The organism is uncultured Roseivirga sp. (genome assembly GCF_963973945.1).
Classification (GTDB): Bacteria; Bacteroidota; Bacteroidia; order Cytophagales; family Cyclobacteriaceae; genus Roseivirga.
The window spans coordinates 1-57671 of the sequence record NZ_CAXBBV010000011.1 but is presented as its reverse complement, the minus strand read 5'-3'; the positions used below and the strand labels follow the sequence as shown (position 1 = coordinate 57671).

51 protein-coding genes (1 of these 51 running past the window's edge) are annotated in these 57671 nt (G+C 40.0%); 26 read left to right on the top strand and 25 right to left on the bottom strand.

From position 1 onward, the window contains the following. Window positions 1–901 carry the 3' portion of a DPP IV N-terminal domain-containing protein gene (locus tag AAC026_RS16070; RefSeq protein WP_339700131.1) on the top strand. Its footprint begins 14 nt before the window's first position, so the window shows 901 of its 915 coding nt (coding positions 15–915); its start codon lies off the left edge, out of view; the stop codon is at window positions 899–901. A gap of 90 nt (window positions 902–991) precedes the next feature. Next, entirely contained in the window at window positions 992–1657 is a 666-nt protein-coding gene (locus AAC026_RS16065; RefSeq protein WP_339700128.1) for a class I SAM-dependent methyltransferase, read from the top strand. A gap of 12 nt (window positions 1658–1669) precedes the next feature. Here the strand turns inward: AAC026_RS16065 and thrC are convergent, their stop codons facing one another. The 9 genes from thrC to AAC026_RS16020 form a co-directional block, all read right to left on the bottom strand. Continuing rightward, the gene (gene thrC, locus AAC026_RS16060; RefSeq protein ID WP_339700125.1) at window positions 1670–2959 is read right to left on the bottom strand and encodes a threonine synthase; all 1290 of its coding nucleotides are present in this window, start codon (window positions 2957–2959) and stop codon (window positions 1670–1672) included. Then, the gene (locus tag AAC026_RS16055; RefSeq protein WP_339700123.1) at window positions 2956–3888 is read right to left on the bottom strand and encodes a homoserine kinase; all 933 of its coding nucleotides are present in this window, start codon (window positions 3886–3888) and stop codon (window positions 2956–2958) included. Before AAC026_RS16055 ends, thrC begins: the two co-directional genes overlap by 4 nt. An 8-nt stretch (window positions 3889–3896) precedes the next feature. Then, a complete protein-coding gene (gene thrA, locus AAC026_RS16050) occupies window positions 3897–6329 on the bottom strand; it encodes a bifunctional aspartate kinase/homoserine dehydrogenase I (RefSeq protein ID WP_339700121.1) in 2433 nt (810 codons plus the stop codon). Between the two features lie 78 nt (window positions 6330–6407). After that, a complete protein-coding gene (gene ilvA / locus AAC026_RS16045; RefSeq protein ID WP_339700118.1) occupies window positions 6408–7673 on the bottom strand; it encodes a threonine ammonia-lyase IlvA in 1266 nt (421 codons plus the stop codon). Between the two features lie 206 nt (window positions 7674–7879). Further along, window positions 7880–8956 carry a ketol-acid reductoisomerase gene (gene ilvC / locus AAC026_RS16040; protein WP_339700115.1) on the bottom strand — a complete coding sequence of 359 codons (1077 nt, stop codon included), beginning with the start codon at window positions 8954–8956 and terminating at the stop codon, window positions 7880–7882. A 137-nt stretch (window positions 8957–9093) separates the two neighbouring features. After that, the gene (gene ilvN, locus AAC026_RS16035) at window positions 9094–9597 is read right to left on the bottom strand and encodes an acetolactate synthase small subunit (protein WP_339607268.1); all 504 of its coding nucleotides are present in this window, start codon (window positions 9595–9597) and stop codon (window positions 9094–9096) included. A 1-nt stretch (window position 9598) separates the two neighbouring features. Beyond that, window positions 9599–11326, bottom strand: coding sequence for a biosynthetic-type acetolactate synthase large subunit (gene ilvB / locus AAC026_RS16030; RefSeq protein WP_339700112.1), 1728 nt, complete (start codon window positions 11324–11326; stop codon window positions 9599–9601). A 1-nt stretch (window position 11327) separates the two neighbouring features. Beyond that, complete coding sequence (gene ilvD, locus AAC026_RS16025) at window positions 11328–13001, bottom strand: dihydroxy-acid dehydratase (RefSeq protein ID WP_339700109.1); 1674 nt, start codon at window positions 12999–13001, stop codon at window positions 11328–11330. Beyond that, on the bottom strand, window positions 13001–13894 hold the full coding sequence (locus tag AAC026_RS16020) for a branched-chain amino acid transaminase (protein WP_339700107.1): 894 nt from the start codon (window positions 13892–13894) through the stop codon (window positions 13001–13003). Before AAC026_RS16020 ends, ilvD begins: the two co-directional genes overlap by 1 nt. 820 nt (window positions 13895–14714) lie before the next feature. Between AAC026_RS16020 and AAC026_RS16015 the strand changes: the two genes are divergently transcribed. Then, window positions 14715–15581, top strand: coding sequence for a hypothetical protein (locus tag AAC026_RS16015; protein ID WP_339700104.1), 867 nt, complete (start codon window positions 14715–14717; stop codon window positions 15579–15581). Window positions 15582–15592: 11 nt separating this feature from the next. On the opposite strand, the gene AAC026_RS16010 is transcribed toward AAC026_RS16015, so the two are convergent. Next, a complete protein-coding gene (locus AAC026_RS16010; RefSeq protein WP_339700101.1) occupies window positions 15593–16297 on the bottom strand; it encodes a hypothetical protein in 705 nt (234 codons plus the stop codon). 171 nt (window positions 16298–16468) lie between these two features. Between AAC026_RS16010 and AAC026_RS16005 the strand changes: the two genes are divergently transcribed. Both AAC026_RS16005 and AAC026_RS16000 read left to right on the top strand, forming a co-directional pair. Beyond that, window positions 16469–19069: a hypothetical protein gene (locus AAC026_RS16005; RefSeq protein ID WP_339700098.1), complete on the top strand. Its 2601-nt coding sequence runs from the start codon at window positions 16469–16471 to the stop codon at window positions 19067–19069. Between the two features lie 149 nt (window positions 19070–19218). Beyond that, a complete protein-coding gene (locus AAC026_RS16000) occupies window positions 19219–22401 on the top strand; it encodes a glycosyl hydrolase (protein ID WP_339700095.1) in 3183 nt (1060 codons plus the stop codon). A 285-nt stretch (window positions 22402–22686) separates the two neighbouring features. On the opposite strand, the gene AAC026_RS15995 is transcribed toward AAC026_RS16000, so the two are convergent. After that, entirely contained in the window at window positions 22687–23493 is an 807-nt protein-coding gene (locus AAC026_RS15995) for a M48 family metallopeptidase (protein WP_339607276.1), read from the bottom strand. A 173-nt stretch (window positions 23494–23666) separates the two neighbouring features. Here AAC026_RS15995 and AAC026_RS15990 point away from each other — a divergent pair, with 173 nt between their 5' ends. From AAC026_RS15990 to AAC026_RS15950, 9 genes are all read left to right on the top strand, one after another. After that, entirely contained in the window at window positions 23667–24275 is a 609-nt protein-coding gene (locus tag AAC026_RS15990) for a fumarylacetoacetate hydrolase family protein (protein WP_339607277.1), read from the top strand. Next, window positions 24262–26157 (top strand): M23 family metallopeptidase, encoded by a 1896-nt coding sequence (locus AAC026_RS15985; protein ID WP_339700092.1) that lies wholly within the window; start codon window positions 24262–24264, stop codon window positions 26155–26157. Before AAC026_RS15990 ends, AAC026_RS15985 begins: the two co-directional genes overlap by 14 nt. Before the next feature lie 2 nt (window positions 26158–26159). Beyond that, entirely contained in the window at window positions 26160–26609 is a 450-nt protein-coding gene (gene bcp, locus AAC026_RS15980; RefSeq protein WP_062592265.1) for a thioredoxin-dependent thiol peroxidase, read from the top strand. A 24-nt stretch (window positions 26610–26633) separates the two neighbouring features. Continuing rightward, a complete protein-coding gene (locus AAC026_RS15975) occupies window positions 26634–27482 on the top strand; it encodes a transketolase (protein ID WP_062592267.1) in 849 nt (282 codons plus the stop codon). Window positions 27483–27491: 9 nt separating this feature from the next. After that, window positions 27492–28445, top strand: coding sequence for a transketolase family protein (locus tag AAC026_RS15970; protein ID WP_339700085.1), 954 nt, complete (start codon window positions 27492–27494; stop codon window positions 28443–28445). Between the two features lie 147 nt (window positions 28446–28592). Continuing rightward, window positions 28593–28859, top strand: a complete 267-nt coding sequence (locus AAC026_RS15965; protein WP_339700082.1) for a hypothetical protein — start codon at window positions 28593–28595, stop codon at window positions 28857–28859. A gap of 3 nt (window positions 28860–28862) precedes the next feature. Continuing rightward, window positions 28863–29360 (top strand): hypothetical protein, encoded by a 498-nt coding sequence (locus AAC026_RS15960; RefSeq protein ID WP_339700079.1) that lies wholly within the window; start codon window positions 28863–28865, stop codon window positions 29358–29360. A gap of 547 nt (window positions 29361–29907) precedes the next feature. Next, window positions 29908–30222, top strand: coding sequence for a GIY-YIG nuclease family protein (locus AAC026_RS15955; protein ID WP_246032574.1), 315 nt, complete (start codon window positions 29908–29910; stop codon window positions 30220–30222). Window positions 30223–30463: 241 nt separating this feature from the next. Continuing rightward, window positions 30464–30937 (top strand): hypothetical protein, encoded by a 474-nt coding sequence (locus tag AAC026_RS15950; protein WP_339700070.1) that lies wholly within the window; start codon window positions 30464–30466, stop codon window positions 30935–30937. A gap of 154 nt (window positions 30938–31091) precedes the next feature. Here the strand turns inward: AAC026_RS15950 and AAC026_RS15945 are convergent, their stop codons facing one another. Next, a complete protein-coding gene (locus tag AAC026_RS15945) occupies window positions 31092–31541 on the bottom strand; it encodes a PA2169 family four-helix-bundle protein (RefSeq protein WP_339609635.1) in 450 nt (149 codons plus the stop codon). 454 nt (window positions 31542–31995) lie between these two features. Between AAC026_RS15945 and AAC026_RS15940 the strand changes: the two genes are divergently transcribed. Together AAC026_RS15940 and lspA are read left to right on the top strand one after the other, a co-directional pair. After that, complete coding sequence (locus tag AAC026_RS15940) at window positions 31996–33231, top strand: MFS transporter (RefSeq protein ID WP_339700067.1); 1236 nt, start codon at window positions 31996–31998, stop codon at window positions 33229–33231. A 358-nt stretch (window positions 33232–33589) separates the two neighbouring features. Next, window positions 33590–34105 (top strand): signal peptidase II, encoded by a 516-nt coding sequence (lspA, locus tag AAC026_RS15935; protein WP_339700064.1) that lies wholly within the window; start codon window positions 33590–33592, stop codon window positions 34103–34105. Window position 34106: 1 nt separating this feature from the next. On the opposite strand, the gene AAC026_RS15930 is transcribed toward lspA, so the two are convergent. Further along, window positions 34107–34259 carry a hypothetical protein gene (locus tag AAC026_RS15930; RefSeq protein ID WP_339700061.1) on the bottom strand — a complete coding sequence of 51 codons (153 nt, stop codon included), beginning with the start codon at window positions 34257–34259 and terminating at the stop codon, window positions 34107–34109. Window positions 34260–34339: 80 nt separating this feature from the next. On the opposite strand from AAC026_RS15930, the gene AAC026_RS15925 reads away from it, so the two are divergent. The 3 genes from AAC026_RS15925 to AAC026_RS15915 all read left to right on the top strand — a co-directional run bounded on the left by AAC026_RS15925 (window position 34340) and on the right by AAC026_RS15915 (window position 38215). Beyond that, complete coding sequence (locus tag AAC026_RS15925; protein ID WP_339700058.1) at window positions 34340–35665, top strand: DEAD/DEAH box helicase; 1326 nt, start codon at window positions 34340–34342, stop codon at window positions 35663–35665. Window positions 35666–35713: 48 nt separating this feature from the next. Continuing rightward, a complete protein-coding gene (locus tag AAC026_RS15920; protein ID WP_339700055.1) occupies window positions 35714–36214 on the top strand; it encodes a DUF6265 family protein in 501 nt (166 codons plus the stop codon). Window positions 36215–36355: 141 nt separating this feature from the next. Then, window positions 36356–38215, top strand: coding sequence for a cation:proton antiporter (locus AAC026_RS15915; RefSeq protein WP_339700052.1), 1860 nt, complete (start codon window positions 36356–36358; stop codon window positions 38213–38215). 54 nt (window positions 38216–38269) lie between these two features. On the opposite strand, the gene msrA is transcribed toward AAC026_RS15915, so the two are convergent. From msrA to AAC026_RS15885, 6 genes are all read right to left on the bottom strand, one after another. Further along, the gene (gene msrA / locus AAC026_RS15910) at window positions 38270–38932 is read right to left on the bottom strand and encodes a peptide-methionine (S)-S-oxide reductase MsrA (RefSeq protein WP_339700050.1); all 663 of its coding nucleotides are present in this window, start codon (window positions 38930–38932) and stop codon (window positions 38270–38272) included. Between the two features lie 50 nt (window positions 38933–38982). Next, window positions 38983–39459, bottom strand: coding sequence for a hypothetical protein (locus tag AAC026_RS15905; protein ID WP_339607848.1), 477 nt, complete (start codon window positions 39457–39459; stop codon window positions 38983–38985). A gap of 62 nt (window positions 39460–39521) precedes the next feature. After that, window positions 39522–40067 carry a peptide-methionine (R)-S-oxide reductase MsrB gene (gene msrB / locus AAC026_RS15900; protein ID WP_339700048.1) on the bottom strand — a complete coding sequence of 182 codons (546 nt, stop codon included), beginning with the start codon at window positions 40065–40067 and terminating at the stop codon, window positions 39522–39524. 76 nt (window positions 40068–40143) lie between these two features. Further along, window positions 40144–41052: a class I SAM-dependent methyltransferase gene (locus AAC026_RS15895; RefSeq protein WP_339700046.1), complete on the bottom strand. Its 909-nt coding sequence runs from the start codon at window positions 41050–41052 to the stop codon at window positions 40144–40146. A gap of 158 nt (window positions 41053–41210) precedes the next feature. Beyond that, window positions 41211–41405, bottom strand: a complete 195-nt coding sequence (locus AAC026_RS15890) for a hypothetical protein (protein WP_339607845.1) — start codon at window positions 41403–41405, stop codon at window positions 41211–41213. Window positions 41406–41611: 206 nt separating this feature from the next. Then, window positions 41612–42988, bottom strand: coding sequence for an exonuclease domain-containing protein (locus AAC026_RS15885; RefSeq protein ID WP_339700044.1), 1377 nt, complete (start codon window positions 42986–42988; stop codon window positions 41612–41614). A gap of 47 nt (window positions 42989–43035) precedes the next feature. Between AAC026_RS15885 and AAC026_RS15880 the strand changes: the two genes are divergently transcribed. After that, a complete protein-coding gene (locus AAC026_RS15880) occupies window positions 43036–43884 on the top strand; it encodes an ATP cone domain-containing protein (protein WP_339607843.1) in 849 nt (282 codons plus the stop codon). Here the strand turns inward: AAC026_RS15880 and AAC026_RS15875 are convergent. Genes AAC026_RS15875 through AAC026_RS15865 form a run of 3 tightly spaced genes read right to left on the bottom strand, consistent with a single transcriptional unit; the run spans window position 43847 to window position 48245 of the window. Then, window positions 43847–45568 (bottom strand): sodium:solute symporter, encoded by a 1722-nt coding sequence (locus AAC026_RS15875; protein WP_339700041.1) that lies wholly within the window; start codon window positions 45566–45568, stop codon window positions 43847–43849. The two genes, AAC026_RS15880 and AAC026_RS15875, sit on opposite strands and share 38 nt — an antisense overlap. Beyond that, window positions 45565–45705, bottom strand: a complete 141-nt coding sequence (locus tag AAC026_RS15870) for a hypothetical protein (protein WP_339700038.1) — start codon at window positions 45703–45705, stop codon at window positions 45565–45567. Before AAC026_RS15870 ends, AAC026_RS15875 begins: the two co-directional genes overlap by 4 nt. Next, window positions 45705–48245 carry a PIG-L family deacetylase gene (locus tag AAC026_RS15865; protein ID WP_339700035.1) on the bottom strand — a complete coding sequence of 847 codons (2541 nt, stop codon included), beginning with the start codon at window positions 48243–48245 and terminating at the stop codon, window positions 45705–45707. Before AAC026_RS15865 ends, AAC026_RS15870 begins: the two co-directional genes overlap by 1 nt. Before the next feature lie 223 nt (window positions 48246–48468). Here AAC026_RS15865 and AAC026_RS15860 point away from each other — a divergent pair, with 223 nt between their 5' ends. Continuing rightward, window positions 48469–50046 (top strand): glycosyltransferase family 39 protein, encoded by a 1578-nt coding sequence (locus AAC026_RS15860; RefSeq protein WP_339700033.1) that lies wholly within the window; start codon window positions 48469–48471, stop codon window positions 50044–50046. Between the two features lie 71 nt (window positions 50047–50117). Here the strand turns inward: AAC026_RS15860 and AAC026_RS15855 are convergent, their stop codons facing one another. Genes AAC026_RS15855 through AAC026_RS15845 form a run of 3 tightly spaced genes read right to left on the bottom strand, consistent with a single transcriptional unit; the run spans window position 50118 to window position 52665 of the window. Next, window positions 50118–50777 carry a phosphatase PAP2 family protein gene (locus tag AAC026_RS15855; RefSeq protein ID WP_339700030.1) on the bottom strand — a complete coding sequence of 220 codons (660 nt, stop codon included), beginning with the start codon at window positions 50775–50777 and terminating at the stop codon, window positions 50118–50120. After that, window positions 50767–51435, bottom strand: coding sequence for a tRNA (guanosine(46)-N7)-methyltransferase TrmB (gene trmB, locus AAC026_RS15850; RefSeq protein WP_339700028.1), 669 nt, complete (start codon window positions 51433–51435; stop codon window positions 50767–50769). Before trmB ends, AAC026_RS15855 begins: the two co-directional genes overlap by 11 nt. Continuing rightward, the gene (locus tag AAC026_RS15845) at window positions 51436–52665 is read right to left on the bottom strand and encodes a folylpolyglutamate synthase/dihydrofolate synthase family protein (RefSeq protein WP_339700026.1); all 1230 of its coding nucleotides are present in this window, start codon (window positions 52663–52665) and stop codon (window positions 51436–51438) included. It lies immediately after the preceding gene. Between the two features lie 144 nt (window positions 52666–52809). Here AAC026_RS15845 and AAC026_RS15840 point away from each other — a divergent pair, with 144 nt between their 5' ends. The 5 genes from AAC026_RS15840 to AAC026_RS15820 all read left to right on the top strand — a co-directional run bounded on the left by AAC026_RS15840 (window position 52810) and on the right by AAC026_RS15820 (window position 57617). Next, on the top strand, window positions 52810–53460 hold the full coding sequence (locus tag AAC026_RS15840) for a head GIN domain-containing protein (RefSeq protein WP_339700024.1): 651 nt from the start codon (window positions 52810–52812) through the stop codon (window positions 53458–53460). 146 nt (window positions 53461–53606) lie between these two features. Next, window positions 53607–55181, top strand: coding sequence for an FMN-binding glutamate synthase family protein (locus tag AAC026_RS15835; protein WP_339700022.1), 1575 nt, complete (start codon window positions 53607–53609; stop codon window positions 55179–55181). A gap of 35 nt (window positions 55182–55216) precedes the next feature. Further along, a complete protein-coding gene (locus AAC026_RS15830) occupies window positions 55217–55690 on the top strand; it encodes a hypothetical protein (protein WP_339700019.1) in 474 nt (157 codons plus the stop codon). Between the two features lie 317 nt (window positions 55691–56007). Then, entirely contained in the window at window positions 56008–56514 is a 507-nt protein-coding gene (locus AAC026_RS15825; RefSeq protein ID WP_339700017.1) for an energy transducer TonB, read from the top strand. A gap of 128 nt (window positions 56515–56642) precedes the next feature. Then, the gene (locus tag AAC026_RS15820; protein ID WP_339700014.1) at window positions 56643–57617 is read left to right on the top strand and encodes a GSCFA domain-containing protein; all 975 of its coding nucleotides are present in this window, start codon (window positions 56643–56645) and stop codon (window positions 57615–57617) included. Window positions 57618–57671: the final 54 nt, after the last annotated feature.

Genomic DNA, 57671 nt, shown 5'->3' with positions numbered 1-57671 from the left:
ACTTCCGTTCTTTTGTCTTCTGATTTGCAGTTGTGGCAACCAGAAAGAATCTACTACAGACAGCTCCATTTCTGAGCCTACAGGGCAAATTGCATTTACAAGTAATAGAGGAGGAAACAACGACATCTATCTAATGAACATAGATGGAAGTAACATTAGAAATATTACAAACAACCCTGCTCTAGATTATGGTGCCTCGTGGTCGCCTGATAACAAACAGATTGCGGCTTACTCTAATCGAAGTGGAAATACAGAACTTTATCTATTTAGTGCTGACGGACAAACTTCAACTCAACTAACAGACCACCCAGATCAAGATGTTCTTCCAAGTATTTCTTCTAACGGAAAGCAAATTGCGTTTATGAGCAACCGAAATGGAAAAAGTAGAAGTGTTTATTTAATGGATGTGGATAGGACAAACGTAATTCCATTAACTGACAACGATTTATATGAAGAAAGTCCATCTTGGTCTCCTGATGGAAAACAAATCTTGTTTACCCGTCAGTTGAAGGATGAATCGGATACGAGTCATGCCGCGAATGGTGAAGTTTTTATTATGGATAAAGATGGAGCCAATGTAAAAAGACTGACCAACAAAAAGGCGTTTGACTCTGGAGCTGTATTCTCACCAAACGGAAAGCAAATTGCTTTCTATGGCGCTTCCAACGAAACTTGGGACATCTTTTTAATGAATTCTGACGGAAGTAATGTTAAAAATCTAACAGATGATGCTATAGAGTGCTACTCGCCTGCTTGGTCGCCTGATGGCAAATGGATAGTGTATACCGCTGGAAGTAAGAACATTTATAACCTTTACATCATTCATGTTGAAAGTGGTGAAAAGAGGCAACTGACGAATAATGAGTTTCGAAACGAAGCACCGGCTTGGTCTAATAATTAAAATTGAAACTATTAATGAATGGTTAAAACAAAACCATCTATTCGCTACTCCGTAACGGTAATGAATCACTTACCGTAACCAACTAAAACATTGAAAAACCTTACACAAGAGCAACTCACTGAATTAGAGAGCCAGTTGAGCCATCCGAATGGAGAATTTGGATTAGAGGTAGCTGAAAACATGCATTCAACCAACATAGGAATGACCACTTCGGCTATTAACGCACTGGAAATATCTGACCATAATAAGATTCTGGAAATTGGACACGGAAGCTGTCAGCATCTTCCGCTAATATTAGAAAAGGCTGAGGGTATTACTTTTTATGGTTTGGAAATTTCCGAAACAATGAAAACCCAAGCTGAACTTAAAAACGAAGTCTACTTAAAAAATCAAACTGCCGAGTTTAAGCTTTATGATGGAGAGAGCATTCCCTTTTCGGGCAATTTCTTTGAGAAAGCCATGACGGTAAACACATTATACTTCTGGAAACACCCTCTTCAATTTTTAGAAGAAGTATATAGGGTAATGAAGCCGAAGGGTGTTTTCACAATTTCTTTTGCTCACAAGGAATTTATGCAGCATCTCCCATTTGTAAAGGACAAATTCAGCCTCTATAGCAATCAAGATGTTTCGGATTTAGTTGCAAAATCAAGCTTTGAGCTGCTTAACATTTATGATAAAACTGAAACAGTAACAGGCAATGCCGGTGAATTGGTCAACCGTAATTATGCAGTAGCAGTATTAGCAAAGAAATAGATCGACTCAACTTTAATGATCAATCAATAATTCTTTAAATGCTTTAAAATTTGCTTCAACTTTAGTTGCCACCTTTTCTTTATCCATAAGCTCTTTTGCAAAAGTGGGTATGGTTAAAGAATAACCAAGTGCCTTTTCCATTGTTGGAGCAAATTTTATAGGGTGGGCCGTTTCTAAAAACACGCCTTGCTCTCCTGCTTTTAAGCAAGTTTTCAAGCCTTTATACCCAATGGCCCCGTGAGGGTCAAGCAAATAGCCTGCTTGGTTTTGGCATAGCTTTATGGTTTCTAAAATGTCTCGGTCATACATAGAAAATCCGGTAACATCGTTACAAATTGCCTTATAGTCATTATTATATAAGGCTTGCATTCGTCCAAAATTACTAGGCAAGCTTACATCCATTGCATTGGCATAAGTAGAAACTGTTGGTTTTTGCTCATACTTTTCCGTTGCTAAATACCGAGGTACAATGTTGTTTGCATTTGAGCAGGCTAAAAATTTACCTAAAGGGAAACCCATTTTTTTCGCCAACATTCCTGCCGTTATATTTCCATAATTGCCGCTTGGCACTGCGATTACTGAAGTGATTTTTTGCTCTAACTGAGTGAGCAACCACGCGTAATAAATTGACTGCGGTACCCAACGGGCAATGTTAATGGAGTTGGCGGAAGTCAGATTTAGTTTTTGATTTAGCTCTTTATCCAAAAAAGCTTGCTTTACTAAAGCTTGGCAATTGTCAAAATCCCCGTTAACTTCTAAGGCTGTAATATTTTCCCCAAGCGTAGTAAGTTGCTTTTCTTGCAGATCACTCACTTTTCCTGATGGGTATAATATAATGACGCTTACTCCTTCAATTCCTAAAAAGCCATTGGCCACTGCTCCACCTGTATCTCCAGAAGTAGCCACCAAAATTGTTGTTTCTTTGCCCTTACTTTGAGAAAAATGACCTAAACAACGGGCTAAAAATCTAGCTCCTACATCTTTAAAAGCATAGGTTGGTCCATGAAAAAGCTCTAGCGAATGTATATTCTCTTCTACCTGAACCAAAGGAATTTCAAAGCACAGCACCTCTTCCATAATTGTCTTGAGCTCGTTGCTTTCAATGGCAGTACCTACAAAAGGTTTTACCATTTCATAACCTATTTCTGGAAGACTCATTTGCCTAAAATGGCGTAACACGGTTTCTGGCAAAAGAGGAATGTGCTCTGGAAAATACAGCCCATTGTCTGGCGGAAGGCTATTCATAACCGCTTCTTGAAAGCCAACCTTTGGTGCTTGTTTATTTGTACTAAAAAATTTCATTGCACTACAGTTACACCATTTTTATTAATGGTCGATTCTAAAAACTGAACATGAATTTGCTCAGCATTATAAACACTTTCTATTTGTCTTTTCACTTCCGTCAAACCTTGATTCTTATTAAAAAAAGCAAACATAGCTGGCCCAGAACCAGAAATATTAAACCCAATCGCACCGTTTTTCATGATAATGTCTTCAACCCTATCATATTGTGGTATCATTTTTTTTCTGTGAGGCTGGGCGAACACATCCTGTAAAGAGGCTTTTATCAAACTGTAATCACCATCCATTAAACCTTTAATTAGTCCTGCCATATTTGCTGCCTGCTTAATTCCATCTTTAAGTGTTACGGTTTGCGGCAAAATCGCCCGCGCTTCACTTGTTTTAATAGGTACATCTGGGAATACAATAAGTACGTTCAAATCATCTGGAAAACTGACTTGAAAGCCTTCATATGGATCACAATTCTTTACGCCTACAAAACCACCCAGCATACACGGTACTACATTATCTCCATGTCTGTTTCCAGAAGCCAAAGCTTCTCCATCTAAAGCAAAGGTGATTAGTTCTTCTCTTGAAAAGCCTGACTCCAACAGTTCATTTGCGGCATAAACGGCTCCAACTGCACTTGATGCCGATGAGCCTAACCCACTACCTGGGGTAAAGTTCTTTTCTATTTTTATATCAAAACCTCCCTTATGCCCTACATGCATACAGAAAGATTTTAATGCTACAGTAGCAACATTCTGTTCAGGGTTTAAAGGCAATTCTGCTCCTATTGCTTCCATGACATATGACTCATCATTTCTTTTGGTCAGGGTAATAGTGTCGCCTATATTATTGATGGCAAAGCCCAAAATATCAAAGCCTGGCCCTACATTGGCTACTGATGCTGGTGAGAATACTTTCACCGAATTTATGTTCTTCCTCATCTTTCTTCTTAATTATTCACCAGTCTAAGTACATCTGCAAAAATTCCCGAGGCTGTTACTTCTGCTCCAGCACCAGCGCCTTTAATTACTAGTGGCTGTGCTTTATACCTTTCTGTATGGAATAAAACGATGTTGTCTTTTCCTTCTAAAAAATAGAAAGGATGCCCCTCTTCTATTTTCTGCAAGCCTACAGTGGCTTTACCATTTTTATAACTGGCCACTACCCTAAGTTTGGTTTTGGCCTGTTCTGCTTCATTATAAAGTGCCTTAAAATATGGCTCATTATCTTCTACTTTTTGATAAAAACTATCCAAGCTCGGAGCTTCTAAACAGCCTTCTGGTAGAAACGACACAAGGTCAACATCCTTCATTTCAACCTCCAAACCGCTTTCTCTCATTAAAATAAGCAGCTTTCGAATTACATCTTCACCAGAGAGGTCGAGCCTTGGATCTGGTTCGGTTAAGCCCAGAGCCTTTGCCGATTCTATTATGCTTTTAAACGTGCTCTGCCCATTGTATTCATTGAACAAGTAATTAAGTGTACCGCTCAAAACTGCTTCAATTGATAGAATTTTATCTCCTGACTTAATCAGGTCGTTCAAGGTAGAAATTACAGGAAGACCAGCAGCTACATTGGTTTCAAAAAGAAATTGAGCACCATACTTTCTTGCAGTCTGTTTTAGCTTTCGATATTGTTCCATCGACCGTGTGGCCGCTATCTTATTTGGTGTTACAACTGAAATACTTTTTTCAAGGACTGCTTGATACACTTGGGCAATATCTTCCGAAGCTGTAATATCCACAAAAACACTATTTCTCAAGTTCAGCTCGTCAATTCGTGAAACGAAAGAGTCTATATGGTATGCATCTCCATCATTCAATAAGTCGGCCCATCGCTTTAAATCGATTCCTTCTTCTTCAAAATAGCTTTGTTTAGAATTGGCGATACCTGCGACTAAAATGTTAAGATGGTGTTCTTTTAAAAGGTATTCTTGTTGTTCTGATATTTGATTGAGGAAAGCCCTGCCAACATTGCCCACACCCACTATAAACAAGTGTACTTTCTTTATTTCTGAAAGGAAAAAGCTTTCGTGCAACAGGTTTATTGCCTTTTTCATGTCAGACCTATGAATCACAGCCGATATGTTTCTTTCGGAAGAACCTTGAGCTATGGCGGTAACACTTATTCCATTTCTGCCTAGGGTGTCGAACATTTTACCACAGATACCGACCTGATTTTTCATATTTGCGCCAACAAGCGCCAGAATGCTCATATCTGTATCTATTGACACTGCATTGAGTTTACGCAGTTCTAGCTCAGTTTTAAACTCTTGGCTTACGGCTTCTTTAGCTTTGTCAACATCAACCGTAGATATTGCCACACATATTGAATGCTCAGAAGAAGCTTGTGTAATTAGAATCACATTTACTCGGGCTTCAGAAAGGGCTCTGAACAAACGAAATGAAAAACTCGGAATACCTACCATGCTATTGCCTGAAAGGTTGAGCAAGGCGATTTCTTTAATACTAGAAATGCCTCTTACCAAATTCTTTTTCTCATCCCATTCCTTGGTAATTTTTGTGCATTCGCCTTCGGCATCAAAGGTATTTTTCACCCAAATGGTTATTCCTTTATCTAATGCAGGCTGAATACTTGGCGGATACAACACTTTAGCGCCAAAATGCGACAATTCTAATGCTTCTTCATAAGAGACGTGTGGAAGTAAATGTGCTTGCTTGACAAGCCTTGGATCTGCCGTCATCAAACCATTCACATCAGTCCATATTTCTAGTGCTTCGGCTTCAAAAACATTGGCCAAAAGCGAAGCGGTATAATCAGAGCCTCCTCTACCCAATGTGGTGGTTTCATTTTCTAAAGTTGAGGCAATAAACCCTGGAAACAGGCTTACAGAACCCATTTCACTCTTTAATCCAAGCAATAACTCACTGGTTTCTTTTATTAAAATGTTGGCATTGCCAAACTGCTTATCGGTGATCAAGTATTTTCTCGAATCATATAATGTAATATCTACTTTCTCATTTTTGAGGTAACTGAATACAATAAAAGATGAAAGTCTCTCTCCGCAACTTTGTATGAAATCGCTGGTTCTAGAAGTTAATTCCTTTAAAAGAAACACTCCCTTACAGACTTCTGAAAGTTGAGAAAAAAGCTCATTGATAAAACCCTCCTCTTCTTTTCCTAAAAGTTCTGTATACATGGTTGTATGCTGAAGCTTAAGTTGGTCAATAAGTGCTTCATAACTGGTATCTCCTTGTTGAGCGCGGGTAGAAAGTTGGATAAGTTGATTGGTGACTCCACCAATAGCCGATACAACTACCACTATATTATTGTTAGTGGATGCTGAGTTAATAATGCTTGCTACACTTTTTATAGCAGCCACACTTCCTACTGAAGTGCCTCCAAATTTCAGAACCTTCATTTTTATTCTGTTTACAAATGATGCTCTTCACTTTATAGTAAAGAGGAATTTGAGTGATTAAGAAAATTTATTTTGATTTTAAATGATAAACCCGAAGAGGTCAGGTCTTTCATTGAGGTATTCCGCATTAATGTTTTTATCCGTAATACGTTTTATTAAGGGTGCAAAATCTTCCCTCGTTCGATGTTCTATCCCAATCAAAGCAGGGCCTTTTTCGCGTGCGGTCTTTTTGGTGTATTCAAAATGTACGATGTCATCGTTTGGGCCAAGTACATCTACTAAAAATTCTTTTAGGGCACCAGCACGTTGCGGAAAACGAACGATAAAATAATGCTTCAACCCTTCGTATAGTAATGAACGCTCACGAATTTCTTCGGTACGTGAAATGTCGTTATTCGATCCTGAGAGGACACAAACCACATGTTTTCCTTTAATTTCTTCAGCAAACTGTACCAATGCAGATACGGCAAGAGCACCAGCTGGCTCTACTACAATGGCATCTCGATTATAAAGTTCTAGCATGGTGGTGCAAACCAAACCTTCTGGTACAGTTACTACTTCATCAAGGTTATTTCTGCATATTTCAAAGGTTTTGTCACCAATTTGCTGAACGGCCGCACCATCCACAAACTTGTCAATTTTGCTAAGTTTTAAGTTTTGACCTTGATCGATAGAGTTCTGCATAGCCGGAGCTCCAGCAGGCTCTACACCAATAATCTTGGTTTTAGGACTTAGTACTTTAAAAACTGTTGATACACCAGAAGCTAAGCCTCCACCCCCAACGGGTAGAAAAAGGTAGTCGATAGCTGCTTCACTGTCTTGCAATATTTCAAGCCCAACAGTACCCTGGCCTTCTATTACTTTTTCATCATCAAACGGATGAATAAAAATTCCATCAGTTTCTTTACAATAGGACAGCGCTTCTAATTGAGCATCATCAAAGGTATCTCCTACCAAAACAATCTCTACAAACTCTTTTCCGAAAAACCTGACCTGCTCTACCTTCTGTCGAGGAGTTGGTGAAGGCATAAAAATGGTGGCTTTCACTTTTAAAAGTTGACAAGAATAAGCTACACCTTGGGCATGATTTCCCGCACTTGCACAAACCACCCCACGTTTATTTTTTTCTAAACTTAAGCCACTGATTTTGTTAAAAGCTCCACGAATTTTATAAGAACGCACTACCTGAAGATCTTCTCGTTTAAAGAAAATTTTTGCCCCATACTTTTCTGAATAGGTAAGATTCAGCATCAAAGGCGTATGTGTAACTACGCTTTTGAGCTCTTTCGCGGCTTGCTCTATTTGGGCAAGTTGAGGTATATAATCCGTGTGTACTTTTTTCATTTCATTTGTTTAAAGACTCTTGTCTAACCCTTTTCAAGAGAGAAGACTTCAAGACCATTATGGATACAAGATTGCTTCTTCGCTAAACTCCGTTTCAACTCTGCTTGTCTATTCAAATGACGTTAGGCATTTAGCCCTTTTGGAACCGTCATTGCCGTGAACGCGGAATGTAATGAAGCATGAAGAAGCAATCTTATTTTCGCCAACTAAACCAATTCTTCTTCTGGTTTAGAGACAGGTACATTCTCAGGTCTCAAGCCTCTAACAGCCCTTCCTGCTCTCCACATTTCAGAATTGCGTAAAGCATCTAGCTCTACTTCTAGCTTTTCGCGATAATCTGATTGAGAATTAGAATCGATAGAATTTTTGGCTTCTATGCCATCGGTAACGGACTTGTACAACTGCTCAAAAACAGGCTTTGTGGCGGCATAGAATTTATCTTTCCAGTCTAAAGCGCCACGCTGTGCTGTAGTAGAACAATTGGCATACATCCAGTCCATACCATTATCAGCAATAAGCGGATAAAGGGATTGCGTTGCTTCTTCTACCGTTTCGTTAAAAGCCTCAGAAGGAGAATGTCCATTTGCTCGAAGTACTTCGTATTGTGCTTGGAATAAACCTTGAATTGCGCCCATCAATGTGCCTCTTTCGCCTGTAAGGTCAGAGGTTACTTCTTTGTAAAAAGTGGTTTCGAACAGGTAACCTGACCCCACTGCAATTCCCAAAGCGATTACACGATCACGAGCTTTACCTGTAGCATCTTGGTGAATGGCAAAGGAAGAATTCAAGCCTTTTCCTTCTACAAAAAGTGAGCGTAATGACGTGCCAGAACCTTTTGGCGCTACCAAAGCCACATCTACATTTGATGGAGGAACAATACCCGTTTTTTCGCTATAGGCCACTCCAAAACCATGAGAGAAATAAAGCATTTTACCAGCAGTAAGGTGTTTTTTCACCGTAGGCCAAACTGCAATTTGAGCTGCATCTGAAAGAAGGTAACAGATCACTGTTCCTCGCTCTAATGCTTCTTCAATAGGGAAAAGGGTTTCGCCCGGTACCCAACCATCAGCAATTGCCTTGTCCCAAGTTTTTGAGTTCTGTCTTTGTCCAACAATTACATTAATGCCATTGTCTTTCAAGTTGAGCGACTGCCCAGGACCTTGAACGCCATAACCAATTACAGCTACGGTTTCGTTTGAAAGTACCTCTTGCGCTTTTACTAGTGGAAATTCTTCGCGGGTTACTACGTTTTCTTCTACTCCGCCAAAGTTAATTTTTGCCATTATTATTGATTTTTAGTGTTTCTAATTTTTCTTAAATCATTCTCTTTTGAGAAGGTTATCTTTTGTAATTATGATCGCCATTGCGAGAAATTAAGCTTTGCTAAAAGCTTGATGACGAAGCAATCTCTCCGATTCCCTCAAATCCCTTCCAACTCCCCCATCGGTTTGGTTACCGAAACCCGTCCTGAACGGACAAACTCCAACACACCATAGGGCTTTAAAAACTCTAGCAACTCTTGAGTCTCTTCCTTATGCCCCGTCTTTTCAATGATCATAAAGTCTTGTTCTACCGAAAGTATTCTAGCATTATTGTCTCTAATTAGCTTCTCTACCAAATTGCCTTCGGCTATGGATTGCGTTGAAATTTTATAAAGGGCTATCTCCTGAAAAACGGTATCACCATCTGTATGATAAACTGCCTTCATTACTTCCACCTGCTTTTCAATCTGTAAAACCAGCTTCTTGATCTGTGCTTCGGTAGTAGCAACCACAATGGTGAAGCGGTAAATACCAGAAGTCTCAGATTCTGAGCTATTAATGCTATCGATGTTTAAGTTTCTCCTGGTTAGGATTGATGTGATCCTGTTCAACAGTCCAACACTATTTTCAGAGAAAATCGAAATTGTATATGCTTGCTCCATTTTATTCTAATCTTATGTCTGACACCGATGCGCCTGTAGGCACCATAGGGAATACGTTATCTTCTTTGCCCACATGTACTTCTAACAAATAGCTGCCATTATGTGATAGCATTTCCATGACCGCTGTTTTCAAGTCTTCTCTTTCGGAAATGGACTTTCCTTTAATCCCATAACCATGGGCTATGGTCACAAAATCAGGGTTTTCCATTTCGGTAGAAGAATATCGCTTGTCGAAGAAGAGCTGTTGCCACTGGCGTACCATGCCCAAGAATGAGTTATTGAGAATGATGATCTTAACTGCCGCTTTGGTCTGAAAAATGGCACCCAATTCTTGAATGGTCATTTGAAAACCGCCATCGCCAATAACAGCAATCACTTCTCGTTCTGGCGCACCTAGCTTAGCACCTAAAGCCGCTGGCAGACAGAAGCCCATGGTACCCAATCCGCCAGAAGTAATATTACTTTTACTTTGTTTAAACTGTGTATACCTGCTGGCCACCATTTGATGCTGCCCTACATCTGTGACTAAAACAGCATTGCCCTCTGTCTGTAAATTCACCTGATGAATTACTTCCCCCATAGAAATTGGGCCAGAAGTAGGTCTTAAATCCTGTTCTATGACTTTGGCTTGTTCTATTCCTTTTAATGCTTCAAACTCTTCCAGCCAACCTTGATGTGATCTTTCATACACCAGTGAAATCAAGGCTTGTAAACTTTCTTTGCAATCGCCCAATACAGCTACATCCGCCTCTACATTCTTATTGATTTCGGCTGGGTCTATATCAAAATGAACCACTTTTGCTTGCTTAGCATAGCGGCTTAGGTCACCTGTAACGCGGTCGTCAAAACGCATTCCTATGGCAATCAAAACATCGCATTCGTTGGTCAGCACATTGGGCGCATAATTACCGTGCATTCCCAACATGCCTACATACAAAGGGTGATCAGAAGTAAGTGCAGAAAGACCTAAAAGTGTTGATGCAGCAGGTAAACCAGCTTTCTCAATCATTTGTCTAAATTCCTTTTCAGCATTTCCTAAAATGACGCCCTGCCCAAAAACTACCAATGGTTTTTTGGCTGAATTGATCAAATCAGCAGCCTCTTCCACTTGGCTTAAATTCAAAGTTGGAACGGGCGTATAGCTTCTAATCTGTTTGCATTTGCGATAAGCAAAATCAAACATTTCAAATTGAGCATCTTTGGTAATATCAATAAGCACAGGACCAGGTCGGCCGGAGCGCGCAATGTAAAATGCACGTGAAAGTGCTTCTGGTAATTGCTCTGCTTTAGTTACTTGAAAATTCCATTTAGTGGCAGGCATGGAAATACTGATGATATCGATTTCTTGGAAAGCATCTGTACCTAATAAATGTGAACCTACCTGACCAGTAATACATACCAATGGGGTAGAATCAATCATGGCATCGGCAATTCCGGTAATCAAATTGGTGGCTCCTGGGCCAGAAGTGGCCATTACCACCCCTACTTTTCCCGTTACTCGTGCATAGCCTTGGGCAGCGTGAATAGCGCCTTGCTCATGTCTAGTTAATACATGCCTCACCTGATCTTGATAATGATAAAGCGCATCGTAAACGGGCATAATTGCCCCACCTGGGTAACCAAAAATCAAATCAACCTCTTCTGCAATAAATGACCTAAGCACAGCATCCGCGCCAGAAGTGCGAATGGTTTCCTTTACTGGTGGTGTAAGTGTAGCTTGTAAATACATATTACTTATCGGTTATGCAACCTTCTGATGCAGAGGCTACTGTTTTAGCATATTTGTACAATGCCCCACGGGTCACTTTTAAGGCTGGGGCTTTCCATTCCGATTTCCTTTGGGCTATTTCTTCGGAAGAAATATCTAATGAAATTCTATTCTCAATGGCGTCTATAGTAATTGGGTCGCCATCACGAACCACGGCAATTGTACCACCTTCTTGGGCTTCTGGAGTGACGTGACCTACCACAAAACCATGGCTTCCACCGGAAAATCGTCCATCGGTAATCAATGCTACAGAGTTGCCTAATCCAGCACCCATAATGGCAGCAGTTGGCTTTAACATTTCAGGCATTCCTGGGCCGCCTTTTGGTCCTTCGTACCGAATTACTACCACGTGCCCCGCCCTCACTTTTCCTTCTTGAATACCTTGAATCGCCAAAAATTCATTGTCGAAAACAATGGCTTTGCCTTCAAATCTTTCGCCTTCTTTCCCTGTGATTTTTGCTACAGCACCTTCTTCAGCCAAATTGCCAAAAAGCATTTGTAGGTGACCTTGCGGCTTTATTGGGTTCTCAGTGGGTCTAATTACCTTCTGCTCTGGAGTAAGTGAAGGCACATTCGCTAGATTCTCAGCTACAGTCTTTCCAGTAACAGTGAGGCATTCACCGTGAATCATACCCTTTTCTAACATATACTTCATTACCGCGGGCACTCCTCCAACATTGAAAAGATCTTCCATCAGATATTTACCACTAGGTTTTAAGTCGCCTAAAAGCGGAGTGGAATCGGATAGTCGTTGGAAATCAGCTAGTGTTAAATCGACATCAATGCTCTTAGCTATGGCCAATAAATGCATTACGGCATTGGTGGAGCCTCCTAAAACAATCACCAATCGAATGGCATTTTCAAATGACTTTTTGGTCATGATATCTCTGGGCTTCAAATCCAGTTCAAGCAGGTGCTTTATGGCTTTGCCTATTTCGTCACACTCCTTATTTTTCACCGCACTTACCGCGGGGTTTGAAGCACTGTAGGGCAAAGACATTCCTAAGGCTTCAATGGCAGACGACATGGTGTTAGCGGTATACATTCCACCGCAAGCACCTGCACCAGGACATGAATTTTTGATTACTCCTTTGTAGTCTTCATCCGAAATATTTCCAGAAAAACGTTCTCCCAATGCTTCAAATGAAGAAACAATATTGAGTTTCTTGTCTTTGTAGCAGCCCGAGGCAATCGTGCCTCCATAAAGCATAATCGAGGGGCGGTTCAATCTGGCCATAGCAATCACTGATCCTGGCATGTTCTTATCACAACCAGCCACTGCAATGATGGCATCATAATAATGTGCGCCAGCTACCGCTTCAATAGAATCGGCTATGATTTCTCTGGACACCAATGAATAGCGCATGCCTTCGGTGCCATTGGCAATGCCATCGCTAACACCTATGGTATGATAGATTAGCCCAACCAAATCATTGTTCCATACCCCCACTTTGATTTGCTCAGCAAGCTTATTCAAATGCATGTTGCAGGTATTTCCATCATAGCCCATGCTCACGATTCCAACCTGAGCCTTTTTCATGTCCGCTTCTGACAAACCCACACCGTAAAGCATGGCTTGCGAAGCTGGTTGGGTTTCATCTTGCGTAAGTCGCTTACTATATTTATTCAGTTCCATTAAATTGTTTCTTGTTTTGTTGTTGAAGGTTGACGAACCAATTTCTGGTAGGCTTTAGCTACTTGATAACCAATGGTTTCTTCCCAAGGCAAGCGAAAAGGGTTGCCATCTAAAAGACCAATTCCTGCAACTTCCACAGCGGTTCCTGTAAAAAAGGCACCATCAGTTCCTTTTACCTTTTCAGGGGGGAAATAGGCTTCCACTACCTCGTAGCCTAAACCTCTAGCTATGTCCATAGCCGTTTCTCTAGTAATTCCTGGAAGAATATTACCTAATGGAGGTGTATAGAGCACTTTATCTTGTTCAAAGAAAAAATTAGCACCACTGCCCTCTGCTACTGATCCATTCTCATCTAAAAGTAAAGCCTCATCAAAGCCTTTGCGCTTGGCTTCGGTTGTGGCCAAAATGGAGTTGGTATAATGACCCGTAACTTTAGCGGCAACAGGCACCGAGCGAGGGTTTGGTCTTTCATAGGAAGAAACCATGACATTTAGGCTTTTATCACCTAAATATTTACCCCATTCCCAAGCACAAAGAAACAGATGAGATTCATCTACAGGACTCAAAGTCATGTTTTCTCCCAAGTAAACTAAGGGACGGATGTAAGCATCCGTCAACTGATTTCTCTCTAGTAATTCATAAGTCAGCTCTGTTAATTCCGCTACCGAGTAATTACAAGGAATATGCATTGACGCTGCTGAAGTCAATAGCCTTTCATAATGTGTTTCCGCTTTAAATACAGCGGGCGTTCCGTGTACATCATAGGCACGAATCCCTTCAAAGACTCCACTTCCGTAGTGCATACTTTGACTGTATAAACTAGCGCTAGCCTCTGAGGCTTTCAGCCATTGGCCATCTAAAAAAACTGTGGTATTTGATTCGTAATACATCATTTTATGGTTTAAAATTATCTGGACTCTTTTTCATTCTGGCTTTGAATTTCTCTTCTTCTACAATCTCAGTGAACGGCAATTATTTTTAATAACCACTGTAATTCAACACTTTACATTCTCACCACTTACAATTTCAACATCTTGATTTCTGGCTATATTTTGCTGTTGATATTGACATTTGGACATTAAAAAAGCCTTTCTCACTGGGTGAAAAAGGCTTCTAATGCATTGACAATAGTATCCTATTTCACCCCGTCCGGGTGGTAATAATGACTACTGTAATAATGGTTGTGTACTTTAACATGTATTCTTAATTCTTTAAATTCCTACGGGTTCTGAAACAAGTTCATCGGACATAAAAAAAGCCTTTCCGATTGGGAAAGGCTTTTGATATTTTAAACTATATCATCCCCTCCCATCACGTTTTCACGACAGTAATAATTTGGGTGATAATAATAGTATTTGTTCTCATTGTTGGCTCAAAGGAAAGTAGTTTGTTTTTATAATCAAACATTTTTTTAATTCATTTTTCGCAGAACACTCCTTTAGGAAAATAAACCTGACTGTGTTCATAAGTCATTAAACCCTTTTTTCCAGCTCATGGGCAGCAAATTCAGCTTCTATTCCTCCTTCAATATCAGACTGATAAAAAACAAGTTATCCTTCATTATCATTGAGATTTAAAGCTCCTATTACGGTGCTTTGGCCATTTTTCTTATAAACAGACCAGATTAAATTTCTAAGAAAAGTTTGATTGTAAGTCATACAAAATATGATTTAAAGTGTAGATTCAACCCACCATTATTCTACTCCAAATCCTATGAAGTTATTTATTTATCTTCTACTTGCTACCATTTACAATAATACAATAGCTCAGACATCTGTGTATTCAGGCTCGGCTGATGAACAAACAGTTTCGTTCACTTTTTATCACTTTTCAGGTGATTATACTAGCGCCCTATCAATCGGAGGTCTATCAAAGCCTCCCTTAAAATTTATAGGGAAGCTAAATGAGAGAAGACTCACGCTAATAGGCTCAGAAAAAAGTTTAGGTGACACAATAGTTTTTTCTGATTTTGACCCCAGTGATACTACCATTATTGGTGAATGGAAAAGTAATGATTTAGATAAAAGAATTACGATCAACCTGAGCAAGGAAATTAGTTTCAAATATTATGATGATCAAGCATTCGAAAATTTGGAATTACTTCAACCAGAATCAACAGAAGAACATTATTTTAAATTGATCGTGAGTCAAGAGTTGAAAAACACAGCAAGGGTTACAGGACTTAAAGTTTACAACAAAGTAAATGGTGCATTAGAACAAGAAATACCCCTAAATTGTGACTACAGTGTAATTAATCGACTTAATTTTGGAGATTTCAACTTTGATGGAGTAATCGATGTTTCCATTTTTGAAGCATCATATACTGGGACAAACAGTTCTCATATCTATATTTTGAGAGATCCAAAAAATAACGAATATTTCGTAAGCAACTATGAAGGAGTGTCTTTGGAATTTGATTACAAAAACAAGATCATTTACGAGCGAAATTCCTGTTGTATGGGCAATGAATACTCAATAGCAAAATACAAGGTGGAAAATAATGAAATGGTACTGATTTCAGAAGAATGCTTTAAATACAACCCTGAAAAAGAAGGCTTTACACCAGTAAAGTGTAGATGAAACCCTTCGATCTATTTCACCTCACAAAACACTCCTTTAGGAAAATAAATCTGACTGTGTTCATAAGTCATTAAACCCTTTTTTACCAGCTCATGGGCAGCAAAATCAGCTTCCATTCCTCCTTCAATATCAGACTGGTAAAAAATCAGTTGGCCTTCATTATCATTGAGATTTAAAGCCCCTATTATGGTACTTTGGCCACTTTTCTTAGAAACAGCCTTTATTAAATTCTCAGTAAAACGGTTGGTTTTAACAGCGGCAACATTCTCATCCGCCTTGTTAGGTTTGTACCGAACAAAATAATAGTTCATCGCCATTTCTACATCGGCTTCATTTTTATCCCAAAGTGTACAGAGTGTTTTATTTACAGCATTGTGTGGAATAGGATCGGTAGAGAAAACTTCCAAAATATATCGATTAGCAGCAATGGCAGGATCAGAATTCAGAATGGCTTGAGTCTCTTCCATATCAGTATCAAATAAGAAAACACCTCCGCCAGTAAAGAACGGCCCAGCAGCGATCATCTTCTTCTCTTTCACTAAGCGATTGATATTGTTCAAATGCCCAGCTTGTAAAGAGTCTACGGCAGCCTTAGAGATTTCAGTTTTATTCGGGTTGGTATTTAGAAAAACGAAAGTATATCGTCCATTTCCATATTGCGCTGACAGTGAAAATGATATACAAAAAAGGATGAGAAGAAAATAGAGTCGTTTCATGTTTTGATATTTAGCCTGATAAATAAGAATCCCATACGTTCCTCTTTCTTATCCTGAACGAGGTGAAGGATTTTATTGGAACTCAAAGATAAAAAATCATTTCACCATCGATCAATCTTTCATTCAAGCTGAATTATGTTTTATGTATTTTGAGGCTTACTAATGTTCGATATGAAAATATTTCGCTTTATCATTCTTTCCATTGCGCTGCTATTTTTTTCGCTTTCATCTCTAAGCGCACAGCAAAGTCAAAATCCATTAATGGCTTCATTTAAGGATTACCAAAACATGAAAGCCAATACTGAATTTGGTCTGGAATGGATTCAAATCGGCCCCACCATCAATTCAGCAAGGGCAGATGCCATTCAAGTTGATCCTACAAATCCGGGAACAATGTATGTAGCTTTTGGTTCGGGGAATCTTTGGAAAACCATCAATAACGGGCTTACATGGAAACCCATTTTTGAAAATCAAGCGGCCTTAGGGATTGGAGATGTAGCACTCGCTCCTTCTAACCCCAATATTCTCTATTTAGGAACTGGAGAAAGCCTGAAAAAGCCTCGAAACTTCACCATGCCGGGTACAGGTGTTTATCGCTCTGATGATGCCGGAGAAAGCTGGAAACACCTTGGCCTCACCGACTCTTGGCACATTGGAGAAATCGCTATTCACCCTACCAATCCAGATATTGCTTTGGTTGCGGTTCTGGGTAAATTTTGGTCTGATAATGCGGAAAGGGGAATTTACAGAACTGAAGACGGTGGAAAAACATGGCAGCATGTACTCTTTGTAAATGACCAAACTGGTGGAAATGACATTGTGATTTCGCCCTCCAACCCCAACATTATGTATGCTTCTATGTGGCAACACAGCCCTGAAGTAAACGGATTAGGTAGCGGGGTTTATAAAAGCGAAGATGCTGGGAAAACATGGAAGAAAGTAACCAACGGAATGATTCAGGATGCTAATGTAGGTCGAATTGGTTTAGCGGTTTCTTACACCAACCCTAATAAAGTTTATGCTTTAATGGACCATAGAAATCGAGACCAAAATGAAGGAGCAGCCAAGTTTTTTCAAAGTATAGATGGTGGGAAAAACTGGCAAATGACACATGAAAAAGGACTCCCTTTCTTCTCAACTATCGGCTGGTATTTTGCTGACATGTACGTGAATCCACAAAACGATGATGAAATTTACGGCCTCGGCCCGCGCATGGCACACAGCGTCAACGGTGGAAAAACCTTCGATTATGTCGGTGGAGATGTCTATCACCTCTTCCCCAGTGCTGCCGACCCTTTGCATTTAGATCATTGCGAATTATGGATCAACCCAGCCAACCCAAATCATATGGCTTTAGTGAATGATGGTGGGCTATACACCACCATGGACAAAGGCAAAAACTGGCTTCATCACAACAATATTCCAACAGGCGAATTCTATGACATTTCATTGGATGAACAAGAGCCATATATGATTTATGGTGGTGTGCAAGATGATGCCAGCGTTTACGGCCCTTCTTCAGAATATGACCCACGCTACCATAAAGACTGGAAATACATTTGGGTAGACGCTTGGAGTGGTGGAGATGGCTGCGTGACATGTGTCGATCCCACAGACCCCAATACGGTTTATTTCAGCATGCAAAATGGCGCAGCCAGAAGGAAGGATATGACAGCTGGGACTTCGGTTTCCATCAGACCACGGCTACCCAAAGAACATGCAGGGAATCTTGAGTTCAACTTTGTAGCTCCCTATTTCATTTCACCCCACGACAATAAAGCACTTTATCATGCTGGGAACTTCGTTTTCAAGAGTGTTGACCGAGGTGATAGCTGGGAAGTTATCAGTCAAGATTTAGCCGTTTCGAGCGATCCACAAAAGAAATCTGTTGCTGCGGGAGCTTTGGTGGAATCGAAATTCCAGGAAGGATTGCTTTACATGGGTACTGACAAAGGTGCGTTTTGGGTGAGCAAAGATGATGGCAAAAACTGGGAGGAACATTCCACGGGTTTACCCAATAATTACATCCGCAGCATTATGCCTTCGCAGTTCAAAGCCTCTAGGGTTTATGTAGCGCTTACGGGTTTAAATTATGATGATCTGAATACCTATCTCTATGTTTCGGAGGATTATGGTGCCAACTGGAAACCTATTATGAATAACCTACCCAACGAAATTGCCAACGTAATTTTAGAAGATCCGATCAATGAAAACATCCTCTATGCCGGGCTTTATCGAGGCGTCTATATTTCAACCAACAGAGGAAATTCATGGTCCATTTTAGGCAAAAACCTACCAGCAGTAGCCGTGGGAGATTTGGAAATCAATAGAAAAAGTATGGATTTAGTGGTGGCCACACATGGCCGTGGACTGTACAAGGTAAATTTAAAGCCTGTGCATAAAATGCCTGAAAACAGCCAAGCACCTTTTCTTTTCAACTTACCTGAATTTAAAAGACCCGCTTATGGCGACACGCATCGAAACCCTGATTATGAAACCTTAACCAGAACTGCAATCAGCTATTATTTGCCCACTGCGGCAAAAGTCAGTTTAATGATTAAGGATGGAAAAGAAAACATTATCTGGACAAAAGAGTTGGCAGGTGAAAAAGGAATTAACCAGTACCGTTGGGATTTGATTCTACAATCCGTAGAAAGCGACCAACCCTATTTCGTTAATTTTGATGAGTTCATTCCTAGAGGAAAATACAACCTTCTATTCACTGTCAATGGAAAAACAATGGAACAGCGCTTTGAAGTCAATAATCAATAATTATCATATTTTAATTTATTGCTATTTAAATATATACACATGTTAATTATTTCATGCTTAAGGTGGAATCCATATTTCCCCACAAATAAATTTGAAGCGGTTCATACTAATAATATTTTCTATCTTTTGCTCAAGAAACAACCACAACTATGCGCACCAACAAATTCATTCTCTTAGCTCTACTTTTTATTGCTCCGTTATTCGTTGCAGCTCAAACTAGCCTCGATGACCAATTCGGATCGCAACGCTTCCGTTTTATTGGACCTGAGGGCAACCGCGCCATTGCCATTGCTGGCGAACCTAGTAACCCCATGGTCAATTACATTGGTGCCGCTTCTGGCGGACTATGGAAAACCGAAAACGGAGGTCTAAGCTGGCGTCCAATCTTCGATGACCAAGACATTTCCTCCATAGGCTCAGTAGCCTTAGCCCCTACCGACCCTAAGCAAGTTTGGGTAGGAACAGGAGAGACATTTGTCATTCGTCCTGCCCATGCCATGGGCAATGGCATCTACTTTTCACCCGATGCTGGTAGAACTTGGGAACACAAAGGCTTAGAAAAAACGGGCCGAATCGGTCGCGTAATTGTTCATCCTACCAATGCCAAGGTAATTTATGCTGCATCGTTAGGTCACACTTACGGCCCACAGCAAGAAAGAGGCATCTACCGTAGTAAAAACGGTGGTGACACTTGGGAACGGATTCTTTTCATTGACGAAAACACAGGCGCTTCCGATTTAGCCATTGATCCTAAAAACCCAAACATTCTCTATGCTGCCATGTGGTCTGTGCACATCAATTCGTGGGGTTTGAATAGTGGTGGTAACGGTGGCGGCATTTACCGCTCTATGGACGGTGGTGATACTTGGAAGCCGATGAACTTAAAAGGCCTTCCCGGAGGAGAAAAAAGACCTGTGGGAAAAACCGCAGTGGCCGTTTCTTACAGCAATCCAAATGTGGTTTATGCGCTATTTGAGATTAACAGCCCAGAGCTTTGGAGATCGGATAACAAAGGCGAAACATGGACTTTGATGAGTCAAGACCATGATTGGAACGAGCGCGCACCTTATTATACCAGAATCGCAGTGGGCACAGGAAACCCAGATGAAGTGTATTCGCTTAGCGTACGTTTTGTGCAATCACTTGATGGTGGAAAGACAAGAGAAAGAAGGCCTCCGAGCGGTGGTGGCGACAATCACGATATGTGGATTGACCCTACCAACCCTGATCGAATGATGGTAGCCCACGATGGAGGCGCAAGTATCACTTTAGATCATGGCCGTTCTTTTCAGCGTGTAGTGCTACCAATTGCTCAGATGTACCACGTTTCGGTAGATGATCAAGTTCCATACAATGTATTCGGAAACAGACAAGACGGTTGGTCATATATGGGGCCAAGCAATTCGCTGCAAGGCTACATTCCTTTAGGCTTATGGAAAGGGGTTGGAGGCTGCGAAAGTGGCTTCGCGAAGCCAGACCCGAACGATAATAATATTGTTTGGTCAGGTTGTTATGACGGTGGATTAGAAAGACATGATTTACGCACTGGCTATTCTAGAGAAGTGCGGGTTTGGCCAGAAGCTGGTTACGGCTGGGCACCAAAAGACATGAAATACCGCTGGCATTGGAACTTCCCTTTGAGCTTTTCAACCCATGTGAAACACAGAGTGTATGTAGGAAGTCAATTCGTACACCAATCTGACGATGGCGGCCAAAGCTGGCAAATCATCAGTCCGGATTTGACATTGAATGATAAAAGCCACCAAGAAAGTTCTGGTGGAGTGGCCATTGACAACTTGATGACTTTTGATGGCGCTACTCTTTTCGCCATTGAAGAATCGCCTTTAGAGGCAGGTTTAATTTGGGTGGGAACGAATGACGGCCAAGTACAATTGACCCGTGATGCTGGAAAAAACTGGACGAACCTTACAGCCAATATCAAAGGCTTGCCCGCTTGGGGCACAATTGCCAATATTCATCCTTCTAAATACAATGCGGCTACAGCTTACATTTCGGTTGATCTTCACCAAATGGGAGATTTCGATCCATACATTTATAAAACAGCTGATTACGGAAAGACCTGGACGAAAATATCGGATGGAATTCCAAAGTCGGAATCAAGTTTTGTGCATGTAGTAAAGGAAGATCCAAAAAGAGGAGGAATGCTTTACGCAGGTATCGACAAGGGAATTTACATCAGTCATAACGATGGAAAAACTTGGGCTAGATTGAGAAACAACTTACCCCCTGCTCCAGTGTATTGGATGGAAGTACAGGAACGTTTTGACGACTTGGTAGTAGGTACTTATGGCCGTGGTTATTACATTTTAGATGATTTAGGGGCTATCCGTAACGCAGACAAACTGGGTAGTGAACCTCAAGTTTTTGAAATGCGCGACACTTATCGCTTCAATTCAAGAGAAAGTATTAAAACCGATGGGCCAAGTAATAACTCGGGGCAAAACCCTCCCAATGGTGCCATCATCAATTACTATCTACCACAGAAACATAATGGCAAATTGCTATTAGAGATTCAGTCGATGGATGGTGATGTGATCCGAACCATGGAACCGTCTAAAGATGCTGGTGTAAACCGTACCGTTTGGAATCTCAGGTATGAATCTACATACCGACCACAATTGAGAACGCAACCTCCTGGCCGTCCTTGGGTACAATTGAATGGTGAGGGCTGGCGCCCGCTCACTACTTGGGATTTGGATTTGAATGCTGGCCAGCTGGGACCACGAGTGGTGCCGGGCAAATACAAAGCTGTGCTGAAAATAATGGACAGTAACGATAAAGTTCAGAAGGAAGTCACACAAGAATTCAATGTACTGAAAGATCCCTTCTCTGAAGGCACCATTGCCGATATTCAAGCGCAAGTGGACTTTTCTTTACAATTGCGCGATGCCATGAACATAGCTGTCAGTAGCATTAATGCAGTGGAAGTTTTACGTAGCGAATTGGAGGCCATAATTGCCGAAGAAAGCGACAAGAAAATTCAGAAAGAGGCGATTCGCTTAAAAGCCATTGCTGAAGATATTGCCAGCAAGCTCTACGACATCCATTTGACAGGAGCACGTGAAGATGCCTTCCGTTCTCCGATGAAACTCTACGGTCGATTAAGTGCCTTGGCCAGCGACATCAATGGCAGTGGTATTGACTTCCGCCCTACTGATCAACAAGGAGAAGTTTCCGAAATTTTGAATGAACGCCTACAAAACGCGGTAAAACAGTTCGAGCAAATCAAGGAAAACGATATCGAGAAATTCAACAAAGCCCTTGAGAAGAAGAATAGAACCTTAACAATTGAGAAGACTGGGGGGAGGTAGTTATTGGTTAAGAGAGATTAGCTATTGGTTATCAGTTATCAGTTATCAGTTATCAGTTATCAGGAAACGGGCTTTGTTAAAAGCTTGTTTCTTGGTGTTGGCAGGAAAGCATTCGGCTCCCCTTAGCCCTGAAAGGGCTAAATAACATAACCAAGGGTAACCCTTTTAAGCCCCTATTCTTATAAAGTCCTGTAGGGACGAGACAACCTTGCAAAAAAAACGGAGGACAAAAGCCCTCCGAATAACTACCTGACATATTCAAAAGCTCCGAAGAGCGAATATTAATTACTTCAATGTACTCTTATTATAGTACTCCATTGCCTTTGGCAATGCCGCGTTCAATCTATCAATCCTGGTTTCGTGGCTAGGGTGTGTTGAAAGAAACTCTGGTGGTGCTTGTCCTTCACTTCCAGCCGACATTCTTTCCCAAAATTTAGGCGCTTCACTCGGGTTATATCCAGCAATAGCCATAAAGGTTAAGCCCAACTCATCAGCTTCCGACTCATGTGTTCTTGAAAATTTCAAAAGTGTTAGATCAGTTCCTAAACCCACAGCCTGAAAAACCATTTGCTGCGCCATTGTCGGATCTTGCCCCAATGCCACCGCACCTATACTTAAGCCCACTTGCTTAGCATAATTCTGGTTCATTCGCTCCTGTCCATGTTTAGCTACCGCATGGGCTACTTCGTGTCCCATTACTACAGCTACACCCAAATCGTCCTTACAAACTGGAAGAATTCCAGTATAGAAAGCCACTTTTCCGCCCGGCATGGCCCAAGCATTTACTTGCTCACTTTCAATCAGGTTAAACTCCCAATCAAAACCGTCCAAAAGCCCATCATAACCGTTGTTATTCATGTATTGCTCAACTGCTTTTTGAATTCTTGTGCCTACTCGTCTGATCATGGCCACTTGCTCTTGGTTATTCGATAACTGCACAGAATCAATTACCTGTTTGTAAGCATCGGCACTCATTGCTATCACTTGTTCGCTCCCAACAACTCCAGTAAGTTGTTTTCTGCCTGTAATCGGCACAGTTGTGCAGCCAATCACCAAGGCCACTATAAAACTCAGTGCTATTAATTTTCTCATCACTAAAAATTCTCTTTTATTAAAAATCTATCTTCCTGAACAACAAGGTATACTGGCATATTCCTTTGTTTCACAAAATTGATCATAAATGACAGGTTGTCAAATCAGATCGAAGTTTTAATTTTGTCCTCTGGTTACCATTTTGTTATCCAACCCTTACTAAACTTATCCGAATGAAGATTGTTGCTATTGGCCGTAATTATGCAGAGCATATTGCTGAATTAAACAATGAACGCCCTACAGAACCTGTGGTATTTCTAAAGCCCGATACAGCTGTATTGAGAAATAATGCACCTTTCTATCACCCTGATTTCTCAAATGATATTCATTTCGAAGTAGAAATACTTTTAAAAATAAGTAGAGAAGGAAAACACATCGAGAAGAAATTCGCCCACAAATACTATGATGAAATTGGAGTGGGAATTGACTTCACTGCCAGAGATGTTCAGCAACGCTGCAAAGAAAAAGGCTTACCTTGGGAAAAAGCCAAGGCTTTTAATGGCTCTGCCCCCATTTCTGAATTTGTGAGCAAAAACAAGTTTGATTTAAACAACTTGAATTTCAGTTTACAACAAAATGGCGAAGTAAAACAAAACGGAAATACCAATATGATGCTTTTCAGTTTTGACGACATCATTGAGCATATTTCAAAATACTTTACGTTGAAGAAGGGAGACATCATTTTTACGGGTACACCAGCTGGTGTTGGTAAAACGGTGATTGGCGACACACTTACTGCTTATATAGAGAATGAAAAAATGTTGGAAGTTGAGATTAAGTAGACTCTTATTATTACCCCTTTTATTTATTACCGTTTCGACCTTTGCACAATACAGCAAGATCGAAAAAGGCTATTATCAATTCCCCATACAGCCAGAACGCACCAATTATTTGGCTGGAAATATGGGTGAGTTGCGCGCCTCGCATTTCCATGCTGGGCTCGACATTAAAACCAATGGCGTGGAAGGGCTCAATGTATATGCTGCTGCCGAGGGCTATGTAAGTCGAATTGCGGTATCTACCGGAGGCTATGGCAATGCTGTATACGTGGTTCACCCAAATGGCACCACAACAGTGTATGCCCATTTACAACGCTTTAATGATGAACTAGCCAAATACGTATTAGAAAGCCAGTACAAGCAAAAATCATTTACGGTAAACCTATTTCCTGATCGCGGAAGATTTAAACTGAAGAAAGGTGAAGTATTGGGTTACTCAGGTAACTCGGGTTCATCTACCGGACCACACCTTCATTTTGAAATTAGAGATGCCAATCAAGAAGTACTCGATCCGTTAAGAATTGGCTTTACCGAAATCAAAGATAAAATCGCTCCTATTGCCGAAAGAATTGCCTTGAAAACCATGAACATCAATTCAAGAGTAAATGGGCAATTTGGTAGGTTCGAATTCAACCTAGAAAAGCGAGGAAATGAATATGTGATTACCGACACCATTCGCACCGCGGGCAAAATTGGTTTCGAAATTTGGGCACATGACAAACTAGATGGTGCTGCCAATAAAAATGGTGTACCAGAAATAGATGTATATCAAAATCAAGAATTGCTGTTCAGTCAAAGAATTGATTCTGTCAACTTTTCTTTACAATACAATATTAAGTCACTCACCAATTACCAAGCTGAGCAAGAAACCAGAAGACGCTATAATAAGCTCTATATCGATGATGGAAACAGTTTGGGCTTTTACAACGACATGAAAAACCGTGGATTCTTTTATCCACAGCAAGACTCTATCTACCTTTTCCAGATTATAATGGCCGATGCTTATGGCAACCAACGCAGGGTTTCATTCAATGCAAAAGGAGAAAAGGCAAGTCCTACTGAACTGGCTCAAGTAGACCGTAGAAATCATTCCTATTTATTGGATAACACATTACAAATTAACAGAAAACGCAAAGACGAGCTTAACAACATTACCGTGTACACCCAGCAAGGCTCGCACATTCTAGAACCCGCTTATTCTGATGGTGAGGAAAACGTTTACTTAGTAGATTTGAATAAAGGCCTACCAAAAACCATTGATTTCGGAGACGACCAAGAGGAAATTGACTTTATTGATATGATTCCTTCTGAAAAGGAACACTCCTATCTCTCCAATTCCTTTTCGGCTGCTTTTGGTAAAAACACTTTGTTTGACACGCTTTATTTAAAAGCGAGGCATTATGTAGATGAAGACAAAAAGATTGAAGTATTACAAATTGGTAATGAAGTTTCCGCTTTAAGGGGAATTGTGGAAATAGAGCTTGTTCCGCTGATGCAATATGATACATTAGAACAATTTCAGGCCTATGCCCTGAGTAATTCGGGCAATGCAAGCTTTGTAGGTGGCAATTGGAGTGAAGGAAAAATCAGGTTTGCCATTTCCTCCTTTGGTAGTTTCACACTGATCAGAGATTTAACCCCTCCTACAATCAATCAACGTGCATCAAGCAACGGAATTCTCTATTTCAATATTGACGATGAACTTTCGGGCATTAAAGAATACGAGGCTACGATTAACGGAGAATGGCTTTTAATGAACTACGACTCCAAAAGAAAATTAATTTGGTCAGAAACTTTAGATAAGAGCAAACCATTGAAGGGAGATTTTGCTTTAACAGTAACAGATTACGCTGGAAACAAGAAAACCCTAACGTTAAAACTTTAATTATGGCATTACAAGCAGGCGATAAAGCCCCAAACTTTGAAGGAATCGATCAAGACAGTAACCCAATCAAACTTTCTGATTTTGCTGGAAAGAAATTAGTTCTGTTCTTCTACCCAAAAGACAATACCCCCGGCTGTACCGCTGAAGCATGCAACCTTAGAGATAATTATAATGCCCTTTTAGAGGCCGGATACGCAATTGTTGGGATTAGTTCGGATTCGGCAAAGAAGCATCAAAATTTTATTAATAAATTCGCACTTCCATTTCCGCTAATTGCCGATGAAGACAAAAGCATTCATGAGCAGTTTGGAACTTGGGTAGAAAAATCGATGTATGGCAGAACTTATATGGGAACTGCCCGCACAACATTTATAATTGATGAAAACGGAGTGATTGAAGAAGTGATTGCGAAAGTAAAAACCAAAGACCACACCGCTCAGATATTGAAATAATTTTTAACCAATCATAAATACAGCGTGAATAAACCTAGTATTGAAACCCTAGAGAAAACAGCTTCTCAGGTAAGGCGTGATATTGTACGAATGGTACATGCCGTGAACTCTGGTCACCCAGGTGGTTCTTTAGGATGCACCGATTTCCTTACTGCTTTGTACTTCAACATTATGGACATCAAAAAGCCATTTGATCCAGATGGAAGAGACGAAGACATGTTCTTTTTATCGAACGGGCACATTTCTCCGGTTTGGTACAGCATTTTGGCCCGTAGCGGTTACTTTCCTGTATCCGAACTTGCCACTTTCAGAAAATTAGACTCTAGGCTTCAGGGCCACCCTGCTACTGAAGAAGGTTTACCCGGAATTCGTGTAGCATCAGGTTCATTAGGCCAAGGCCTTTCTGTAGCCTGTGGAGCAGCTCAAGCTAAAAAACTGAACAAGGACGACAAACGCGTGTATGTTTTGATGGGCGATGGAGAACTTGACGAAGGTCAGGTTTGGGAAGCAGCCATGTATGCAGCTCACCATAAAATTGATAACCTTATTGCTACGGTAGACTATAACGGTCAGCAAATTGACGGCCCTACATCTGATGTAATGGATCTTAAGGACTTGAAAGCCAAATGGCAAGCCTTTGGTTGGGACGTGATTGAAAGCGATGGTAACGACATGAAGTCTGTAATCAACGCCATGAGCTTAGCGAAATCACTTTCTGGTAAAGGAAAACCAGTAGTTAACCTTATGAAAACTGAAATGGGTGCCGGTGTAGACTTTATGATGGGGTCGCACAAATGGCATGGCGTAGCGCCAAACGATGAACAATTGGCTACCGCTTTGGCCCAGTTAGAAGAAACCCTTGGAGACTATTAATAAGCAGCAATGACGAAATTTACATATACAGATCAAAAAGATACGCGTTCTGGCTTCGGTGCTGGTTTATTGGAATTAGGACGTACCAACCCTGAAGTAGTGGCGCTTTGTGCCGACCTTGTGGGCTCTTTAAAAATGCAGGATTTCATCGATGAATTTCCTGAAAGATTTTTCCAAGTGGGTATTGCTGAAGCCAACATGATGGGTGTGGCAGCTGGTTTGACCATTGGCGGTAAAATTCCTTTCACAGGTACTTTCGCCAATTTCTCTACAGGTCGTGTTTACGATCAAATCCGCCAGTCGATTGCTTACTCTGGTAAAAACGTAAAGATTTGTGCTTCTCACGCAGGGTTAACTTTGGGTGAAGATGGTGCAACACACCAGATTTTGGAAGACATAGGTTTGATGAAAATGTTACCGCACATGACGGTGATCAACCCATGTGACTACAACCAAACTAAAGCGGCTACCATTGCCATTGCTGAATTTGAAGGCCCAGTGTACTTGCGTTTTGGGAGACCAAAAGTGCCTGTATTCACGCCTGCTGACCAAAAATTCGAAATTGGTAAAGCCATTAAAATGATTGAAGGAAATGATGTAACCATCTTTGCTACAGGTCATTTGGTATGGGAAGCCATTGAAGCAGAAGCCGTTTTGGCCAAAGAAGGCATTAGCGTAGAAGTGATTAACATTCACACTATTAAGCCATTAGACGTTCAAGCGATTATTGAATCTGCTAAGAAAACAGGTTGTGTAGTGACTGCCGAAGAACACCAAATGAATGGTGGTTTGGGCGATAGCGTAGCACAGACTTTAGCACTTAACCTCCCTACCCCATTAGAAATGGTAGCGGTGAATGATTCTTTCGGTGAAAGTGGAACGCCAGAGCAACTGATGAAGAAATACGGTATCGATGCTGAAAACATCGTGAAAGCCGTTAAAAGAGTAATGAAGAGAAAGTAATTTCCCTTCAAAACCTAAAGTACTGAAAGCCCGATTCGAGAGAGTTGGGCTTTTTTGTGGTTGAAAACGGCTATTGGTTTTTCGAAAAGTTTTAGGCAACTTTCCGACACGTTAACATCAAGATTATAAAGGAAATAAGTATTAAATATGGCGGTGTATTGCATATCATATGATCTAAAAAGTAAAAACTATGAATCTTTAATAGAAGCTATTCAAAGCTACGGACTCTGGTGGCATCAATCCGAATCTACTTGGTTTATTGAAACAAAACATACATCTAGACAAGTTATTGATAACTTAAGAAACTTCACATCTGCAAATGACAAGCTTATTGTAATCAGAGTTCAAGGTAACTGGTCGGCAATAGGGCATAAAGAAGAAGAATACAACTGGCTACGAGCACGAAATTTCTAGAATATGGATTCGCAAATTTTATTAAATATTATTTCTATCGTAATCTCTACAATTCTGTCGGTAGGTGCTATTATGCTATCCTTTTGGTTTTATAGAGAAAGTAGTAAGCAGAATAAAGAAACAGGATTTATATATGTCGATATAAAAAATGCTATAGAAAAACTAGAGAAACTCTCTGATAGAACATATACTGACACGTTTGGAGCACTAAAAGGTCAGATGGACTTGATGCAGAAACACATTTTCACCTCTTCTGTAGGAGAAACCAATACGAGTGAGCCTAACACTTTAAAGTTTTATATTTTAGGCTATTTGTCAGACAAAGTTGAAACGTCTTTCGATAATTTATGTAATGAATCAAAGGGTTATAATAAGACTGAAATCAGAGAAATAATATATTCATTTCACAGGGACGGGATAGTCAATTTTGATGGTAGAAGTGTGAAGTATTTGAAACAAGAACAAGTAGCCCAAGAAATTAAGGGGAGTGAAACAGAATAAACCACTGCCTCAGGTTCTCAGAAACTGTGACCAAGTGTTAATCAAGCCCCCTATCCATTCTTTAATTTGGTATGCTTCTACGGGCAGATCCTGAGTCTCCGCGATACTTCGGGATCAAGATGACTACAAGACAAGACCCATTCGAAGTGTCATTCTGAGGGAGAGCATTTCGCGATAGAGAAATACACAACCGCGAGAATCTGTTGGTTCTTGGCACCCTTTCTCCGAACAGACAGACTCTCACGGTTTCGTTTTTCAAACTTCAACCTCAGAGTGACGGTTATTTATAGTCCCACTGTCGCGGGTTCTCCAAACCTGTTAACAACTATTAGTCAAGGACTATGTCCGTTTTCTTTTCAATAAGACCAATTCGGAGCGTCATTCTGAGGGAGAGTATTTCACGATAGAGAAATACACGACCGCGAGAATCTGTTGGTTCTTGGCACCCTCTCTCCAAACAAACAGACTCTCACGGTTTCGTTTTTCAAACTTCAACCTCAGAGTGACGGTAAATTTTAGTTCCTTTCTCAGCAAATCTTCTTCAATTTTGATAAATTCAATTATGGCTTATGGTGGCTCAGTTTACATTTTGACGAATAAAAATAGAACTACCCTGTATACTGGTGTTACTTCGGATTTAGGCGCCAGACTTAGACAACATCGTGATAAGGCTTTCCCAAAGAGCTTTACGGCTAAATATAATTTGACAGTGCTGGTTTACATGGAACACTTTTCCTCAATAGAGGAAGCCATTCAAATGGAAAAAGCGATTAAAGCAAAGACCAGAATTAATAAGGAAAAGCTCATCAATTCGGTCAACCCTAATTGGGAAGATTTAGCAAATGAAGTGCTGAATTGGTGATAGCTGCTAATTCTTCCCGTCATTCTGAGGGAATTCACTTGTGGATACACAATGTGAATGACCGCGAGAATCTGTCTGCTCTTTGCACTATCCCTCCGAACAGGCAGACTCTCGCGGTTTCGTTTTTCAAACTTCAACCTCAGAGTGACGGTAAATTGTACACCGCGTTCTTTGCGGTGAAGAAACCAATTCTCTTATTATGCCACAAAGGCCAAAAGCTTTGTTAATTTAGGGCTTGCCAATGAACAAGTCTACCTTTAAGCTCCGCCCCATTTTATACAGTCTATTCATATTGATTGCCTTGGTGATTATTATGGACTTTGCGCTACCCGGAAAATCCTTTACAGATCAGGTGATAAAAGTCCAAGCAGAACGACAACAGTATTACAATGCCGCCCAGAACTACCATTATTCATACAAGCTAACTACTGGGCAACACGATTTTTCTGTGTCGGAAGATTTTGCAAAAACAGTTAATGAAGGTGATACTGTGAACTACCGTATTTCCCGCATATTCAAGGAAGTTAATCGCTATCAACTAACCGAAGATGAAAGTACACGCACGCATTCTTTGAGGCGGTATTCTGGCCTTATACTTCCATTGCTTGTGCTCTTGGTTATGGGATTCGCTTATCGGCATGGAAGAAAAATGAGTGCGTTAATCTTCATTATGCAGGCTCTTACCTTAGCTGATTTAGTCTTTCTTGTAATGTGATCTTTTCAATTCAATGAGGATTCTTCTAAGCTAATCGCTACGAATGGCCTTATGTAATCTTGGTGCTTTTTTATCTAATATCTAGTTATAAAAAACACCGCATTTAACCCTAAGGCTAAATGCGGTGTTTTAAACAAATCAACTACTCCAGTCTCTAAGCTACTTTTTCCATCATTTTCAATTTAACAATGGCTTCTTCAATACTGAATTTGTGATTTTTCAGCATGTTAGTTACACTTGGTGGAAGGGATAAGTCGCTTTCCAAAATATCCTGATAATCGTCACGAGCTGTTTCTTCACCTCGAATACATTCTTGAAGCACTTTCTCCACGTTGTTTGATGCTACAGAAGACTTCAAGTCCATCCATGCTCTGTGCAGCGAAGCTTTAAAACTACTCTGAGTTACAGGCTCTCCACCCAAGGCTGTAACTTCTGTAGCTAGCTCTTGAGCAAATCTTCTTCTTTCCATTACCTGATTTTTGAAGAAGTTTTCTAACTGTGCATCACTCATATCTTCAATGGCGTTTTCATAACCCTCCATGGCATCATAAGAACGTCTTAAAACATCATTTAACTTGTCAATTAACTTTTCGGTATAACTCATGTCTCTAATTTTAAAGTGAATAATTAGAGACATATTTGAAAGAACTATGCCAGTATAAAAAGGGGCTTTCATGGACTTGATCAGGCCTTTTATGAAAAAACTGTAAACATACAGTAGAGTGGATTCCACAATATTGGTAGAAGCAACCACACTGTTTGAATGTATAAAAGGTTCTTCAATTTAATTAGACAAATAGACGGGATATACTGAATATCACCTTTTAATGAGAGCAATTACTCAAAACAGGGCTCCTTACTCTTTATTAACAGGACTATAAAAATTTCCAAAATCGCGAAATAACCTTTAGCATATTTCTAGTATTTTAAGCAATATCGCAGAGGGTTTTGGTTGTATCAGTTTGACCAATTGTTGCTGACTATTTTTGGTTTTTATCTTAAAAGTGAGAGTCGATTTTTTAACTGAATTACGTATTTGAGGTCTGGATAAAACGCTCATGGTCGTTAATAATTTCGTATTCAATAAAATCATAAAGCCTTATTATGGGGCTTTTACTGGTCTTTCTAAAGAAGTTTGGTGGCTCGCGCTGATTACATTGATCAACAGAGCGGGAACAATGGTCATTCCATTTCTTTCTCTTTATCTTACTCAAAACGAAGGGTTTTCCTTATCTCAAGTGGGTTGGATTATGACTGCCTTTGGTTTAGGCTCCTTACTTGGCACATGGATTGGCGGTAAACTAACCGATGCAATAGGCTATTATAAAGTCATGGCTTTTAGCTTGTCTGTTGCCGGGGTTATGTTTGTTACAATTCAATTCTTACATGGCTTCTATCTTATTTGCGCTGGTATTTTCATATTAATGGCTGTTGCCGACATGTTTCGACCGGCTGTATTTGTAGCATTAAGTGCCTATAGCAAACCACAGAACAAAACTCGTTCAGTGACACTTATACGTTTGGCCATAAATCTTGGCTTTTCAATGGGACCCGCTATTGGAGGATTAATTATTACCGGCCTGAGTTATGGCGCACTTTTTTGGGTAGATGGTACCACCTGTATTTTGGCTTCTATTTTACTATTGTGGGTACTTAACCCCAAAAAGGCTAAAACTTTGGATGAGGTTAAAAACACCCACCCTAAGTCGGCTTATACTGATATTCCTTACTGGATTTTTTTTGTCGGATTGGTATTGTTTGGTTTTACCTTTGTGCAATACTTTTCAACGGTTCCTTTATTCTATAAAGAAATCCATCACCTGTCTGAATCTCAAATCGAGCTTCTTATGGCCCTTAATGGGTTCTTGATTTTCGCCTTTGAAATGCCATTGATTAAGTATTTTGAAACTCGCAGTTTCAGTATGATCGAGAATATTGTTATTGGTGCAGTGCTTACTTGTTTGAGTTTTGTATTTCTCATTATATCCAGTTGGGTAGGCATCTTAATTATTGGAATGATACTAATGACTTTTGGAGAAATGTTGGCCTTCCCGTTTTCTAATGCATTTGCGCTGAAAAGAGCTAAACGAGGGAACCAAGGAGAATACATGGCACTTTATAGTATTGCTTTTTCCGTGTCTCATATTTTTGGTCATAATACAGGAATGCAACTTGTTGATCGATTTGGTTTTGACAATACTTGGTATTTCACTGCTGGAATGGCAGCGCTATCTATACTTTTCCTTTTTATTCTTAAAAGAAAATTACGAAGTGAAGTAGTGGAAACAGAATAGACCTTTCGTTACCCTGCCTGCGGCCTTTAGGTTTACGTCATGTTAATATTCTAAGAAGCCTTTATTTAAAAAAGTAGAGCTTTGGTATTATTAATTAGGATGCTGACAGGGGCGAATTATGCCTGCGGCTAAGTAAGACTTATTGCTTGATTCAATCCCCTGTCAGTCTTCTGGACAAGCTTCAAGTAGAAATTAGGGTAAGACCCATTATCAAGGTTTTGAGTGTATCAATATTCAAAAAACCTGTAACGTAGTAGAACCCTCCTTCTCGCCAAAATCACCTAACCCAATAATTTTCACCAATACCATCCTTCATTTTATAAGCTATTGATTAGTTTAGCAGCCTGAAAAGAATCCCATGAAGTCAAACGTTAATCGTATCATCGCTATTCTCGCCATTATCATTGTCAATATAGGCTGCGATCAAATCACCAAAGACATGGCTCGCGAGCAAATTGAATACAATGAGCGCATTGAAGTGATTGATGATAATCTTATTCTTACCAAAGTTGAAAACTCAGGTGCTTTCTTAGGCATGGGCTCCGACTTGTCTCCTATTTTCAAAAACATTCTATTGCTTGGTTTACCTGCCTTGGTGATGATTGGTCTTTTCGTCTTCCTTCTCATTAAGAAAGATCTTACCAAATTAGCCATTGTGGGCCTATCCTTTATCGTAGGCGGTGGAATTGGCAACTTATATGACCGCATTCTTTATGGTTCGGTAACCGACATGGTACATATAGATTTAGGTGGGGTTTTTAGAACAGGCATTTTTAATGCTGCCGATGTATCGGTAATGATAGGTACAGGCCTAATTCTGTTAGAACAATTCTTGACCAGAAAAGACCACAAGAAAGTAGAGGAAGCCAGTTAATCTACAACGCCAACCATAAAAGCAAGGCCACAATTAAAAGGATAGCTACCCAGCTCAAAGCCTTTGACTGCGAAGGAAATTCATAAGCACAAATAGGCCAAACTTTGGCTGCTGAATCTATTTCCATGGCGCATGATGGACATTCTTTTTTCATTTCGGCAATTTAGAAAAATATAAAAACGCAAAAGCGTATTACTTTTCTATTTATACCTGAAATACAAGTAGTTTTGTATCATGCAAACTGCCCATAAAAACCAAGAAGAAATCCTCGCTAAGCTTCGGATAGAAAAACTCAACCCGATGCAAGAAGCGGCCCAAGAAGCCATTCATCAGCATCCAGGTGTTGTATTGCTTTCCCCTACGGGCACAGGAAAAACCTTGGCCTTTTTGCTTCCAATTATTCAGTCACTTGATCTCAATTGCACAGAAGTACAAGCTTTGATCTTGGTGCCCTCAAGAGAATTGGCCATTCAGATTGAACAAGTGATCAGAGAAATGGGAACAGGCTTTAAAGCCAATGCTGTGTATGGCGGTCGCCCAGCATCAAAAGACAGAATGGAGTTGAAACACAGGCCTGCAATCCTTGTGGGTACTCCCGGCCGTGTGGCAGACCATTTAAGGCGTGAAGTTTTCCCTGTGAAAGACATCAAGACTTTGGTGTTAGATGAATTCGATAAGTCTTTAGAAGTGGGTTTTGAACTAGAAATGATGGAGATCATCGCTTTACTTAGCCATGTGCAGAAGAAGATTTTGACTTCGGCCACTAACGAAACCGAAATACCGGGCTTTGTAAAGCTCAAATCACCCCAAATCCTTGATTTTTCAGATAAAGGTGACTCGGCACTCGAAATCCAACTAGTGCTTTCACCCGATAGAGATAAATTAGAAACGCTCGTTGATACCCTCAACCGACTTGGAGACCAGCCGGGCATTGTGTTCTGCAACTTTAAAGATTCCATCGAGCGAATTAGCCAATACCTTTTCGATCATGAAATTAACCATGGTGTGTTTTATGGTGGAATGGAACAAATAGACCGTGAAAGAGCACTTATTCAGTTCCGAAATGGCACTTATCAGTTGCTATTGGCAACAGATTTGGCTGCTAGGGGAATTGATATTCCAGAATTGAAATTTATTATCCATTATCATTTGCCTAACTCTGGGCCAGAATTCACCCACAGAAACGGTAGAACCGCCAGAATGAACTCAGAAGGTACGGCTTACGTGCTACAATGGGAAAAAGAAGAATTGCCTGATTTCATTTCCGATCTTAAACCTAAAAGTGGTAGGGTTCGCGATGTACTGGAAGGAATTACAGCACCAAAACCACTCATGAAAACCCTTTTCATTTCGGGAGGAAGAAAGGACAAAATATCGAAAGGCGATATTGCTGGGCTCTTCTTCAAACAAGGCCAACTGCAGAAAGATCAGCTGGGCATGATAGAAATTAAAAACGACTGTGCTTTTGTTGCAGTAGCTGCCATAGAAGCCAAACGCCTGATCAAAAGCTTGAACAACACCAAACTGAAGAATAAAAAGGTAAGAATAACGGAAATTTAGATAATAGCTGTCCCCTACTTTCATCCTTAATCGTCAAATCGATAAAACATGAAAAAGTTAAGTCTATCTCTCCTATTCGTTTTTATCTGTTTTAGCAGCTTCGGCCAAAACACATTAAAACTTGGTGATAACAAATCTCCCAAAGCTACTTTGGCCGATATAGCTTGGCTAAGTGGCCATTGGCGTGGTGAAGCCTTTGGAGGCATTATAGAAGAAATTTGGTCTCCTCCTTTGGGCGATTCTATGATGGGTTCCTTCAAACTAGTTTCTGAAGGTAAAACTGCCTTTTACGAAATCTGTCAATTAGTTGAAGAAAATGGGAGCCTTTCTTTTAGGTTGAAACATTTCAATGGTGACCTCACAGGTTGGGAAGAAAAAAATGAACGAGAAGAGTTCCCGCTGGTAAAAGTAGAAAAAGATGCAGTTTATTTTGATGACTTCACTATCAAGCGAATTTCAGAAAATGAAATTCATATGTATGTGGTCATCAGCGATGAAGGAGAGCCAGAAGAGGTTGAGTTCAAGTATTTTAGATTCAATATGAAATAAGTCTAGGCTTGCCTTTGAGGTTTTATAGTTGATCATTTTAAGTCTGTAGATAGCCAAGCGTTAGGCGATCTTTGAAACTTAAAGTCGGGTAGAAGTTCATTTTTACCTACTTTAGAAGAATTACGAACTATCTTGACCTCCATGAACAACCTCGAATACTGGCCAATATTTATCATTATGTCCATTGCATGGTTAGTACCCCTGGTACTTTCTAGACTAGAAATATCCAAAGTACCTTCTGTTATAGTCGAAATTTTAATGGGTGTTTTGGTTGGTCCTTTCGTTCTAGGCTGGATCGAAGAAACACCTATTACTAGCTTTCTAGCTCAAACGGGCTTCCTATTCCTTATTTTCTTAGCAGGAATGGAAATCGATGTCAACAAAATCATTTCTTCCTTCCCTCGAGGAAAAATCAAATCAGTAGACTTATTAAGCAATTCTCTACTGGTGGCCTTGTTTATTTACTTTGGTTCACTTCTGTTATCACTCCCCTTTGCTTGGTTAATGGGGCAGTTTATTGAGGTAGACTTAATGTTCTACACCTTCCTACTTCCTACAGTAGCCCTTAGTATTACAGTTCCTATTCTTAAAGCAGAGGGCGAGTTTAAAAGAAAGTTCGGGCAGATTTTATTGATGGAAGGCGCTATTGCTACTGTAATGAGCATAATACTTATTTCTGTTTATTCTGGGATTCTAAAAAAGGGATTTCAAGTAGAGCTTCTTCTTTTTGCAGTGATTTTCATTGTGTTCATAGTCGTTTATTGGCTAGGAAAGCGATTGATGAAGGTGCGAAGTTTTCAACAATTGCTTTATAGACTCGAACATGCCGCAAGCCAAATTAGAGTAAGAGGCGCTGTAGCATTGTTGTTTTTCTTTGTGGTTATTGCTCACTTAATTGGTACAGAGCTAGCCATGGGGGCATTTTTTGCGGGAACGCTACTGAGCCTATTTGTGGTTAAAGAAAGGTCGGCATTGCTCTTTAAACTAGATGGTATGAGTTACGGTTTCTTCATCCCTATCTTCTTTATCATGGTTGGTGTGAACTTAGACATTTCAGCCTTAACACAGTTTCAAGAGTCAATACCATTCATTTTATTGCTTATTGCTGGCGTATTCATTACACAGCTTATTCCTTCCTTTATTTTAATTAAGGTATTTGGTTTTCGAAAAGCATTGGCCGGAGGTATTCTCCTTACCGCTCGCATGGGATTAATGATTGCAGCAGCACAAATTGGTTTATCGCTAGGTGTAATTAGTACGGCCGATAATGCTGGAATTGTAACGGTTGCAATCCTCATCAGTCTTATTTCCCCCTTGTTATACAAGATGTTCAACAATATTAAAGAACAGCATCATAACATCTATATTCTTGGAGGTAGTAAGGCCAGCCTGTATTTAGCTGAACGACTTAAAATGCATGATATGTCGTTCATTACTATACTTCAGAAGAGAGACATATTGCCCGAGTTTGATAGAAAGAGCTTGAATTATAAGCATGTGGAATGTTTAAATGTAGAGGTAATAAGTAAAATTAAATTGCGGACAGCCGATTTAGTAATTGTTCTTACAGAATCGAATAACCTGAATAATGAACTAACCCATTACATTAAAAACGATTTACAACACAGCAAAATCATTACAAGAAAACAGTCTGCAACTCATGATTTAATAGACCCTCATGGTGAAATTAAATTTGTAGATCATGATGAAATTTTGGCCAACCATATTGAAAATATGATTGCCAGCCCCGATTCAGTGGCTTCACTTTCACAAAGCTTTGGGGGTTATCGTTTAGAAGAAATTATGATTAGCCGAACTGATATCAATAGAAAATTGGTAAAGGAAGTGCCTTTCCCTCCTTCTGGCTCATTGGTTATTCAAAAAAGAGATGGAGAAGTTTTCATCCCTCATGGAAATACACATTTACTTTTGGGTGATATCATGACTGTAATTGGTAGCCACGCTGCCTTGGCTGAGTTTAGGAACATATTAGAAAAATAGCACTCCTGTAAAGAAGTGCTATTCAATATTATTGTAAGGCTAAAGAAGTATTTTCTATTTCTCAGAAGCGTATTTCTTCTTTACTAGTTTAGGAAAATGCTCTTTAAGTTTATTCACCTTGGGTACTGCTATATTGATAATGTAAGGGTTGCCCGGGTTTAACTCATAATAATTTTGGTGGTAATCTTCTGCTAGCCAAAACTTAGTATACTCAGTTACTTTAGTAGCAATGGCCTTATTGTATTTTCCAGATTTATTCAGTTTAGAAATATACTCGGTTACGAGTTTTTTCTGGTTTTCATCATGATAAAATACTTCAGTCCGATATTGAGCCCCTACATCTGGACCTTGTCTGTTCACTTCAGTTGGGTCATGGGTATAAAAGAAAATCTCTAGTAATTGCTGATAAGTAATTACTTCTGGGTCGTAATAGATTTGAATGGCTTCGGCATGGGTAGTTCGGCCATAGCTCACATCTTCGTAACTTGGGTTGTTCTCCTTACCACCCGTATAGCCCGAGACTACATTTTTAACGCCATTCACCCTTTCGAAAACTGCCTCTGTACACCAGAAACAACCTCCTGCGAAAGTGGCTATTTCATTTCCTTTTTCAAGTTCTGCCGACAGGTTAACTAGCTCTGTAGCGCCTGTTCCAACGCAAGAGGAAACTCCAAAATTGAGGATTATACTAGTAATAATTGAATAAGCTATATGCATTTGACTTTTATTTTATCTACCGTCCTAACGTCCTCAATAACCATTAGTTTTTACACTATGTCATCCAGAATACTCTTAAGGTCAGCTGGTGAGTAATTAATTGATTTTAGCGTTTTATTATCTGCTTTTCTATAAACTAAGAAATGCCCATCTGATTTTTCAATGTAGCTTTCCGTACCGTCTTTGTCCATGTAATGCTTCTGGGTGGCTTCTGCCTCCTCCATTGTTTTGCAAGTTTTGCTCATGTTAGAACGCTGAACTTCGTCAAACAAAGTTTTAAAGCTATTGGCCATACCAAACTCCAAAATCGCTCCTGATAATACATACTGGATATCACACAAGGCATCAGCTACTTCAACCAAGTCGTTGGCTTGAATGGCTTCTTCTAGTTCTTTCAGTTCTTCGGCAATAAGCGAAACCCTAAGCTTACATCTATCAGCAGATGGAATTTGAGGTGTTTCTAAAATTGGGTGTTTAAATGTTTTGTGAAATTCAGCAACTGAATTAAGTGATTGTGGTTCTTTCATGATATAAATAAAAAGGCCTGTTAATACAGGCCAATGTTAAATAATTATTCGCGCTTGATAAACTAGTTATTGTCTTTTTTAAACTTTGGCGGTGCTCCTCCTTCAGGAACAAAAATTAAAGCTGCTGAATTTAAGCAATAGCGCAAGCCAGTTGGGGCCGGGCCATCCTCAAATACATGGCCTAAATGAGATCCACTTTTACTGTCTACAACCTCCCATCTTACCATTCCTTCACTTGTATCTTTTACCAGCTTAATGGCATCATCAGAAATTGGTTTCCAAAAACTTGGCCATCCTGATTTCGAATCGTACTTAGTTTCTGAACTAAAGATTGGCTGTAAACTGGCCGCAGAATAGTAAGTTCCTTTTTCATAAAACTTATTGTATTTGCCAGAAAACATGGTTTCTGTTGCCTGCTCTCTCAATACCGCATACTGCAAAGGGCTTAGCCTTTCCTTCCATTCTTTTTCCGACAACTGAATTTCATATTTGGGTTTGTCTTGCTCAATATTTATATCAGACGGATGATCTTCTTGGCTTTTCAAAGTGATTACACTCGCCACAAGCAAAATAACCAAACCACTAAATAACATTATTCTGGTTTTCATATCCTCGTTCTTTTTTTGTCCAACCTAATAAACGTAATAAAGGTTTGAACGGATTGGTCTAAATTATATGAAAGGTCTACCAAGCGATACTTTGACTAAAGAAACCCATACTTTGGTGTTCTCCATCCTCTTTTATGGGGTAGAAAAAGATATTTGGAAGTTTTACTTTTTTCCATGGTGCTAAAACACCTAGTGCTTTCTTCGAGCGTTGATCGGCCTTTAACTGGTTACTGGCATGCATTGGTTTTGAGTTGTCATAAAGCATAATGGAAACACCATCTGGCTTTAAACACCTTTTCAATTCTTCATACGCCAGTCCTTGAACTTCTTTGTTATAATTGTTGATGTAATCAAATGAGAACAAGGCTTCAACTGAATCATCATCAAAAGGCAAATGATCAACATCGCCCAAGACTAAAATTGTTTCGCCTGGCAATTCATTTTTCATTGCCAAAAGTCTCGGCAATGAAAAGTCCATATGGAAGTAGTACTTAAAGCTTCTTCCGTAAGTAAGATTATGGATTGAGTCAACATCGTGGGTAACAACACTCATAAAATACTCTCCACCCTTCGGCAGTAATCTGGCCAACTGGGTGATTTTCTCTTCACTGATTGGGTTACTTTTAAGCTCTTTTGACGGTTTTTGGATAGTGTTGCCTTCTCCAAATCCATATGTTTTATAAAACTGATCGATCTCTTCTTTGGAGACTCTTCTTAAGTGATTGGCGGTTCTGTTTTTAGCTACAATGGCTGTTTGACGTTGTAAATAGCTAATATTATCAATTATAGGATAAACGTAGGTTTGATTTGCCGTAACTAAAGCTGCAGATATTTCGATATTTACTGGAGCTCCTGGGTAAAAAAACAGATCTCCTTGTTTGATTTGAGCATTAAGGGATACCAGCTCTTTTTCTTTCATTTGCCTTAAAGGCTTCTTTGTAAATGGACAAACCATTAATCCTTCCATATCTATTCTTTCTTTCACCGCACTTGAATTTAATACACTAACGTATGCAAATGCCCTACCAGATCATTAAAATTAGTCCTTTAAACATTTTAGTAAAAAAAAATTCCCTATTTGGGAATTTTGTTCAATAAAATACCTTGATAATAGCGTATAGGGTTTAACACTAAAGGAGACTTTTAAGCTTTACCTTCTTGTTCAACCTTAATATGCTTATGTCCAGCTAAAAGAATGCTTGAATAAAAAAGCTCTTTGCCAACAGTGCTCACATCGTTAACATACTTGATAATACGTTCAGATTTTTCTTGAGACTCTTGCAATTTGCCTTCAGCATACTTCAATAATTTTCCTCGTATTTCTTTAGTCTTTGTCATTGTACTACTTTTTGCGAATTCTATATCTGTTTAAGCGATTATCCCATCAATTTGTTTCAAAAACAATGCAATAGATAAAACAATTATTTTAACGGTTTAACCTTATCAAGGTAGGCTTTTAAAAATTTCTGTATATACCCAGAGAAAGGTATTTTGATTACCAAATGATTGCCAAATTATGAAACTAAAAGAGACAGGCCAGACAATTAGGCAAAGAGGCCATAATTGGGCTCTTCAACTTTGGTTGTGAATTCAATCACCTTACGCTTAGAGTAATACTGATTAATAATACGTTGAATATCAGGAGTGTCGGGGTAAAGCGTAATGATATTCTTAACATCATCAATTGTATCAAAAGCCATGTCGCTTTCATAGAATCCAAAACCTAAATACTTCCCGTTTTCAACCAAAACAACAGACTTTTCAGAAGGTCTTCTTCCCTGCCCTAACAAACAAAACGACTGAGAATTTTCTTTAATACTCTGAATGGCATTTTTGAATCTTTCGCGCTGTTCCGCAGCTCCTTCTCCTCCTGTTTTTATTGAATATCCAAAATACATCATCATAGATGCGGGAAGGCTGCAAAGCTGAGGGTCAAGTTCAAACTTCTTCACCAGTTCGATTAAATAATCACGCGCACGATCGAAAGAAGTAAAGCCAACTAAAGGCAAGGTGCCCTTCATTCTTTTACCAATCGACAAGCGATCGAAGCCTTTGCCATCTTGATAATGATAGAGACCGTATTTGACATTGGTGAATTTTTGGGCCTTATTATAAATCGGAAAATGCTTTTTGATTTCAGAAGACTCAAACAAGAAAGCAATCATTTCATCTCCGCATTCTTCATAGGAAATATCGTACAACTTATCCTTCAACCCTTGTTTGTACACTACATCAGTATTTGAGAAATGGCCTTTAACCCTTTTCTTAATGTCATTCGCCTTTCCTACATAAATGATTTCGCCATGCGCATCGTGAAAATAATACACCCCAGTAAACTCAGGTAAGGCATCGAAAGTAGCTTTGGGTAAATGTGGTGGTAAAAATGCTTCTTTAGAATCTCTCTTTAAAAAGTTTTCAATATGCTCTTCACCATTTTGAATAATTAGGTCGAGCAGTTCAACAGTTGCTTTGGCATCGCCCATTGCCCTGTGGCGCGCATGGTTTGCTATTCCAAAATGATCGCAGAGATTGCCTAAACTGTAAGATTTAAGGCCTGGGAATGCCTTACGAGAAAGGCGGACCGTGCAGAGTTTCTTTAGGTTTAAAGTACCACCAAGCTGCTGAAACTCATTTTTAAGGAATGAATAATCAAAATTGACATTGTGAGCCACAAAGATGTTCCCCTCTAACATTTGATAAATTTCTTTGGCTACTTCGAAAAACCTTGGTTCATCCCTTACCATTTCGTTAGAGATGCCCGTTAGCGCAGTAATGTTCATTGGAATTACCCGCTCTGGATTCAAAAGCGTTTGATATTCGTCCACCACGCGTTTTCCATCATGAATTAAAATGGCTACTTCGGTGATTTTTCCGTAATTGGCAGAACTGCCTGTGGTTTCTATATCGACTATGGCGTACACAGCTTCAAATTACATAAGTTTTATTTTCAATACGTAGCATTAACTCAATGAATACTATCCTTGTTAAGAAATACTCTGGCGATCTGGTTCCATTTGAAATTGAGAAACTAGAAAACTCATTATTCAAATCTGGAGCAAGTCCCGACCTTATAAATAAGATCGTTAAAGAGGTAATAGGTTGTTTATTTGAAGGAATTTCTACCAAGGAAATTTATAAAAGGGCTTATAGCATTCTAAGAAAGTCTTCTAATGCCTTGGCTGGCCGATACAAACTTAAAAAAGCCATTCTCGAACTGGGGCCATCGGGTTATCCTTTCGAAGCTTTTATTGCTCATTTGTTTGAATATCAAGGCTATAAGGTAGAATCAGGAATAACTCTAAATGGGAAGTGTGTAACTCACGAGGTAGATGTGAGGGCCGAAAATGACACTGAAATTCATTTTATGGAATGTAAGTACCATAGTAACCCGGGTTACAAATCGGATGTGAAAATTGCGCTCTATGTACACTCTAGGGTGAATGACCTTATTGCCAATTACCAACCTAAATTCCCTGATAAAAAGTTTACAGGTTGGATTGTCGACAATACCAATTTCACCAGTGATGCCATACGCTATGCGGAATGCAACGGTCTTAAAATCATGGCTTGGAATTACCCTTCGAAAGGAAGTTTGAAGGATCGCATTGAAATTTCTGGCCTATACCCCATCAGTTGCTTGGTTTCACTTACAAAAGCAGAAAAACAGGTGCTTCTAAAAAAAGACATAGTACTCTGCAAACAGCTTTTGGATTCTCAAGAAGCACTCAACTTCATTGATAAAAGAAAGCATAAAAAAGTTCAGCAAGAATGTAGAGAACTTACGCTGCCAATGGTTTCTCAGGCTTCACCAAATTGAAAATATAACTGAATAGAACTACCAAAATACAGCCCAGTGCATTATACCATAAAAAGCCCATGGTAAATGCGCCAGCTTCACCAATCGTATTGAGGTAATGCACTAGAATGATCACAGCTTGGCTTAGTATAGCACCCATAAATACCGCATTGCTTCTAATTTTCTTAAAGAAGAAAGCCACTACGAAAATACCCAAAACGGTTGGGTAGAATAAAGAGCCAATCAAGTTCACCGCTTGAATTAGATTTTCGAACAGCGACAATGTGGACGCAAAAATTATAGCGATTATACCCCAAGAAAGCGTAAACAATTTTGAGGACTTTAGGTAATGTGTATCTGTTTGGCCTTGATTGATTCTTCTTTTGTAGAAATCAATTGTAGTAGTCGAGCCTAAGGCACTTAATTCTGAACTGGTGGAAGACATGGCCGCAGAGAAAATCACGGCAAAGAGCAATCCTATTATACCCTTGGGAAGAACAGTCATTACGTAAGTCATAAAGATGTAATCCTTATCGTTGGTTTCTGCTCCTGGCAATGCGGTTGACACTAATGCCTTGGCCTCTGCCCTAATGTTATCCGAATCTTTTTGTAAGGCATTCAATTGGGTCTGGACATCCGTAATTATAGTTTCGTCACCTGCTTCAATCGCTTCATTTAACTGAAGTACAGTTTCACGTTTAGCGTTAAATATGTCCATATAATCTGCTTCCAAATCCCTAAAGTCATCAGCGTAATCGGTACTCATTACCTGTTCGGTAAGGTTATCGTTAAAGAAAACAGGTGGCTGATTATATTGATAATAAACAAAGACCAATACCCCAATAAGCAGAATGATAAACTGCATCGGTACTTTTAGCAAGCCATTCATCATAAGCCCTAAACGGCTCTCAGAAAGGGTTTTTCCAGATAAATAGCGTTGCACTTGAGATTGGTCTGTGCCAAAATAGGACATAAAGAGAAACACAGCCCCAGTCAATCCTGACCAAATATTATAGCGATCTTCAAGGTTAAAATCGAAAGTAATCACATTCAGTTTCTCCATTTTACCCGCTACATCCAAAGCGTCACCAAAACCAACGCCAGAAGGTAATGAATAAATCACCAAAATACCCGCGATGATCATTCCACCCATCATTACAGCCATTTGCTGCTTCTGAGTTTGAGTTACCGCAGCAGTTCCTCCAGACACGGTATAAATGATAACCAAAATACCGATAACGATGGTTGTGGCTTGTAAAGGCCAACCCAGTAGTGAGCTTAAAATTATAGATGGAGCATAGATTGTAATACCAGCTGCTAATCCTCTCTGAATTAAGAAGATAAACGCAGCCAACATTCTAGTTTTTAAATCAAATCGAGATTCTAAATACTCGTAAGCTGTATAAACTTTCGCCCTATAATAAATTGGGAGAAAGAACACCGAAATGATAATCATGGCAATTGGCAAACCGAAGTAGTATTGCACAAAGCGCATTCCATCGGTATAGGCTTGCCCAGGCGTAGAAAGAAAAGTAATGGCACTGGCTTGAGTCGCCATAATTGAAAGACCAATGGCCCACCATTTAGAGTCGTCTCCCCCTCTTAAATAGTTATCGATATCTTTCTTACCTCGGGTTTTATAAACTCCGTAGGCTACAATAAAAATAAGGGTGCCGAAAAGCACTACCCAGTCAATCCAACTCATGCGTATGCGATTGTAAACCAGTAAAACAATAGAATTAATACAGTCAAAGTACCGATCAGTAACCAGTACATTCCAGACCACTTCTTAAAAAATGGAGGTTTGGCATCCCTCGCTTCTTGTTCTGTTTGCGCACTCATTAGCGTTTGTTTTCGATTCGGTTCAGACTAGTGTTCTTTGGCTTCTCATTTCCAAGTGAAATCATATTACTAAAAATTCGGTAAGCCCCAGCTACACCTGCGGGTAATTCTCTAAACCATGAATAGCCTGTGTAAACAAAATAGCCTTCGCCATACTGCCCTACAATCAAACCGCCATCATTTGGTTTATCGCCTGGGTCGTTACTAGAAAGGATTGCTGTATATTTTTCGTCCCATTGGTTGGGGAAGTAAAGCCCACGCTCCTGCACCCAGCCTTCAAAATCTTTTTCGGTAATCTTATTTGGCCCATTAATCAATGGGTGGTCAGGTGCTAGTATTCGCACTTCAGCGTCTTCAACCGTTACTCTATCTCTTGAAATTTGAAAAGGATAAGGCCCAATCTCTGGCTGATCTCTCATACTGGTGTTATACTGGGCAATTACGGTACCGCCTTGCTTTACATATTCCATTAAATCAGGTTGAATAAATGGCATTCTATCCACGGTGTTATAAGCACGCACCCCAATAATCACGGCATCAAAATCAGCTAAACTTTCAGCTGTCACTGTATTCGGATCAAGAATAGACACTGTATATCCAATTTGCGTTAAGCTTTCTGGTACGGCATCGCCTGAGCCCATAATGTAGCCAACATACTGTCCCTTTCTTTCCAAATTAAGGCGCACCACTTTGGCTGTACTTTCAGGGAAAATCGTTTGTCTAGGAATGTGCTTGTAATCAATCACTTTCAAACCTTGGTGATATGACTTACCATTATAAGTCACTTTGGCTGTTACCTGACCTTCTTGCTGCGTAGTTGGAGGCAATACCTGAAACTTGAATCGCGCTTCTTCCTGCTTTCCTTTTAAGGTAAAATCAAAATTTTCTGGACTAGATTTCCAGCCTGACGGCAGATCTAAACTCACTTTTCCTGAAACATTATCGGTACCCGCTTTTACCACCACATTTACTTCTTTGGCAGAATTATCGGCAAATACCAAAACGCTTTCGGCAATATTCACAAATACTGGTGGCGTAACTACAAATGGCCTATACACTTCTCCGTCTACCCTATCATTCTCTTTATAGACTACAGAAGTTGCATAAGAATAAGGCTTTCCGTTGATGGTCAAATTAAACGTAGCATTCAAAATGTCTGGATTTTGAGCAAGCCCAATCAATGCTTGATCATCTACCCTATACATCCCTACAGTTCCTTCTTCGCGAAGCCAATAAGGCTGTGAATTGGTAAGTTCTGGCAGAGTAAACTCTAAATTCTTTCTGAAAGACTGATTATTGGCCAGCGGTTGTGTAATGGTCGCTTTCTCATTGAGTTCAGGAAAATCAATTGAATTGAGTGCAACCTTAACATCTGAACGGTTAATGGCTTCCACACTAATTCTAAGCTTCTCTCCGCTTACCTTGGTTTCTTCGTCAGCAACCACTTCTAAATAAAGGCCCAGTACAGATTTAATCACCAAATCAAGCTCTTCTAGTTTTACCTTTTTCCAATACTCATTTTCAAGCTTCACCAGTTTTTCACGGGCTTGCATTAAGTCGTCAATAATTACGGAAGGATTACTGAGGTTATAATTCTTATTGGCTTTAGTCAAAAGAGCGCCAATCTCTGCTCCTCCTTTTACTCTCGACCAAGTGGTGTTGACATCCTCAAACAGATCGGACTTTGGTTTCTCCCCTTTCCAATACATCAATACTTCCTTGCTTTCACCTCTTCGGCCTGTGCTACCAAAGCCCTGAGATTTATGTTCGCTACGGCCTAAGGAAGATATTTCGTCATAGGAAAGCCCTAAAAGCGGATTATAAGCTCCAAAATCAACGGTGAAATAACCAGGAGTACCGTCAAACTCTTCTCCATCATTTCTACCGCCAAAATTATAGCCGTTCCAATAGAGGGTTTTAGGTTGCCATGGCTCTACATACTTTAACTGCTCAGGGTATTTGGTAGGGTCGTTGGCCAAATCAAAGGCCTGCATGGCCAAACGGGCCGAAGCGGTATGATGGCCGTGCATGGTTCCGCTCGGCACCAAAGTAGTATCGAAACGGGTAATGATAATATCTGGGCGGAAACGTCTGATGTTCCAAACCACATCGGCCAAGGCATCATCCTTATCCCAAACATTTAAGGTCTCATTAGGGTCTTTCGAAAAACCGAAATCATTGGCTCTGGTAAAAAATTGCTCCCCACCATCCTTTCTTCTGGCAGCCAAAAGCTCTTGGGTTCTGATAATCCCTAGATACTCTCGAATCTCGGTACCGATTAAGTTTTGTCCCCCATCACCACGCGTCATGGCCAAATAGGCGGTGCGCATGTTCTTTTCATTGGCCATGTAGGCAATCAAGCGGGTGTTTTCGTCATCGGGGTGAGCTGCCAAGTAAAGCACCGAACCTAGTACTTCCAGTTTATTTAAGGCTTGTTTTATTTCAGCGGCATCCAGTTTTTTGGGTGCTTGCGCCTTGCCTACTGTTGAAATGGTAGTAAGCAGAATGCAGAAAAGCATTAGTTTAGAAAGGTGTTTCATTTGATTTTAATGAGTATTCAGGCTTGTAACGGCTTCTAAGTTATCAGGTTCTATCGATTATCCGAGTGGCAATTCTGTTAATGGAGCATAAGTTTTTCGATTTTAGAAAGAAATGTCGAACTAACGACTTCATCTCCAATTCTACCATCGAATATTCCTTTTCAGACCTTTTCAGATTTCATTCCCATTCTTGACCATTATCAATTAGCTTTGCAGCCAGCTCATGAACAAGCAAAAATCACTACTCCTCATTGTCATTTTAGCCGTTGCAGTATGCTATGCTAATATTAGCGGTTTGGATGTTTACGCATTAGATGAAGCCAAAAATGCAGAAGCAGCCAGAGAAATGTTTGAAAGTGGCGATTATGTAGTTCCGTATTACAACTACCAACTCCGTACAGACAAGCCTCCACTTCATTATTATTTTATGGCTGCGGGCTACTCCATTTTTGGAGTAAACGAATTTGGTGCACGCTTCTTTTCTTCCTTAATGGGCGTTTTCACCATTATGATTACCTTTTTGTTTGCTAGGAAACACTTTGGCGAAAAAGCTGGATTGAACGCGGCATTGGTGCTTATCTCGTCCATCCATTTGGCATTGCAATTCCATATGTCGGTGCCCGACCCCTATTTGGTCTTCTTTTTAACATGGGCATTTTATTCGTTTTACGAAGCTTATAAAACCAATAACAAATGGCAGTTGCTGTCTTTCTATTTCGCCATTGGCTGTGGAGTGCTCACCAAAGGCCCTGTAGCAATAGGATTACCAGGCTTGGCGGCTCTTATCTTCCTTTTCACACAAAGGGATTTTAAATGGAAAACGGTTTGGCGCTTGCAACCCTTTGGAGGTTTGTTACTGGCCTTACTGATTTCAGTGCCTTGGTTTTATGCGGTGCATGTTCAAACGGATGGCGCTTGGACTCAGGAGTTTTTCTTTAAACATAATTTCTCTCGTTTTTCCGACTCAATGGAAGGCCATAGCGGCAGCCCGTTATTGACCTTTGCCTTTGTTTTTGGTTTGGGCATGTTGGCCTTTATTCCGTTCTCAGTGCAGTCTTTCAAAAATACTTGGAAAGAAAGAAAGGACAGCGCAATGATGTATGTGCTAATTTCAGCTTCCGTGATCGTAGTGTTTTTCGCGATTAGTAGCACCAAGCTGCCCAACTACACGGTTCCGTCTTATCCCCTCATTGCTATTTTAATTGGGGCTTACATAGCTAAAATCGATAACCAGTGGTTTGCTAATCTGGGAAATCGAATTGGTCTGTTTTTCTATGCTATTCTGCTAATAGGTTTCCCTGTAGGCATTTATTTCGGACTAAAGGGTGACAAATCATTAAGCGAGCTGACGAATCTTGCCTTTTATTTCATTCCGCTATCTGTGGTAGGAATTTTTATTTTGAAACAGGGCATTGCCAGAAAGAACATTGAAAGCGTATTGTGGATGAACATCAGCGTTTGGTGTGTAACGATAATGCTTTTCTTCCATTTGATTTTCCCACAGGTAGATGGGCAGAACCCAGTTCGGCAGACTTTACCAGAAATGGACACAAGCAAAACAATTATTGCTTTCAAACGACTTAACCCTGCATTCGTTTTTGCCCTGAAACGTGAAATACCAATGTACAATGATGTGGAGACCATCAAGCAAATTATGGGGAGTCAGCCCAGCGGTTATTTGATTTCTCGTACCGAATTTCAAGAAGAACTAGAAGCCATTCCCGGTTTAGAGTTTCAGGATAAAGCCAGAGACTTGTTCGAAAACCCTACCACTTTAGTGATGAAGTGGGGAATGGATTAATGTATAATCAATCCTCCAAAAGCTCTCATTTCGATTTCAAATGAAGTGATTCACTCTGCTAAAAAACAACCTCAGCTTTTGGAGGCTTTTCTAAATGATAGACCACTTTGAAGCTTAGGTCTATCGACATGAGGCTTCATAATGTACCAAGCGATAAGCGCAGCGAGGATTCCAAAAACACTTCCAATGTAGATGTCTCTCAAGAAATGCTGAAGGATATAAACCCTTGATATTCCGACCAATACAGCAGCAACAAATAAGCATACATTTAAAGCTCTATTCTTGCATAAACTGATCAGTACAAAAGCCAAAGTAAAGGCCGAAGCGGTATGGCCCGAAGGAAAACTATCGAAACCGCGGGTGGTAACTCCTTCCACAAAATTGAGGCTGTCCACCTGATCAGCAAAGAAAGTTTTGGGTCTTGGTTCTCCATCAAAAAGCCACTGTTTAAAAATGTGAACAAAGACCGTTTGCAGTGCAATGGCAATCAGCATATAATAGAACCTATATAGATTCGTGAATAGAAAATACAGGGCTACTATGGCCAATAAAACCCCATCGCCTAAATGTGTCCAGTATTTGAAGAAGAAGTCTCCAAAGCTGGTGTGTTTGTCGTTAAGCCAAAGCACAAAATCGCCATGGTTGGTTAAAAGCATCAAAATGCCAAAAGCCAATACATAAACGAGCACTAGCCACTGCATTCCTTTGTCTACAAATGGTTTATTTCCCATGGTCGAATCTAAATTTCATGTATTTGATATCTTCACCAAGGTTATAGAATTTCTCTTCAAACTTGGTTTTAATTCCATAATGATCATTCATATATTCTGAATGATACAGGTTACGAGTGTATTCCAAATCAACAATATCATTTCGTTCCCCTAAGATTTCCAGCGTATAATCGAAAAGCGGTGTATTGTCGGTTTTAAAGAACACTTGGCCGTTTTCGGTGAGTAATGATTTGTAGTACTCAAGGTATCTTGGTGAGGTAAGTCTTCTTTTGGCATCGCCATCTCTTCTGAAAGGATCGGGAAAAGTAATCCAGATGGTTTCTACTTCGTTTGGAGCAAAAAAGCTTTCTATACTCTGAATTTGAGCCCTCAGAAAAGCCACGTTGGCAAGATTTTCTTCAATGGCTTGTGTGCTGCCCACCCACAATCGATCGCCCTTTACATCAACGCCCACAAAATTTCTATTGGGATAAACCCTAGCCAAACCCGTAGTGTATTCACCTCTGCCACAACCCATTTCGACCGTAATCGGATGGTCATTCTTGAAGTATAATTTGTTCCAGTTTCCTTTTAATTGTGTGTAGAGTGCTTTGTAATCTTCCAGAACATTATCGCGTTCTTTTAACTCTTCAAACCTTTTCTGCTTCTGTCTCGACATTTATAACGCTTCTATTTCGGCCACCACAAAGGTACTACCTCCAATATAAATCATGTCATTTTTCGTGGCTTTTGACTTGGCCAAAGCAATTGCTTCATTTACATCCTGAACAAAATCCGCCTTCAACCCATAAGGTGAAACCAACTCTTCAATGCGTTCCAACTTCATGGCTCGTGGCACTTTGGCTTCACAGAAAATGAATTCAGCTTGGGCTGGCAAACGGGGAATCAAAGTGTCTAACTTCTTATCATTAACGAAGCCCAAAACCATGTAGAGCTTTTCGAAAGAACAAGACTCTATTTGTGGAATGATATAATCAAAAGCTTCTTTGTTATGCCCCGTGTCACAAACGGTCAATGGTGCTTCTGAAAGAATTTGCCACCTGCCTTTTAGGCCCGTTTGAGTTCTCACATTAGCGAGTCCATGCGCTAAGGCTTCTTCGGAAATCTTCCAACCTTTATTTCTTAACACATTGACCGAGGCCAATACGCCTTTGATGTTTTTAGCCTGATAAGCACCGGGCAAATCAAGTGAATATTCGCTCGTATTCAAGGGTTCCTGATCTGCAAATACCAACTCCGAATTCATCTCTTTTGCCTTCTTCGTAAAAACAGAGGTTGTTTCGTTTTGGGACTCCCCGATAACCACAGGAATATTTCGTTTTATCACTCCAGCCTTCTCAAAGGCAATTTCTTGCAAGGTATTGCCGAGCATATCCATATGATCGAAACCAATATTGGTGATCAGTGAAAGCTCAGGAGTGATGATATTTGTGGAGTCTAACCTTCCGCCTAAACCTACTTCAATAATAGCTATGTCTACTTGCTCCTCGGCAAAGTAATCGAAAGCCATGGCCACCGTCATTTCAAAAAACGAGGGATGAATTTCATCAATGGTAGGTTGAATTCTTGCCACAAAATCAACCACATATTGTTCGGGAATCGGTTGGCCATTGATTCGTATTCTTTCGGTAAAGCTCTTTAAATGCGGACTGGTATAGAGTCCCACCTTATAACCTGCCGATTGAAAAACAGAAGCTAACATATGAGAAGAGCTTCCCTTGCCATTGGTACCCGCCACATGAACGGATTTGAACTTATGTTGAGGATTATTCACCGCTTCGCAAAGTTTTATAGTGTTGGTGAGGTCTTTCTTAAAAGCCACATTCCCTACCCTTTGGTACATGGGCAAAGCGGAAAACAAATAATCAAGGGTCTGCTGATAGTTCACTGCGCGAAGATAGCATTTCGGGAATTATTTGCTGCTAAATCAAGCCTCATGTTCTCCATTTCTTATCGATGAAAAAATCTATTGTTCTCCATACGTGCGATATCTGCATGAACCGTCATAAGGGTACAACAACAAACTCAAAAAATGAAACAACAACATTTACTCTTAATGCCTTTTGCCATTTTAGCACTTTCTGGTTGTTCCTTAGATGACATTACTGGAAGCGGCCCAATTACCTCAGAATCACGTGTGGTTGATTACTTTCACTCTGTAAGACTACAAATTGAAGCGGACGTGTATTTATTGCAGGATAGCGAACAAACGCTTAGGATTGAAACCAACGAAAACTTGATCTCCGTTATAGATACTTATGTGAGCAATGGTGAACTTATGATTAAAAGCAACCATAACATACGGAGAGCCAAAAGATTGAGAATCTATATTTCAGCTCCTGATTTCAAGAACATAACACTTACAGGATCGGGAGATGTTGAAAGTGAGAACTGCATGGATTTGGATAACCTTAACTTAAAAATTAGCGGTTCGGGGAAAATCATTTTTTGTGGTTCGGTAAATTCACTCAATGCTTCTATTTCGGGTTCAGGAGACATTAACACTTATGGCTTAAACGCAAAAGCAGTTGAGGCTAGCCTTTCTGGTTCAGGAAATATTAAAGTGACAGCCGAAGAAAACCTAACCATTAAGATTTCAGGTTCGGGGGATGTTTATTACAAAGGCCAACCTGAAATAGATTCAAAAATCACAGGTTCAGGTAGGTTAATCCGCACCTACTAAATTACTACTGGAGGTAATGCTACGTGGTATTACCTCCCTTATCTGGCTCCCCCCCCTTACTCCCTTTTACCTAACAATAAATGAGCGATACATTTAAATGCTGACAAAGAAATACTACTTTGAAGAAAATCAATTTAATTACGTTCATGGAATCATTTCAATCGTTCGTTGCAGCCGTTCCTTGGTGGGGCTGGGTGCTTTTCTTCTTCTTTGTCCTTTTTCTAAGAGATATTATTCAGCGAAAACATACCATTACGCACAACTTCCCAATAGTTGGCCACTTCCGGTATATGCTAGAAAAAATTGGCCCAGAGCTTAGGCAATATATAGTAGCCAATAATCGAGAGGAACTTCCATTTAACAGAAGTCAGCGTTCGTGGGTGTATGCTTCTTCAAAAAAGCAAAACAACTATTCGGGTTTTGGCTCAGATCAAGATCAGGCGTCTCCGGGCTTTGTATTTATTAATCCAACCATGTTGCCTTACAAGCCTGCGCCAAATCACCCTAATGTTATCCATGTAGACTTAATTCCCTGCGCTAAGGTAATGGGGCAGTACAACAAAAGAAAAAGGCCTTTTCGACCTAAATCCATCGTCAACATTTCGGCCATGAGTTTTGGTTCTTTATCCGCCAAGGCCATAGAATCATTAAACAAAGGCGCAAAAAAGGCAGACTGCTATCACAATACTGGCGAAGGTTCTTTGTCCTATCATCACCAACATGGAGCAGATATCGTCTTCCAGTTTGGCACGGGTTACTTCGGAGTTAGAACCCCTGAAGGCAATTTCGACATGGACAAAATGGTGAAATTGGTGAACGACTTTGATTACATTCGGGCCATAGAAGTTAAACTTTCTCAAGGCGCAAAACCCGGAAAAGGTGGTGTTCTGCCTGCATCCAAAATCACTAAAGAGATTTCGGAAATCAGACATGTACCAATGGGAAAAGATGTAATCTCCCCATCAAGCCATACCGCTTTTTCTAATATACCAGAACTCTTAGATTTTATTGAAGACATTGCCAACAACACAGGTTTACCTGTTGGTTTTAAATCTGCTGTCGGAAAATTAGACATGTGGGAAGAACTGACCGACCTTATGGTAGAAAGGAATATTGGCCCTGACTTTATTAGCATAGATGGTGGTGAAGGTGGAACGGGTGCCGCTCCTCCTGCATTTGCAAATCACGTTTCACTACCATTTGTATTTGGCTTTTCTCAGGTGTATCAAATGTTTAAAAGAAAGAACCTAACAGACCGAGTGGTATTTATTGCTTCTGGTAAATTGGGGTTTCCTTCCAGCGCTTTGATGGCCTTTAGTATGGGGGCAGATTTAATCAATGTGGCCAGAGAAGCGATGCTTTCTATTGGTTGTATTCAAGCCCTTTCATGTCACACCAATACCTGCCCTGCTGGAGTAGCCACCCAAAACAAATGGTTACAAGCAGGAATTGACCCCACCCTTAAATCGGAGCGATTCTATAATTATGCAAAAAGCCTAAGGAAAGAAATTCTTGAGATTACCCATGCTTGCGGTTATGAACACCCCTGTCAAATGGAAATGACTGATGTAGACATGAGTATGGGTGATAATAATTACACTACTACCCTACGTCAGATTTACAACTATGAAAAAGTACCCGTGGACTTTATAAGCATGGAAAAATTGATTGATTGTGAGCATTTAGGTGGTAAAAGTCTTAAAATCCAGTCTGTTACTTAACTAGTCTTTAAAAGCTTTAATTCTTTATTATAGATATGCAAGAACCTGTAATTGAGCGTTTTATAAACGCAATTAGACGTCTACTAGAGGACAAGATTGCTAATTCTCAAAAGGAAATAGCCGAAACCTTGAGCCTTTCGTCTTCTTATTTTACAGAATTAATGAAGAAACGAATCAATTTAAGCGCAGATCATGTACAGAATTTCTTGATTTCTTGGCCTGTCAATCCATCCTATATTTTCAGCTTATCAGACGAAATTTATCGCAATACCCCAAGCACAACTAGCGAATTGGATAGCGTAAATGAACCGTCTGGAACATATACCCCAAGCTATAAAACGGCTTCACCCCGACCAAAAACAGCAGAATTACCCCGACCAACCCATTATATTGAGGAATTATTAACCGAAAAAGACAGGGTAATCAGCACGCAGCGCGAGGCATTGGAGGCACAAAAGCAAACAATACAGCTATTACTAGCAAATAGCCAAGCTAAGGAAAAAAAATAGGGCTATGCGCCCGTATCAAACAAATGGTACCTTCTAGCTACCTATTTAAAAGCATTCTTAAACCGTTTTAAGCAGGTCTTAAAAGGTATTGTTAAAAAATTAAGGTCAAATTCAAGCAAACTCAATCAATTGGTACAAGTTGTTTTTAACTCCATTTCCCAAAATCCCCGAAAGAACGCCAAAAACACAGCTTTTGCACATCTTTCTTTCTTGTGTTTTGGTACATGTGGTTTTACCCCCCTTATAATTCAAATTGTAACTAAATTTATTTGCGATCAACTATTAAAATAGTTTAATTCGGATAAAACTTAGTTACTATGAAAAAATCAACCATATTATTTGCTGCGCTGCTATTTGTAGCGTTCTCATGTTCCGATGAAGATATGCGCCTTGAATCAATTGATGAAGTTGGTCGAGTAGAGCGTGTTGCTGGTGTACAAAACTCCGATAAAGTGTTCATTATTGTAGAAGAGCCACCTACCTTCCCTGGTGGAGTGGACGCCTATAAGAAACACCTTTTAACCAACCTTAAATATCCAGAACAAGCTAAAAAAGACGGTATTGAAGGAAATGTATTTGTGTCCTTTGTGGTGAACAAAGAGGGGAAATTGGAAAATATTCAAGTGACAAGAGGTATTGGAGGAGGTTGCGATACCGAAGCGGTACGCATGCTACTTACCTCTCCTGATTGGATACCTGGTAAACAACGCGGCAGACTGGTAAATGCCAGAATGAGTTTACGCGTTGCTTTCAGTCTATCAGGAAATGTTACTCAAGTGCAAGATGATGGAGCCCAAGTAATTGTTTCAACTCCTGCGATTTAAAACAACACCTCTTTCTGTCAGAAGAGTGAATGGTCAAGGTCAAAACACTTGGTCAGCTAAATGGAAGCCGATAATATTGGTTTCCATTTTTTTATTTTTAGCCATTCTTACATTGGTTATCTTTGGCCATGTTCCGAACCGAATTAAACCCCAAAACCTCTTCTCATAAAATACAGTTATCAAATCCATTGATTTCGATTGGCTCCTGCTTTGCAGACAATATTGGAAAGAAGCTTTCTCAACATAAATTCAAAGTTGAGAAGAACCCATTTGGTGTTATTTTCAATCCCCTATCCATTTTTGAATTGGTTGAAACGGCCTTTAATGAAGAGCGTTTATCAGAAGACAGTTACTTAGTTCGAGATGGCATTCACTTCAACTATAAGGTACATTCAGAGCTTCACGGAAAATCTCAAGAAAAGCTTGAGTTACAAATTAATCATAAGCGAAACCTGCTATCCAAAGCACTTCGTAAACCAACCACAATCATCATTACTTTGGGAACAGCTTGGGTGTATGAAGAAAAAAAGACGCAGATGCTCGTGGCCAATTGCCACAAAATACCCTCGAAACAATTCAATAAAAGGCTGTTAAGTTCCGAAGAGGTTTCAAGTGCTTTTATGCTGTTGAAAGAACAGCTTCATGCCGAAAATCCTGATTTGAAATTCATTCTTACGGTCAGTCCTATTCGGCACGTAAAAGACACGCTGGAATTGAATATGGTGAGCAAAAGCATTCTAAGGCTGGCTTGTCATCAGATTAGCACTTATGCCGATGATGTAGACTATTTCCCTGCCTATGAGCTCTTAATGGACGACTTGAGAGATTATCGCTTTTATGAAAAGGATATGCTGCATCCGAATCAATTGGCCCAAGAATACATTTGGGGAAAATTTATGGACGTTTACTTCGACAAAGAAACGAAAGCCTTTATTAAAAACTGGAGCGAAATACGTAGCGCCATGAAGCACAAAGCATTTCACCCCGAATCTGATGCACATCAGAAGTTCCTTCAAAAAACCATTGAAAAGCTAGAGCAACTTAAAGGTTTGGTGAAGGTGGATAAGGAGCTGGCAAAACTGAGGAAGCAGTTGATCGGTTAATCAGGGATCAGGGATCAGGGATCAGGGATCAGGGATCAGGGATCAGGGATCAGG

Coding starts and splice junctions, on each gene's coding strand:
- AAC026_RS16010 (WP_339700101.1), bottom strand. CDS start 16,297: ATGAAACGACTCTATTTTCTTCTCATCCTTTTTTGTATATCATTTTCA.
- AAC026_RS15855 (WP_339700030.1), bottom strand. CDS start 50,777: ATGGGAAATAAACCATTTGTAGACAAAGGAATGCAGTGGCTAGTGCTC.
- AAC026_RS15925 (WP_339700058.1), top strand. CDS start 34,340: ATGCAAACTGCCCATAAAAACCAAGAAGAAATCCTCGCTAAGCTTCGG.
- AAC026_RS15820 (WP_339700014.1), top strand. CDS start 56,643: ATGTTCCGAACCGAATTAAACCCCAAAACCTCTTCTCATAAAATACAG.
- ilvD (WP_339700109.1), bottom strand. CDS start 13,001: ATGGAACTGAATAAATATAGTAAGCGACTTACGCAAGATGAAACCCAA.
- AAC026_RS15970 (WP_339700085.1), top strand. CDS start 27,492: ATGACGAAATTTACATATACAGATCAAAAAGATACGCGTTCTGGCTTC.
- AAC026_RS15940 (WP_339700067.1), top strand. CDS start 31,996: ATGGTCGTTAATAATTTCGTATTCAATAAAATCATAAAGCCTTATTAT.
- AAC026_RS15915 (WP_339700052.1), top strand. CDS start 36,356: ATGAACAACCTCGAATACTGGCCAATATTTATCATTATGTCCATTGCA.
- AAC026_RS16055 (WP_339700123.1), bottom strand. CDS start 3,888: ATGAGGAAGAACATAAATTCGGTGAAAGTATTCTCACCAGCATCAGTA.
- AAC026_RS15830 (WP_339700019.1), top strand. CDS start 55,217: ATGCAAGAACCTGTAATTGAGCGTTTTATAAACGCAATTAGACGTCTA.
- AAC026_RS16000 (WP_339700095.1), top strand. CDS start 19,219: ATGCGCACCAACAAATTCATTCTCTTAGCTCTACTTTTTATTGCTCCG.
- AAC026_RS15965 (WP_339700082.1), top strand. CDS start 28,593: ATGGCGGTGTATTGCATATCATATGATCTAAAAAGTAAAAACTATGAA.
- bcp (WP_062592265.1), top strand. CDS start 26,160: ATGGCATTACAAGCAGGCGATAAAGCCCCAAACTTTGAAGGAATCGAT.
- AAC026_RS15835 (WP_339700022.1), top strand. CDS start 53,607: ATGGAATCATTTCAATCGTTCGTTGCAGCCGTTCCTTGGTGGGGCTGG.
- AAC026_RS15825 (WP_339700017.1), top strand. CDS start 56,008: ATGAAAAAATCAACCATATTATTTGCTGCGCTGCTATTTGTAGCGTTC.
- AAC026_RS15875 (WP_339700041.1), bottom strand. CDS start 45,568: ATGAGTTGGATTGACTGGGTAGTGCTTTTCGGCACCCTTATTTTTATT.
- AAC026_RS15945 (WP_339609635.1), bottom strand. CDS start 31,541: ATGAGTTATACCGAAAAGTTAATTGACAAGTTAAATGATGTTTTAAGA.
- AAC026_RS15865 (WP_339700035.1), bottom strand. CDS start 48,245: ATGAAACACCTTTCTAAACTAATGCTTTTCTGCATTCTGCTTACTACC.
- ilvA (WP_339700118.1), bottom strand. CDS start 7,673: ATGAAAAAAGTACACACGGATTATATACCTCAACTTGCCCAAATAGAG.
- ilvB (WP_339700112.1), bottom strand. CDS start 11,326: ATGTATTTACAAGCTACACTTACACCACCAGTAAAGGAAACCATTCGC.
- AAC026_RS15990 (WP_339607277.1), top strand. CDS start 23,667: ATGAAGATTGTTGCTATTGGCCGTAATTATGCAGAGCATATTGCTGAA.
- AAC026_RS16020 (WP_339700107.1), bottom strand. CDS start 13,894: ATGATGTATTACGAATCAAATACCACAGTTTTTTTAGATGGCCAATGG.
- thrC (WP_339700125.1), bottom strand. CDS start 2,959: ATGAAATTTTTTAGTACAAATAAACAAGCACCAAAGGTTGGCTTTCAA.
- AAC026_RS16005 (WP_339700098.1), top strand. CDS start 16,469: ATGAAAATATTTCGCTTTATCATTCTTTCCATTGCGCTGCTATTTTTT.
- AAC026_RS15920 (WP_339700055.1), top strand. CDS start 35,714: ATGAAAAAGTTAAGTCTATCTCTCCTATTCGTTTTTATCTGTTTTAGC.
- thrA (WP_339700121.1), bottom strand. CDS start 6,329: ATGAAGGTTCTGAAATTTGGAGGCACTTCAGTAGGAAGTGTGGCTGCT.
- msrB (WP_339700048.1), bottom strand. CDS start 40,067: ATGAAAACCAGAATAATGTTATTTAGTGGTTTGGTTATTTTGCTTGTG.
- AAC026_RS15995 (WP_339607276.1), bottom strand. CDS start 23,493: ATGAGAAAATTAATAGCACTGAGTTTTATAGTGGCCTTGGTGATTGGC.
- AAC026_RS15930 (WP_339700061.1), bottom strand. CDS start 34,259: ATGAAAAAAGAATGTCCATCATGCGCCATGGAAATAGATTCAGCAGCC.
- AAC026_RS15870 (WP_339700038.1), bottom strand. CDS start 45,705: ATGAGTGCGCAAACAGAACAAGAAGCGAGGGATGCCAAACCTCCATTT.
- AAC026_RS15960 (WP_339700079.1), top strand. CDS start 28,863: ATGGATTCGCAAATTTTATTAAATATTATTTCTATCGTAATCTCTACA.
- AAC026_RS15890 (WP_339607845.1), bottom strand. CDS start 41,405: ATGACAAAGACTAAAGAAATACGAGGAAAATTATTGAAGTATGCTGAA.
- AAC026_RS15905 (WP_339607848.1), bottom strand. CDS start 39,459: ATGAAAGAACCACAATCACTTAATTCAGTTGCTGAATTTCACAAAACA.
- AAC026_RS15950 (WP_339700070.1), top strand. CDS start 30,464: ATGAACAAGTCTACCTTTAAGCTCCGCCCCATTTTATACAGTCTATTC.
- AAC026_RS16015 (WP_339700104.1), top strand. CDS start 14,715: ATGAAGTTATTTATTTATCTTCTACTTGCTACCATTTACAATAATACA.
- AAC026_RS15860 (WP_339700033.1), top strand. CDS start 48,469: ATGAACAAGCAAAAATCACTACTCCTCATTGTCATTTTAGCCGTTGCA.
- msrA (WP_339700050.1), bottom strand. CDS start 38,932: ATGCATATAGCTTATTCAATTATTACTAGTATAATCCTCAATTTTGGA.
- AAC026_RS15880 (WP_339607843.1), top strand. CDS start 43,036: ATGAATACTATCCTTGTTAAGAAATACTCTGGCGATCTGGTTCCATTT.
- trmB (WP_339700028.1), bottom strand. CDS start 51,435: ATGTCGAGACAGAAGCAGAAAAGGTTTGAAGAGTTAAAAGAACGCGAT.
- ilvC (WP_339700115.1), bottom strand. CDS start 8,956: ATGGCAAAAATTAACTTTGGCGGAGTAGAAGAAAACGTAGTAACCCGC.
- lspA (WP_339700064.1), top strand. CDS start 33,590: ATGAAGTCAAACGTTAATCGTATCATCGCTATTCTCGCCATTATCATT.
- ilvN (WP_339607268.1), bottom strand. CDS start 9,597: ATGGAGCAAGCATATACAATTTCGATTTTCTCTGAAAATAGTGTTGGA.
- AAC026_RS15840 (WP_339700024.1), top strand. CDS start 52,810: ATGAAACAACAACATTTACTCTTAATGCCTTTTGCCATTTTAGCACTT.